17 protein-coding genes (1 of these 17 only partly in view) are annotated in these 57,671 nt (G+C 73.5%); 3 read left to right on the top strand and 14 right to left on the bottom strand.

Annotated elements, in window-relative coordinates:
* Positions 1-45 precede the first annotated feature (45 nt).
* Entirely contained in the window at positions 46-2,166 is a 2,121-nt protein-coding gene (locus GQ466_RS16225; protein WP_161103653.1) for a hypothetical protein, read from the bottom strand.
* Positions 2,163-3,203, bottom strand: a complete 1,041-nt coding sequence (locus GQ466_RS16220; RefSeq protein WP_161103652.1) for an AfsR/SARP family transcriptional regulator — start codon at positions 3,201-3,203, stop codon at positions 2,163-2,165. Before GQ466_RS16220 ends, GQ466_RS16225 begins: the two co-directional genes overlap by 4 nt.
* 176 nt (positions 3,204-3,379) lie before the next feature.
* Here GQ466_RS16220 and GQ466_RS16215 point away from each other — a divergent pair, with 176 nt between their 5' ends.
* Positions 3,380-3,661 (top strand): DUF397 domain-containing protein, encoded by a 282-nt coding sequence (locus GQ466_RS16215; RefSeq protein WP_161103651.1) that lies wholly within the window; start codon positions 3,380-3,382, stop codon positions 3,659-3,661.
* Between the two features lie 38 nt (positions 3,662-3,699).
* On the opposite strand, the gene GQ466_RS16210 is transcribed toward GQ466_RS16215, so the two are convergent.
* A complete protein-coding gene (locus tag GQ466_RS16210) occupies positions 3,700-4,602 on the bottom strand; it encodes a helix-turn-helix domain-containing protein (RefSeq protein WP_337193491.1) in 903 nt (300 codons plus the stop codon).
* Between the two features lie 735 nt (positions 4,603-5,337).
* Positions 5,338-6,042, bottom strand: coding sequence for a flavodoxin family protein (locus tag GQ466_RS16205; protein ID WP_161103650.1), 705 nt, complete (start codon positions 6,040-6,042; stop codon positions 5,338-5,340).
* A 591-nt stretch (positions 6,043-6,633) separates the two neighbouring features.
* On the opposite strand from GQ466_RS16205, the gene GQ466_RS16200 reads away from it, so the two are divergent.
* Together GQ466_RS16200 and GQ466_RS16195 are read left to right on the top strand one after the other, a co-directional pair.
* Positions 6,634-7,437 (top strand): hypothetical protein, encoded by an 804-nt coding sequence (locus GQ466_RS16200; protein ID WP_161103649.1) that lies wholly within the window; start codon positions 6,634-6,636, stop codon positions 7,435-7,437.
* Between the two features lie 70 nt (positions 7,438-7,507).
* Positions 7,508-7,690: a hypothetical protein gene (locus GQ466_RS16195; RefSeq protein ID WP_161103648.1), complete on the top strand. Its 183-nt coding sequence runs from the start codon at positions 7,508-7,510 to the stop codon at positions 7,688-7,690.
* Positions 7,691-7,916: 226 nt separating this feature from the next.
* On the opposite strand, the gene GQ466_RS16190 is transcribed toward GQ466_RS16195, so the two are convergent.
* The 10 genes from GQ466_RS16190 to GQ466_RS16145 all read right to left on the bottom strand — a co-directional run.
* On the bottom strand, positions 7,917-8,528 hold the full coding sequence (locus tag GQ466_RS16190) for an HAD-IA family hydrolase (RefSeq protein ID WP_161103647.1): 612 nt from the start codon (positions 8,526-8,528) through the stop codon (positions 7,917-7,919).
* A gap of 136 nt (positions 8,529-8,664) precedes the next feature.
* Positions 8,665-11,940, bottom strand: coding sequence for an ACP S-malonyltransferase (gene fabD / locus GQ466_RS16185; protein WP_202420458.1), 3,276 nt, complete (start codon positions 11,938-11,940; stop codon positions 8,665-8,667).
* On the bottom strand, positions 11,937-29,909 hold the full coding sequence (locus GQ466_RS16180; RefSeq protein ID WP_161103646.1) for a non-ribosomal peptide synthetase: 17,973 nt from the start codon (positions 29,907-29,909) through the stop codon (positions 11,937-11,939). The genes fabD and GQ466_RS16180 overlap by 4 nt, the downstream gene beginning before the upstream one ends.
* A 49-nt stretch (positions 29,910-29,958) precedes the next feature.
* Positions 29,959-32,535, bottom strand: coding sequence for a type I polyketide synthase (locus GQ466_RS16175; RefSeq protein ID WP_161103645.1), 2,577 nt, complete (start codon positions 32,533-32,535; stop codon positions 29,959-29,961).
* Positions 32,536-32,545: 10 nt separating this feature from the next.
* A complete protein-coding gene (locus tag GQ466_RS16170; RefSeq protein ID WP_161103644.1) occupies positions 32,546-33,679 on the bottom strand; it encodes an adenine nucleotide alpha hydrolase family protein in 1,134 nt (377 codons plus the stop codon).
* 32 nt (positions 33,680-33,711) lie between these two features.
* A complete protein-coding gene (locus GQ466_RS16165) occupies positions 33,712-37,137 on the bottom strand; it encodes an amino acid adenylation domain-containing protein (protein WP_161103643.1) in 3,426 nt (1,141 codons plus the stop codon).
* Positions 37,134-51,140, bottom strand: a complete 14,007-nt coding sequence (locus GQ466_RS16160; RefSeq protein ID WP_202420457.1) for an SDR family NAD(P)-dependent oxidoreductase — start codon at positions 51,138-51,140, stop codon at positions 37,134-37,136. The genes GQ466_RS16165 and GQ466_RS16160 overlap by 4 nt, the downstream gene beginning before the upstream one ends.
* A 64-nt stretch (positions 51,141-51,204) precedes the next feature.
* Positions 51,205-51,351, bottom strand: a complete 147-nt coding sequence (locus GQ466_RS16155) for a hypothetical protein (protein WP_161103642.1) — start codon at positions 51,349-51,351, stop codon at positions 51,205-51,207.
* 2 nt (positions 51,352-51,353) lie between these two features.
* Positions 51,354-52,832 (bottom strand): tryptophan 7-halogenase, encoded by a 1,479-nt coding sequence (locus GQ466_RS16150; protein WP_161103641.1) that lies wholly within the window; start codon positions 52,830-52,832, stop codon positions 51,354-51,356.
* A protein-coding gene (locus GQ466_RS16145; RefSeq protein ID WP_161103640.1) for a non-ribosomal peptide synthetase crosses the window boundary here: on the bottom strand, positions 52,825-57,671 show its 3' portion. The gene runs 4,348 nt beyond the window's last position; the window shows 4,847 of its 9,195 coding nt (coding positions 4,349-9,195); its start codon lies beyond the right edge, outside the window — the gene reads right to left on this strand; its stop codon occupies positions 52,825-52,827. Before GQ466_RS16145 ends, GQ466_RS16150 begins: the two co-directional genes overlap by 8 nt.

Genomic DNA, 57,671 nt, shown 5'->3' with positions numbered 1-57,671 from the left:
TTGACCGGCCCGGCCCCGGATTCCACCCGGCCCTGCTTGCCGGGTCTAAAGGATGATCTGTTCGGCGCGCATCTGCGCGTGCCGTACCCAGTCGCTGCCCTCGGCCGCCACCTGTTCGAGGATGCGCAGCGCGCTGCTCACTCCTGAGTCGTCGAGTGCCAGTCGTCGCAGGTAGGTCACATCGTCTCCGACCGTCTCGTCTACCTCGGCCAGTTGCTCCACCGTCACGGTGAACCGCTCTCTGTTGACCAGCATGAGCCGGAATAACTGGAGCATCACCGGTTCCACGTTCGTGTTCGACGTCGACTTCGGCCGCGGTGTTTCGTTCCCCTCCGTGTCCGGATACCCGTCTGATTTCTCATTTGCCTCCGTGTCAAATACAGAGGCCGGTGGTCGGCGTTTCCGTTGACTCGGTGGGAGTACTGCCCGTCTGTCCTCGTCGAAGCAGATCCCGATCTCGATGATGCTCGCTGAGGCGACCGAGTCGTACCGGAACGCCGTACGCTCCTGGTTGCTCAGCGTCCCGCTGGCAAAGTCCAGATGCACGGCGATTTGCCTTACTCCGGAGTTGGTCAGCAAGTAGATCCACATTCTGTACGACGAGTACCGCCAAGGGCCGCGGCGAACCCGCGATCGGCTGGCGCCAGGGGCCGGCTCGGTGAGAACCGCTTCGGCGATGACGTCTTCACTCTCCATGCCGTATTGCTTCAATACGAGGGTACGGAAGTAGTGCTTGTCGTCGTCCAGCCAGCGGGCCATCTCGGTGTCGTCAGGCCGGTCAGCCAATTCCTGCAGCCGTTTTGCGTAAAGTTCCTTTTCGACGAGTAGCCGCTGGGCCGCCATGGCTCGCTCGCGGCTCCGGTGCAGCAACCGGATGAGGAAGACGTCGCCATGACTCGCGGGAAGCATCAGACCGGCACAGAACGTCAGGCCGATCGGGCCCGCTGCCAGCGTCGGTTCGGCGAGGAGGATTCGGATCACAGTGCCGAGTGCGATGGCTGCGAGGGCGATGGCCGCGCAGTCGAACCGTGTAGCTTCTCTCGGCCGCGTGTTGAGCTTCCCGTCACGGAAGAGTTTCCAGGCGTCTTGGGCGTGTCTCTTGATCAGATAATCGACACCGCCGGGCGGAACTTTGGGGCTGCCGTAGACGCTTGCGTACTCCCGGGTCAGGGCCGCTTGGACGGCCCGTGTCGCCGCGCTCCACCCCTTCGTACTCTCTCCGTCGGAGGCGTTCCTGCGGACGCGCTCGAAGACTCGCTTCACAGCGGCTCTCATCTTGTCACTCGTCTTGGCCGCCGGGTCCTCCTGCCACGGGGAGAAGCGGACCGGGAAGCGGACCGGGGCGAGCCAGCCGAGCAGCGCCACGCACACCAGAGCCGATACCGCCAGCACAGGACCCGTGCCGCCATGCCGGAGAGAGAGGCTCTCCCCCCAGAGCGCTCCGGTCGCACCCATCAGGATGGCGACGCTGGCAACCACCGCTTGGGCCGGGTGGAGCGTCGGGCGGGGTGACAAGGTGCTCTGCGGCGGGTAGGGCACCGGCTCGAAGAACTTCGGGACTCGTCTCTTACGCTCGTTCCCAAGCCTCTGGCCGCGTATCCGTTCTGCACGGATGTGCTCGAGCTGCCGCCGAAGTCCTGTGGTGAACAGGGTGTCGAGGTGGCGGCGGATCTCCTCGCGACGTTCTTCCGGTAGGTCTTCGAACGATGCCAGCACCTGGTCCATTCTCGCTGTGCCCGCTGCGTCGCCCTGCGGGTCCTGAAGCAGCACGATCAGGTCTTTGATCACCTTCGCCGCGGTGAGCCAGTGGTCGTTGCTCTGCTCGACCTGTTTCCAGGCGCTCCGGAACCGGTAGCGGCCCTCCTCGTCCAAGTCGGCCAGCGCCTTGCCGCTCAGGATCGCGAGCATCCAGTAATAGGCGGCCTCGCCCTGGCAGTACCGCTCGGCGATCACTGACATCAGGAGTTCTTGGGCTTGGCTCGGAAGCAGGGCTGCGAGGTAGTTCTTGGCGACCCGCAGCCTCTGATCGGGAGGATCGTCGGGACCGGCTACATAGATGGTGACTTCATCGTTGAAGACACCCTGCGCCCCGACGGTCCCTTCAGCGTTGGAGAACGTTGCCTCCGTGTCCTTCTCGTCCTTGGGAGCGGGCTTCTGTTCCTTCATGATGCCTGGCCGCTTGTGTCGTCCTTAGGCTGCTCAACCTGCTGCGTCTGCTCGGGCTCGCGCTTCTGGGGAAGACCTCCGAGGTTGATGGTGACCTCCTGGTTGAATTCCTTAGCCTGTGCGCCGATGTACGAGTGCTCGTTGTGGAAGAAAGAGCGTTCCTTCTGGTCGCTCACGGTCGTCGTCTCCTTCGTCTGTCCTGTGATGGCGGTGAGAGGGTGGGCGCTCGCTGTAGTTGAGGTACTGAGCCGCGTGAGGGCGACGCCTCGGGGACCGGCCAGCTCAGGGTCGTGATCTTGGATGCGGCGAGCCAGTTCCGCGAGTGGCTGGCTGACAGGACGCCCCAATGAGCGCGTCCAGTGCTCTTCTGCTCTGCGGAAGACCCAGAGCGGGAGGTCGGGCCCACCCGTGCAGTAGGCGGTAACCATCCAGATCGCGACGAATTTTTCGTCGAGCATCGCGTCGGCGTCGTCGTCCAGCATGCGGCACTCTTCGGCCACCTGTTCGTGCCCACCGTTCTGTGCGATGCGCTCCATGCGGAAGAGGCTGGCGCTGCGGTGCTCCATTCGCAGCTTTTCGCGGTTGCTGTCCGCCCAGGTCCCAGAGATACCCGCGAGAGGCCGGCCGTACAGACCGTGGCCCCCGGTCCACTCATCCAGGGCATCGCCGATCATCTGTATCGCTGCGTCGTCGGCCAGCGTCTTGGCCTTAGCAACTTTCGCGCGGAAGCGATGCACGTCGGCTTGCTCTGGGCACATCACGAGCTTGTATGCGTCCCCTGTGCCGGGCACCGGGTCGGGTACCTCGGGAGCGGCTGCTCGGAGATGTTGCCGGAGTTCGCTGGCGATCCGCGTGAGCCGAGCATCACGACCGATCGGATCGGGGTCGTTCCACACGATTTCGATCAGCCGCTGACGTGACACCGGCTGCCCGTTCTCCAGGACGAGAACGGCGAGCAGGTGCTGGCACTGCTGCGGAAGCTGTATGTTCCGCTCGTTCGACAGGACGGCCACGGGGCCGAGGACTTGGTATTCCATTACTGCCTCCTCGCACGTCGAGTGCGCACGCGAAGCGGATCGATAGCGAATCGACCGGACGAAAAACGGACCGAAAGCGGATCGGGATCGGATTAACAGCGGATTCGTAGCGGATGTTCGCCCGGGAATCTGATGTCAGCGCAGAAAGCGCGAAGCCTCAGAGAAGGGATAATGTAATGCGAGAGGCCAGTGAGATGCCGGAGTTCAATTTCCGGTGCAACGGCGGCGGCTGCGTTATCGTCGAGCGGATCGCAGGGGCCGTCGTCATCAGGGACTCCAAGAACCCGTACCAGCCCGGGCTCGTGTTTAGCCGGAAGGAGTATGCGGACTTCCGTCGGCGGGTGCGGAAGGGCAGGGGCGCGTGGCTGCGCGAGTTCGCCGTCCAGTCCGTCCAGTTCATCCTCCAGTCCGCTCAGCTCGCCGTGCGGTTTGCGCTGACGCGGATCGGCTCCGCCTGACCAGTTGAGGGCGTGGTGGTCGGCCGACCCCCACGCCCTCATGGCGGGTGCGGGCATTGTTGCCACGCTCGCACCTCGGTGGTGAGTTCATTGAGAAAAAGACGGGCGCCCTCGCCGTATTGGGCCACCTCGCTCAGCAGGCGCCATTCACGCTTGTAGCGTGCGACGCTCTCCGGATCGTTGACAGTGAGGTTCGCATGCACAGTCTCGACCATTGCGATGGTCTCACCACAATCGGCCCAATAATCTTCGTAAAGATCGAAAAGAACGAAACCATGTGGCACATACGTGACTGCCTCGGCGGCGTGCGGAAGCAACCCGATCAGCACATTGTCGAGCGTCGCCAGCGAAGCGATTCGGTCGAGTTGCGCCTGCAGTAGACGGGGCGGCCCGGGGCGCCAGCGTAGTGCCGCCTCCGTGATCAGGAACTCGAAGTGGTGGTCGTGATCGAAGAGAGCAAGCTGCCGGTCCAGCCGTCCGGCTACGGCCGCCGACAGGTTGGCATCATCATCGTCCGGCGCGAAGAACGAGAAGACACGGCGAGCGTATTCGGCGGTTTGCAGCAGTCCCGGCACGACCGTGTTCTCGTAGACCATGATTCGGTGAGATCGGGCCTCCACCTCCTGCACGTCGCCTTGCACGTGCGGGCGATCTCGCAGTGTCCGCGACCAGCGCTGCACCTCCGTGAAAGCAGCCTCCGTGAGCGCTTCCAGCAGCGTCACCGTATCGGCTGGCGCATTAACGGCAGCCGACCACGCCGCCACCTCAGGCGCGGTGGGCAGAGTGCGGCCCGACTCGATGCGCGACACCTTCGACTGACTGATGCCGACCCGCATGGCCAACTCCCGCCCGGACACCCCGGCCATGTCGCGGAGCCGCCGCAACTCGACGGCGAGCCGCCGTCGGCTCACCGACGGTTCCGCGTGGTCAGAGTCGGCCACCGAGATCCTTCCTCGCGACTCGTTGTGAATCAGTTTGCATCATACAGGGTCGCAGCACACTCGGTCATGAGCAGGACGTTGAAAGTTGCAGTCGTCAATCACTTCGGGCCACCGGTCAAGTTGGCGATGGCCCTGGTGGCAGTGGAGGTGGCGCCAGCCGGCATTGGCGCCCACATCAGCATCTACGGCCCACCGGCTGGTCACGGTCTTAGCCCGGCCTCAGCGGTTGCAGTTGTGGTTGCATTCGCATGTGTTCGGGGGCGTTCAGGAGCGTCCAGCTGAATACCAAAGTCCCAGGTCAGCTGGGTTACGACCACCGGCGAACACCAAGACGCAGACTTGGAAAGCGTGTTGGGTGCAAGCCCTCACGAGTTCGAATCTCGTATCCTCCGCACCGCCTGACCAGGCAGAACACCGAGGCCGGTACCCCACGGGTACCGGCCTCGCGTACGTCCTGGTCTGGATCGGAAGCCGGCGTGCGTGGATTGAGCAAGCGGGCCGCTCCTTCATGAACGAGTCCAACGCGACCGAGGCTGCGATCGCGACGGCGATGACGGGTACGACCTGTCCGTCGGCCGACCAGATGCTCCAGGACCTGGTGCCCGGCGGGATGTGACGCTGCCGCGTTACCCACTTTGAAGCCTTGTGGACGCCGGTTGGGGGCCGGTGTCGATCAAAGGGGGACGGCACCGGTCGGCTTACCGTCGGGGTGGCCCCCAGGCCGGACTGTGGAGATCAGCGGTGGTCCGGGTTCTCGAAGTCGAACCGGCAGCCGGCGTCCCATTCCGAACGCTGGTTGCCGTGTGCGGGGATGCCGCCCGCGTCCTTGAGGATTCTGGCCAGGTGCATCAGGTTCCACGTCATGAACGTGGTGTTGCGGTTGGTGAAGTCGTTCTGCGGTCCGCCCGAGCCCGGGTCGAGGTAGGAGGGCCCGGGACCGGCCTCGCCGGTCCATCCGGCGTCGGCCTGGGGCGGGATCGAGTAGCCCAAGTGCTGCAGGCTGTAAAGGACGTTCATGGCGCAGTGCTTGACGCCGTCCTCGTTTCCCGTGATCAGGCAGCCGCCGACCCGGCCGTAGTAGGCATACTGGCCCTGCTCGTTGAGGATCGAGGAGTTGCCGTAGAGCCGCTCGATGACCTGCTTCATCACCGAACTGTTGTCGCCCAGCCAGATCGGCCCGCACAGCACCAGGATGTCCGCGGCCATGACCCGCTCCTGCAACTGCGGCCACTCGTCCGACGGCCAGCCGTGCTCGGTCATATCGGGCCACACGCCCGTGGCGATGTCATGGTCCACCGCCCGGATGTGATCCACGCGCACACCCTGTTTCTCCATCAGGTGCGAGCTCAGGTCGATGAGCCCCTGCGAGTTGCTCGGCGCCGGCGAGCGCTTCAGCGTGCAATTGACGAACAGCGCCCGCAAGTCGTCGTATTTCGGCATCAGGCCCTCCGCTGCCAACTCAGCCCCGGCGAGAATGCTCTCGCACGACGGCTCCCAGCGGGAGCCACCACGCACAGTCGATCCGTAATACCCACCCAGAAGCCAGGCGTTACGCGACGTCCATCCCGGCTCGGGCAATATGCCGAAAGTCAGCGAACGACCTTCCACACCATCACCCCGAACACGACGTCCGAGCAATGGGTGCACGATGACGATCGCGCCGCACGCTGTTCGGTCAAGACGACAGCGCTCGGCACAGCAGCGCTTGCCTTGCCTCTTCGACCAGCGACACCACGGCTCCAAGCCGGGAGATTGGGCCTGACCGGGGGGCTGCCCGCGCCAGTCCAAAAGGCTCTTTCAGGTGCAGGTCGCCGTGCCAGGCTTGCCGTGTCTTCGGACGGGACGGAGATCGGACTCTCCGGCACTTCGAGCGAGCTGCCGTCCGTCTGTTCCTTGGCCGACTTCAATGGTAAATTCGGCGGTAGGAGAGGACACCGTTCGGAAGTGCTCGCACTGCCGGGCGCCGCTCGGGAGGTGGGTCGATTGCCCCCTGCTCGTCAGCCTTCCCATTTTCGGACATTTTTCGCGCGTATGCGGAATCGGCTGGCGATGTCGCTGCCGCCCGGCCGTGCGCGACGCGCAAGCGGAATCCACGGTGGCGCGGCCGTCGACAGCTCTGACGGTGCGCCGCCTGGCCCGCCGCGCAGGGTGCCCGGTTATGGGCCGGAACAGAACTGGTTGCGGGTCACGCCGAAATCAGTGGATGTCGTCGTGCGCTCTGCCGGGTTGTCGGCACGGAACCTTTTCAGCGCCACCCTTGTCCCGTTGTTGTTCTTCGCGTGGATAAGCCTCCTTCCCGCTATGCTCGGAGCCATCCTGGCCCTGGGCATCATCTCCGAGACATCGGAGATCATCATGAAGACCACGGCTGGTGCCGCTTTCCTCGTAACGTTCGTGACGCTCTCCCTCATGACCGAATTTTTCAGCGTGTTGCGCGTTTCGTTCGTCCCTGCGACGGACCCGACCACCGTCCGGCTGGTTCGTGGCTGGCGGATCAGCCGGGCGCCGATCGCCACGGTCTCGGCGGTGACGGTGATCGAACACAGGGAACGGGACGTCCCCGACGACCCGAGTTCCGGCATTCCGCTCGGCATCGGCCTCGCCCTGCACCACCCCGACGGCAGCGTTTGGACCAGCACCGGCATCCCCGAGCGACTGCTGGACGGGGTCATCTCCAGGGTTCCCCGTCCCGATTGCCAGGCACTCGCGCGCCAGCTGGCCGACGTCCTCGGACCGGTCGGCATACCCGTCGAGCACGAGTACCAACTGCACGAGCGGCGCTCGTTGCCGTGGAACTCGGGCGGCTCGGCGTCGGCGAACACGGGCGGGTTTTGATCGGGCGTCCCTGGAATCCGGGCCGACAGGGCCAGGCCACGATCCGGTCCTCACCGAACTGACCATGCCGGTGAACGCCGAGCTGCTGGCCGGTGAGAATGCCATCGTTCGATGCTTGGTGCCCTTTGCGCCCGAACAGTGCGGGTCGCTGCTCATGCGCGGCGGCGTCCGGCGGCGCATCGGACGGTCGGTCCTGCTGGGTCTTTGCGTACAGGTCAGGCGTGGCCCGTCGCAGCGGTTGTTCGCGGTGTGATGCGAGCTCGGGCACCCTGGACGTGGGCCCTGAGGCGAGGGGCCGGTCCTGGCGGGCACGAGCCGCGCGTTCGTGTCCAGGAGATTCGGACCCGCCGTTGGAGGTTCTGGGGCGTCTCGCAACTCGTTCGCGCCTGGTGGCGGGACGCCGCGCAGGAACTCCGGCGTTCTGTTCTACGTCCGGGTCGACCTGGAGGCCGGGGCTCGCGGCGCGCGGTGACGCTGGGCTATGCGGTGAGCAGGCCGAGTCGTCGTAGTTCGGCGGCCAAGTCGTCCGCACCGGTGAAGCGGATTGCGGTCAGTCCGGCATCTTGTGCGCCCTCGACGTTCTGCGCGGAATCGTCGATGAAGAGGGTTCGCGCTGGTTCGCGGCCGAGGATGGCGAGCGCCTTGCGGTATGCCGTGACGGCCGGCTTCCGGACTTTGAGCACGCCGGAGAACAGCAGGGCGTCGAACGGCTCCGTGGTTTCTGGCAGGTATATCGGAAGAGCCTCGGACAGCAGCGCGTCGTTGTTGGTGAGGAGGCCCAGCGCAGCCACGGGACGCAGTCGGTGCACCAACGCCAGTACTGCGGTGTCCGGGTCGAAGGCGCTGACCCAGAGGCGTTCCAGCTCGTTGCGGGGAACGGTGAGGTTCAGCTCGGCACGCAGCCGGTTCTCCAGTCCGGCCCGGTCGAGTCGGCCGTCGTCGGCCATGTCGATGATGCCTCCGCCGTACAGCGTCCGTTCAACCTCTGCGGCTGTCCGTCCGCACTTCGCCGCCAGCGCGTGCAGGCGCCGCTCCGGGCGAAAATGGCAGACGACGCCGGCCAGGTCGAAAAGGACCGTATCGATTTCCACGCTCTCAAACTAGCATCGTCCTCCCCGTGGCCTATATAGCGTGTCCCAGCGGAATGATGATTTGGACGGGCAGAGGGCGGGGCCGGCACCCGTGTCGGTGCCGGCCATCGTTGTGGTTGGACGTCGTTTGGGTCTGTTAGGCGAGGGTGAAGGATTTTAGGCGGGTGTTCAGGTAGGTCGCGGCTTCTGTCATGAGGTAGTCGGCGATGGCTTCGACTGTGCGGGATTCCCAGGGGCTTAGGTCGGTGCCCTCTACTGCCTGGTTGAAGGCACCCATGGCGGGGCCGCAGTGGATCAGGTAGTCGACCTTGGAGTGCTGGGCGCCTGTGATTGCCAGGCGGAAGGCTCTGGTGAAGTAGGTGCGGAAGAGGTTTGCCAGGTCTGCTTTGGGGTCGGTGGTGGGGTGGGGGCGGGGTTCGCCGGCTAGGAAGCGGTCTAGGATCTGGGTTTTTGTGGGTTCGTCCAGGTCGTTGAGTGAGGTGTGGCGGCGCCATAGGTCGCGGAGTTTTGTTGCGCGTACGGGGAAGAACAGGCCGTGTTTGAGGTAGTTGGCCTGGGACTCGAACTCCAGCATCTCGCCCCAGGGGGCGGGGGCCACGTCGAATTCTCGTGCCTTGCGCAGCAGGTCTTTTACCTCGTGGCTGGTGGCGGCCTCTACTGAGCACTGGTTGATTGAGCCGACCAGTACGAAGTCTGCTCCTAGCAGGAAGGCTGCTGCGGTGGCTTCGGGGGTGCCTATGCCGCCGGAGTAGCCGACGTGTACGTGGTGGCCGGGGCGTGCCAGGCGGTCGCGGAGTCTGAGGACTGCCGGTAGTAGGGACGGCATGTCTGCGGTGCTGGTCAGCCAGCCGCCGGATGCCTCCACGCACAGGTCGTCGGCCATGGGGCGGTCGGCTGCTCGGCGCGCCTCTTCCTCTGTGATCTCGCCTGCGGCTAGCAGACGCTTCACCAAGTGGTCGGGCGGCGGGGCTAGGAACTCGGCGGCTACGTCGGTTCGCGACACCTTGGCGATGATTCGGCCGCCCTTGAGGCGGAATCGGACCAGGGCGGGGGTCAGAAGGGGGAAGCCTGATGCCTCGATCAGGTCTACGCCGTGCCGCAGGAGCAGGTCGACCAGTGCCGATTCCTCTTCTGGGGCGGTGTGCCGGTACAGCAGGTTGGCGCCGAACGTTCCGGTGCGGCCGGGGTCGGCGGCCAGGTCGCGGAGCTGTCGGTCCACCTCGGTGAGGGGCTGGCCGCCCGTCCCCAGGAATCCGAGAAGGCCCGCCTTGGCGAGCGAGCGCAGCATTTCGGGGCCGGAGATGCCCCCGTACAGCGAACCGGCCACGTAGGCGAGTTGGAGGCCGTATCGCTCGCGGAAGCTTTGCGCGCCCAGGTCGGTGGGGCCGAGGGCTCCCGGACGGGCGGGCGCTGCGGCCGGGGCGAGGTCTGCGGCATGGGTGGGCGTGGCGGGGGCGAGGTCTCTGGCCCGGGCGGGGGCAGCAGCGGGGACGGGGGCCTCGGGACGGGCGGAGACGGCGCCTAGGTGTCCGGCCCGGACTTGCGCGGCGGCGGGGGCGAGATTGTCGGGCAGGGTGGGGACGGGGAGGGGGGTGGCTGCGGATTGGATGCGGGATACCAGTTTGGTGAGGACGTTGCCGGGGCCTAGTTCTACGAACTCGAAGTCGCCTTGGCCCATCAGGCGCCGGACGGTTTCCGTCCAGCGGACGGGGGCGGTGATCTGGTGGGTGAGGGTGGTCTTGACGTCGTTTGGGCCGTAGGGCTGGGCGTTGGTGTTCGCCAGTACGGGGACGGTGGGCGGGTGGAAGGTGAAGTTGTTGAGGAATGTGGCGAACTCTTCGGCTACGGGTGCCATGTGGCGGGAGTGGAACGGGGCGCTCACGTTCAGGCGGACGGCGCGTGCCCCGGCGGCCTCGAAGGCGTCGCGGACGGCGTCGATCCGGTCGGCCGGGCCGGACAGGACGAACTGGTCGGGGGCGTTGTGGTTGGCCACGTCCACGTCGTCGATGCCCGATTCGGCGAGGACCCGGACTACCGTCGCCTCGTCCGTCCCGACGACGGCCGCCATTCCACCGCCCTCGACGGCGGACATCAGTGCGCCGCGCCGCTGCACCAGGCGGAGGCCGGTCTCGAAGTCGAACGCCCCGGCGGCGAACAGGGCCACGTACTCGCCCAGGCTGTGGCCGATCAGGTAGTCGGCGGGGACGGGGTCCTCGGCCGTCCGGGCCAGGAACGACAGGGCGCCTACCACGTACAGGGCGGGCTGGGTGAACTCTGTGCGGCCGAGTCTGCGCTGCGGGTCGGTCAGGCACAGTTCCGCGATCGAGTAGCCGAGGACCCGGTCGGCCGTCGCGGTTTCGTCCGGGAAACGTTCGAAGAGGCCGTCGCCCATTCCGCGCCGCTGCGATCCCTGACCGGGGAAACCGTAGACCTTCACTGGAAGCGCCTTCCTTGGTGACCGCCGGGCGGCGGCGGCCCGGACGCGGGCCAGCGGGCCCGGGTCGTGGCCGAACGGGTTGAGAAACGGCTGGGAGCGCGATCGGGATCCTGCTGGCAGGTTGCCGCGGACGAAGTTGTGCAGCGTGCCTGCCGGGCCCAGGTCGAAATATTGGAAGTCGCCTCGGGCGCGCATTGCCGACATGGTCAGTTCGAACTCGACGGGCAGCCGGGCCACCCGTCCGAAGTGCTCGGCGGACGGGCGGTCGACCGGCAGGCCGTCCACTGCGGAGATCCATGGGATGCGCGGTGTCGCGAGCGCTACGTCGGTGAAGGCGGCCTCGCCTGCTGCTACCGCCGGGTCCATGAGGTGGGAGTGGTAGGCGTACTCCACCGGGACACGTTGGTGCAGGACCTCGGCGTCGCGTAGTGCCGCCTGCACGCGGTCGACGAGTTGCAGCGGGCCCGCTACGACGAAGTGGCCCGGTGCGTTCCGGGCGGCCACCTCGCACTCGCCCAGCAGCGGGACCCGGTCGAACACCTCGGGTGGGGCCAGGACGGCGAGCATCCCGCCGGGCGGGCTCGCCCGCAGCGCGTCGGCCTGCCGGACGAGCAGGCGCAGGCAGTCCGCGGCGTCCAGGGCGCCCGACACGACGGCTGCGGCGTACTCGCCGAGGCTGTACCCGACGACGTGGTCGGGTTCTACGCCCGCGGATCGCAGCGTCTCGGCCAGGGCGAGTTCGACCATCACGATCGCCGGGTGGGTGAAGCGGGTGTCGGTGAAGGGCTCGTCCTTGCGTCGTCCCGGCTCGTAGACGCGGTCGAGGACGGACGTGCCGAGTTCGGCGGCGGCTAGGGCGTCGAAGCGGCGCAGTGCCGTCCGGAACGCCTCGTCTTCTTCGTAGAGTTCGCGGCCCATTTGGTAGTACTGCGAGCCCTGGCCGGAGAACAGGAAGACGATCGGCAGATCGGTCACGCCGGTTCACCCACTTCGCGGTATCCGTCCCAGAACATTCCGTCCGACTGTGCGGGGTAGGCGTCCCAGAACAGGTCGGCGTCCTCGACGCCTCGGATGACGAGCCTGCGGTCGAGCGGGGGCGCCTCCAGCGGGGTCCGGGAACCCGCATCGGTGGGGGGCGGCGCTACCAGGACGTGCGCGTTCGTCCCGCCGTCGGCGAAGCAGTTGATCGCGGCGATGTGCGCGTCGGGCCAGGGACGGTCGTCGCGCGGCAGGTGGAGCGGGGACGCGTCCAGGTCGAAGTGCTCCAGCGGCCGTTGCCCGGACCGGAACGGGACCTGCCGCCCGTGGTGCAGCATCAGCACGACCTTGATGAAGGCCGCGATCCCCTCGGCGGCGAGCGGGTGCCCGATGTTCGGCTTGATCGAGCCGAGGGCCACCGGACGGTCCGCCTCCGTCCCGTAGACGGCCTCGACCGCCCGCAGTTCGAGCAGGTCCGTGACGGTCGAGCCGGAACCGCTCGCCTCGACCCAGCCGACGTCCTCGGGCCGGACGCCGGTGCTCGCCAGCGCCGCGGTCATCACGTCCCGCAGCGCCTGCGGGTTCGGGGTGGACGGGCCGGCGGTCCGGCCGTCGTTGTTGATCGCCGCGCCCTTCACCACGGCCAGGACGCGGTCGCCGTCCGCCACCGCCTTGGCCAGCGGTTTCAGGACGGTGACGCCGACGCCCTCGCTGAGCACGATGCCCGCCGCCCTGCGGTCGAAGACGTGGAACTCGGCGCCGGGGTTGAGCAGGCCCCGGTTCCCGAAGATCTGGAGCGCCCGGTCGTCGGCGAGCAGGCTGACGCCCGCGACCACCGCCGCGTCGAGCGCGCCCGAGCGCAGCGCCTGGAGCGCCAGGTCCAGCGCGACGAGCGCCGAGGAGCAGGCGGTGTCGACCACCAGGCTCGGGCCCCGGAAGTCGAAGAAGTGCGAGATGTTCGCGGCCAGGTAGTTCTGGCCCGTGGCCACGACCGGGTTCTTCGCCTGTTCCAGCCGTTCCGGGTCGAACGCGTGGGTGCCCCGGCCGCCGACGTACACGCCGACCCGGCCGCCGCGCAGCTCGTCCGGGCGATACCCGGCGTGGCGGACGGCGTTCGCTACCTCCTCCAGCAGCAGCAACGCCTGCGGGTCCATCGCCAGGGCGTCGGAGTCGGCCAGCAGGAAGGCGTTCGGGTCGAAGCGGAGCGTGTCGTCCAGCAGGCCCGCGTGGAAACCGTTGGGGCCGCCGAGGCGGCGGTCCTCGGCCGAGATCCGGCGCAGTGCCGACCGTCCTTCGCGCAGCAGTTCCCAGTAGTCCGCGAGGGACGGGGCGTCCGGGAACCGGCACGCCATGCCGATCACGGCGATGTCTTCGCCGTCCTCGGCGGGCGCGGGCTGCCGGACGGCGACTTCCTGCACCTTCGTGCTCGGCGCGTCTGTCCCGAACGCGGCGGCCAGCTCGGCGGGGTGCTCCTCGGCCAGGTAGGCCGCGAACCCGTCGACGGTCGGGTGCTCCAGCAGCGCGGACGGATCGATGTCCGTCCCGAGCCGCTTCGCCAGGGTCTGGACGAGCTGGGACACCAGGATCGAGTCCACCCCGTAGTCGGGCAGCGGCACGTCGCCCGCCAGCTTCGACCGGTCGAACCGGAGTTCGGCGGCGAGCTGGTCGAGCAGCCACGCGCCCACCGCCCCAGCCGAGCCGGCTTGAGCCGCCGGTCCAGCCAGAACGGCCGGAACCGCCGGGCCTGCCGGACTCGCCGCGCCGACCGGCGTCGGGTCGGCCGGCACCTGCGAGCCGACCGGGGCCACGTGGCCGGGCAGAGCCGCCGCGCCGACCGGGGACGCCGGGGCGGCCGCAACCGGCGCAGCCGATGCCGCCGGGCTGGACGGAACCGCCGTGTTGGCCAGGGCCGCCCGGCCTGCCTGGGCCGTCGGGTTGGTCGGGGTTGATGCGGCCGTAGTGAGGCGGCGGGCCGTCAGCAGGTCGGGGCGCCAGTCGGCGTCCGGACGGGGTATCGCGGGCAGGACGACGCGGGCGTCGGCGGCCAGCGCACGGTCGAGCAGTGCCAGTCCTTGGGCGTCGGTCAGGGAGTCGAGGCCGGAGGCGCGGTAGGCGGTGCTGCGCGCCTCGCCCATGCCGGTGTCGCGCCAGCTCGGCCACTGGACGCTCACCAGTGGCAGCCCGTGGGGGCGCGCCTCGGCCACGGCGTCCAGGTAGGCGTTGGCCAGCGCGTAGTCGGCCTGGCCGACCGCGAGCGCCGGGACCGCCGCCACGACCGAGGAGAACAGGACGAACACGCTCAGCGGCTCGTCGCGGAAGCACTCGATCAGGGTGTCGAGTCCGAGCACCTTCGGGGCGATGATCTCGGACATGCCTTCCGGGGTTTTACGCACGAACGCCGGGTTTTCGAAGTCGGTGCGGCCCGCGCTGTGGATAACCCCGCCCACCGGTCCGAGCCTGTTGCGCACCCCGGCCAGCGCCTCGGCGGTGGCCCGCCGGTCGTCCAGCGGGACGGCGAGGCACTCCAGTTCGACGCCCTGCGCGGCGAGGTCCGCCAGGTCGCGCAGCTTGCGGCCCAGCGCGCCGCCGGCGGCGATGTGCGCGGCCCACTCGTGGCGCGGCGGAAGCTCCTCCCGGCCGGTCAGGACGAGTTTGCGCACGCCGTACCGGGCGACGAAGTGCCGCGCGGTCAGCAGGCCGATCCCCCGCGTGCCGCCGGTCACCCACAGCACGTGGCCGGGCGGGAAGATCGGGGCGCGGCCGGCGGCGGGCAGTTCGCGGAGGGCGGCGCGGTGCCGGACGCCCTCGCGGTAGGCGACGTCGGGGAGGTCGGAGTCGAAGGACAGTTCGTCCGCGATCAGGCGGCAGCACGCGTCGTCGGGCTGGTCGTGGCCCAGCCGCACCTGGCGGGAGCGGACGTGGCCGTACTCGCTCTGGAGCATCCGGTAGAGGCCCGCCCGGGCGGCACCGCCGAGCGGCGTCCGGGAGGCCAGAAGCACGCGCAGATCCCGGCGTCCCAGCCGGACGAGCCGCTGGAGCCAGGCCAGCCAGGGCCCGAGGTCGGTGTGGCCGGACGCCGTGGGCTCGGCGCATCCGGCCAGGTCCACGACCGCGTCGAAACGCTCCCAGTCGGTGTGCGGATCGTCCGCCTCGGCCGCGATCCGGTCGGGGGTGAGCGCCTCGGCTCTCGGCAGCGCGGCGACCAGCCGGGCCGCCAGCGCCTCGGTGCCCGGCGCGACCAGCACGGCGGTGCGCGTCGGCGGCGCGGTGCGGGCCTCGGGCGCGGCGGGCTCCCAGTGCCGGGCGAGCAGCGTCCCGGCCGGGGTCGCGCCCGCGAGGTCGGACTCGGCCGCCGCGAGCCAGACGCGGTCCCCGTCGAACGGGTAACCGGGCAGTGCGATCTTGGCAGGTGCGCCCGCCGGGTGCAGGACGGCCCAGTCCACGCGTCCGCCCGCGACGAAGGCCGCCGCGCAGGACGCCGGGTCGGTGGGCGCGTCGCCTCCGGCGGCCGGACGCCGCACGTTCACGATCCCCGTCGTTACCCCGGCCGGGTCCCCGTCGGCGAAACCGTCGAGTCGGGCGGCCAGTTCGGGGACGTCGTGGAAGACGATCGCGAGCCGGTGCGCCATGGCCTCGCGGCCCGTCTGGAGCGTCCAGGCGATCTCCGCCGGCGCGGACCCGGCGCCGTCGTCGCGCAGGAACGCGGCGAGGCGGCGCGCCTGCTCCCGGAGCGATCTGTTCGCGCGTGCAGACAGGACCGCCACCTGCGGGCCTCCCGCCAGCGGCCGGGACGGCGCGGCGCCGAGGTGTTCTTGGAGGACGAGGTGGGCGTTCGTCCCGCCCGCGCCGAACGAACTGACGACCGCGGTCCTCGGCCGTTCCGTGCCGTCGGCGCTGGTCCGGCGGGGCCACGGGGCCGGTTCGCGCTGCACCGCGAACGGGGTGGCGCCGAAGTCGATGTTCGGGTTCAGCTCGGCCGAGTGCAGCGACGCGGCGAGTTCGCCGTGCCGGAGCTGGAGCAGCACCTTGGTCACGGCGGCGATTCCGGCGGCCGACTCGGCGTGCCCGATGTTGGACTTGACCGAGCCGATCGGCAGGTGCGCAGGCATGTCGTCCTTGAACGCGCGGAGCATGCCCGTGATCTCGATCGGGTCGCCGAGCGCGGTTCCGGTGCCGTGCGCCTCCACGTAGTCGAGGTCGCCGGGACGCAGCCCGGCCCGGTCGAGCACGGCGCGGAGCAGGTCGCCCTGCGCCTTCGGGTTCGGGACGCTGTAGCCCTTGCCCGTCCCGCCGTGGTTGACGGCCGAGGCCCGGACGACGGCGAGGACCCGGTCGCCGTCGGCCAGCGCCGCGTCCAGGCGCTTCAGCAGGACCGCGCCGGAGCCCTCCGCCGGGACGTAGCCGGTCCCGCCCGCGCCGAAGCTCCGGCAGCGGCCGTCCTCGGAGAGGAAGCCGCGCTGCGCCAGTTGCAGGTACTTCACCGGGTGGCTGGAGATGTTCACGCCGCCCGCGACGGCGACGTCGCAGTCCCCGTTGCGGATAGCCAGGCACGCCTGGTGGATGGTGACCAGCGACGACGAGCACATCGTGTCCAGGGCCACGCTCGGGCCGGTGAAGTCGTAGAAGTACGACACCCGGTTGGCCACCGACGCGTATGACGACGACGCGGCGATGCCGTCGCCGTGCAGGGCGTCCCGCGTGCCGTACAGCTGGTAGTGGCCGTACATCAGGCCGACGAACACGCCGGTGCGGGAGCCGCGGAGGCTTTCGCGGGTGTGGCCGGCGTCCTCCAGGAGGTGCCAGACGGTCTCCAGGAAGATCCGCTCCTGGGGGTCGACGTGCTCGGCCTCGATCTGCGACATCCGGAAGAACATCGGGTCGAAGCGGTCCGCGCCCCGCACGAAGCCGCCCCACTTGCCGTAGGTCTTGCCGGGGGCGGACTTGTCGGGGTCGTAGAAGCGGCCGTGGTCCCACCGGTCGGCGGGGATCTCCTCCACGCAGTCGCGGCCGTCCCGCAGGTTGCGCCAGAACTCCGTGACGTCGTCGGCCTGCGGGTAACGGCCCGCGACCCCGATGATCGCGATGTCGCCGTCCCGCGCCGGCCGGGACGCCGACGGCGCGGCCGGCACCGGCGCGGTCACGCCGGCGCCCCCGGCGGCGGGCGCCGTGGCAGGCACGGGCGCCGCTGGCGCAGTGTGCGCGGCGGGCACGGCGGGTGCCGTGGGCGCGGTGGGCGCGGTGGTGGGCGTGGCAGGCGCGGTGGTGGACGCGGTGGCGGGTGCCATGCGCGCGGCGGGCGCCGTGGGCGCGGCGGGCGCGGTGTGCGCGGCGGGCGCGGTGTGCGCCGTGGGCGCGGTGTGCGCCGTGGGCGCGGTGTGCGCCGTGGGCGCGACGGGTGCCGTGTGTGCGACGGGCGCCGTGTGCGCGGCGGGCGCCGTGTGCGCGGCGGGCGCCGTGGGCGCGACGGGCGCCGTGTGCGCGGTGGTTTCTGTGGGGGCGGCCAGTGCGGTGGTGTGCTCGGTGGCCAGGTGGTCGGCCAGTTCGCGGACGGTCGTGTACTCGAACAGGAGCGTCTTGGACAGCGGCCCGAACCGTTCTTCGAGGCGGCGGACCATGCTCATCGTGATCAGCGAGTCGACGCCGTAGACGTCGAAGGGCTCGGTGACGGCGATCTCGTCCTCGGGGAGCTTCGCCTCTTCCGCGAGGATGCGGAGGACGAGCCGTTCGGCGCGGGCGCGGACGTCGTCGTCCGGTTCCGTCGGCGCGACGGGTTCTTTCCGCGCGACGGGTTCTGTCGCACGCGGTGCGGTGCTGTTCAGGGCGCGTTCGATGCGGGACGGGTCGCCCGGGGCTAGCAGGAGGCGTGTCGCGGTGCCGCGCAGCGCGCGTTCCAGGGCGTCCAGCGCGGGTGCCGTGCGCAGCGGGCGGATGCCGAGCGTGCGTTCCATGTAGCGCGTTGCGTCGGCGTCCACGCGCATCGCGCCGTCGGACCAGACCGGCCAGGCGGCCGAGAGCGTCCGGCCGCGCCGCCGCCCGGCGCGGACCTCCCGGTCGCGCCACTCGGCGAAGTGGTCCAGGAACGCGTTCGCGAACGCGTAGTCGGACTGGCCCGCGTTGCCGAACGCGGCGGCGGCCGACGAGAACGCGACGAAGTAGTCCAGCGGCTCGTCCCGGGTCGCCGCGTCGAGCAGGACGGCGCCGCGCAGCTTCGGCCCGAGCACCGCGTCGGCGTCCGGGCGGGTCTTGCGCGTCAGGAGGCCGTCGCGGAGCCGTCCGGCCAGGTGGAGGACGCCGCGCACCGCGCCGTGCGCCGCGCGCGCCTCGGCGACCAGCGCGGCGACGGAGGCCGCGTCGGTGACGTCGGCCCGGACGAGGACCGCGCCCGCCGCCTCGGCCCGGGCGCGTGCCTCGGCGCTCGGTTCGGTGCGGCCGACGAGCACGATCCCGGTGCGCGGCGAACCGGCGGCCCGACGCGCGGCGGCGATGTGCTCGGCGAGCAGCAGCCCGAGCGCGCCGGTCCCGCCGGTGATGATGTGCGCGCCGTCGCCGGTGAAGGACGATCCCGCGGCGGGCAGGTCGACCCGGCGCCAGGTGCGGCGGGTCCGGCCGTCCGCGCCGTACCGGACCTCCGGGTCGGCGTCGGAGCGGAGTTCGCGGAGCACCGCGTCCGCGAGCGGTCCCGACGCGACCGCGACGGTCCGGAAGTCGATCGCCGGGTGCTCTTGGACGACGCAGCGCCCGAACGCCGCCATCGCCGGGTGCGCCGGGGACGCCGCCGGGTCGCGATGGACGTACAGGTACCGCAGCGGGCCGCGCCGGAGTCGCTGCCACTCCTGGAGGAAGCCCAGGACTTCGTGGAAGCCGCTCTCGGGATCCGCGTGCTCGTCCGCGACGTGGACCACCTGGAGCGGCCCGGCGGCGCCCGGCCCGGACCGCAGGACGGTCAGGCCCGCCGCTTCGAGCGCCGTCCCCAGCGCCGCGTCGGGGCCGAGCAGCAGCACGGTTCCGGCGGCCTCGCGCACGGCCGGGTCGGCGGGCTCCCACCGGGGCTCGAACGCCGCGACCGTGTCGGCGGCCGTCACCGCCCGGAGCGTGAACCCCTCGATGGCCGCGACCACCGCGCCGGTGTTGTCGAGCAGCGCGACGTCGAAGGCGAGCATCCCGGAAGGGACGGGACGCGCCGCCGCGCGGGCGTGCGCATGGACCTCCTCGGGCAGGTCCGCGTACAGCCGGACCGAGCCGAGCGAGAACGGAAGATAAGGCACCGGCCCGGCGGGACCGCCCGCGGCGGGGGCGAGCCGACCCGCCGTCTGCAAAGCCGCGTCCAACAGCGACGGGTGGAAGACGTAATCCCCGAAATCCGCCCGCAACGCCGCTGGCAGCCGCAGCCGGGCGAGCGCTTCGCCCGCGCCCGACGCCACGTGCTCGATCACCCGGAACCCGTCGCCGTAGTCGAAGCCGAGCCGCGCGAACTCCGCGTAGCAGTCGGCGCCGCTGTGGACGCGTCCGCAGCGGGCGCGCACGGCCGCGAGATCGACCGGCCCGGGACGCGCCCCCGGATCGCCGAGGACGAGCACCCCCCGGGCGTGAACGGGAGACCCCGCCGCGCCCGTGACCTCGAACGCGGCCCGGTCCCGTCCGGCCTCGACGGCGAGCCGCAGCCCGGCGCCGTCGGCGAACCGGACCGGCGCGGCCCACACGAGGTCGTCGACGCCCCGGACCGGGACGCCGTCCGACGCGAGTTCGCCCGCCAGCCGGGCCATCTCCAGGTACGCGACGCCGGGCAGGACGAGTTCCCCGCCCACCACGTGGTCGCGGAGGAAGAACTCCTCGCCGGTGAGCGTCTTGGTGAACGCGCCGGAGTCCGCGGCGTCCAGCAGCGTGCGGTGCAGCCGGGGGGACGACACCGGCTCCACCCAGTGGCGCGGCCCGGCGAACGGGTAGGTCGGCAGGTGGACGCGGCGGCGCGCCGCGCCCCGGTGCAGTTCCGGCCAGTCCACCTCGGCCCCCGCCAGCCACGCGTCCAGGACGGCGGCCGGGTCGGAATGATCGGTGACCCGACGAGGCGAGAGCGTCCGTTCAACAGTGCCGGTCCGCACCGAAGACGGGCGCCCGGCCAGGTGGTCGAGCAGCTCGGCGCGCAGGGCGTCGACGCTACGGGCGAGGACGGCGAGCCGCTCCTTCATCGACTCCCGGCCGACCTGGAGCGTGTACGCGAGGTCGCCCGAAGGGACGTCGTGCTCCACGAGATGGTCGGCGAGCCGCCGGGCCATGCCGCGCAGCGCCTCCGGGTCCCGCGCGGACAGCACGTACACCTGCTCGGACGCCTGCTCCGCACCGGTTTCCGGCATTCCGGCCTCCTCCAGGACGACATGGGCATTGGCGCCGCCGAACCCGAAGGAGCTGACGCCGCCCCGGCGCGGCGCGGGGTTCCCCGCCGCGTCGCGGGGACGCGGCCAGGGCCGCGCGGTGGTGGCGATCGAGAACGGTCCCCCGCCGAGGTCGAGCCGCGGATTGTGCTCGCGCAGGTGCAGGCTCGCGGGGATCGTCGCGTGCCGCAGCGCGAGGACGACCTTGAACAGCCCGGCGACCCCGGCGGCGGCCTCCAGATGCCCGATGTTCGTTTTCACCGAGCCGAGGACGCACCCCGCCGCGTCCCCCTCGCCGCGCAACCGGCGGAACGCCGCGCTGAGCCCCAACGTCTCGATCGGGTCGCCGAGCGCGGTCCCGGTGCCGTGCGCCTCGATGTATCCGACCGTCTCCACCGGCACGCCGGCGGACCGGTAGGCGTCGACCAGCAGCTCGGCCTGCGCGTCGGGATTCGGCGCCGTCAGGGACGTCGCCCGCCCCCCGTGGTTGATCGCGGCGGCCTTGATCACCGCGTGGACGGCGTCCCGGTCGGCCGCGGCCCGGTCGGCGGTCTTCAGCACCACCACGCCGACGCCCTCGCCCCGGACATAGCCGTTCGCGCCGCGGTCAAAGGCTTTGCAGCGCCCGTCCGGGCTCAGCATCTCGCCCTCGCTCAGCGCCTCGTACACCGACGGCGTGAGGATCAGGCTGACGCCGCCCGCGATCGCCAGGTCGCAGACCCCCGCGCGCAGGGCCTCGCCGGCCTGGTGGACGGCCGTCAGCGATCCCGAGCACGCGGAGTCGAGGGCCATGCTCGGGCCGCGCAGGTCCAGCAGGTACGACACCCGGTTCGGGATGATCGACAGGGCGGCGCCGGTGAGGGTGTGGCCCGCGCTGGGACGGCCCGCGGCGCGCTGCACGTCCAGGTAGTCGGAGTTGGTGGCGGCGAGGAAGACGCCGACCCGCCGGCCGGCCAGGTCCGACGGCCGGTAGCCCGCGTCCTCGATCGCCGACCAGACCGCTTCGAGCACCAGCCGCTGCTGCGGGTCCATCAGCTCCGCCTCGCGCGGGGAGATCCCGAAGAAGGCGGCGTCGAACCGGTCGACGCCGGAGAGGAAGCCGCCCCAGCGGGAGCGGGAGCGCGGGTGGTCGCGCCAGTCCCAGCGGTCGGCGGGGACCTCGCCGACGAGGTCGTCCCCGGCGACGAGATGGCGCCAGAACTCGGCCAGGTCGGCCGAGCCGGGCAGCCGTCCCGCCATGCCGATGATCGCCAGGTCCCGGCTCGCGGGCTCGCGGCGCTCCTCAACGGGAACCACGGGCTCCTCGACGGCCCCGAACCGCGCCGCCAGCTCGGCCGGATGGTGTTCCGCGAGGTGAGCGGCCAGCGCGACCAGGGTGCCCCGGCTGTAGAACAGCGTCGGCTCCACCTCGATGCCGAACGCGCGGCCCAGCTCGGTGCTGAACGCTGTGAACGTCACCGAGTTCATGCCGAGTTCGCCGAGCGGCGTGCGCGGATCGGCCTCGCCGGGCTCCAGCCCCGCCAGCCGCTCGACCATCGCGGCCAGCTCGGCGACGAGTTCGGGACGCGTCCCGCCGGACGGCGCCGGACGTCCGGGCTCCGCCGCCCCGTGCTCGGCCGCGCCGTACCGCGCCCGCAGTTCGGCGTCCGGCAGCGCCGCGAGGGCCGTCCGGTCGGCCTTCCCGTTGAGCGTGCGCGGCAGGCCCGTCACGCGGACGAGCACGTCGGGGATCATGTGGGACGGGAGCCACGCCGCAAGCCGCTCGCGCGACGGCTCGGGCGCGCCGTCCGCCAGGATGTAGCACCCGACCAGCGACCGGACGTCCCGCCGCTCCCGGACGACCACGACGGCCTCGCGGACCCCGTCCAGCCGCCGCAGGGTCGCCTCGATCTCGCCGAGTTCGACGCGGAAGCCGCGGATCTTGACCTGCGCGTCCATCCGGCCGACGTACTCGATCCGCCCGTCGGCCAGCCGCCGGACGAGGTCGCCGGTCCGGTACATGCGGGCGTCCGGACGGCCGGCGAACGGGTCGGGCGGGAACCGCTCCGCCGTCAGCTCGGGACGGCCCAGGTAGCCGTCGGCGACGCCGTCCCCGCCGATGTACAGCTCCGCCGCGACCCCGGACGGGACCGGCCGCCGCTCGCCGTCCAGCACGTACAGCCGGGTGTTGGCGATGGGGCCGCCGATCGTGACGCGGTCGCCGGGCCGCAGGCGGCTGGCCGCCGACCAGATGGTCGTCTCGGTCGGCCCGTACAGGTTCCAGACCGCGCGGTTGAGGGAGACCAGCGTCTCGGCGGTGGCGGCCGACAGCGCCTCCCCGCCGCACAGGACGGTCAGGTCCGGGCTGCCGCGCCACCCGGCGGCGAGCAGCATCGTCCACGTCGCCGGGGTGGCCTGGACGATCGTCGCCCCGCTGCTCTCGACGGCCTTCCGCAGCCGGAGGCCGTCGCGGGCGGTCTCCGCCGGGAGCACGTCGACCGTCGCGCCGGTGACGAGCGGCAGCAGCAGCTCCAGCGCGGAGATGTCGAAGCAGACGGTCGTCAGCGCGAGCAGCGTGTCGCCCGGCCCGCAGCCGGGCTCCCGCGCCATCGACCACAGGAAGTTCGTCAGGGCCCGGTGCGGCACCTGGACGCCCTTCGGACGGCCCGTCGAGCCCGACGTGTAGATCACGTACGCGGGGTCGGCGGGTCCGGACGGGCCGGGCCACGCGGCCCCGGCGGGCTGCTCGCCGGTGTCGGCGACCAGCCGGGGCACGTCCCCGAACCGCGCCCGCACGGACGAGTGGGTGAGCATGAGGTGCAGGCCCGCGTCGTCGGCCATGTAGGCGAGCCGGTCCTCGGGGTAGGACGGGTCGAGCGGCACGTAGGCGGCCCCGGCGGCGTGGACGGCGAGCAGCGCGACCGGGAGGTCCAGGTCGCGCGGCATCAGGATCCCGACCGTCCGGCCGCGTCCGGCACCGCAGGCGCGCAGCCGGGCGGCGAGCGTCTCGACGCGGTCCACGAGCTGCCGGTAGGTGAGTTCGGCGCCCCGGAACCGCACGGCGACCGCGTCGGGACGTTCCCCGGCCTGCCGCCGGACCAGCTCCCACACCAGCGTGTCGGCCGGGTAGTCGACCGGTTCGGCGACGGCCCGTTCCGCCTCGGTGAGCAGGTCCAGCTCGCCGACCGGCGCGTCCGGCGCCGCCACCGCGTGGGCGAGCAAAGTCGTCAGGTGCTCGCCGAGCCGCTCCACGGTGGCGGCGTCGAACAGGTCGGGGTCGTACTTGAGCGAGAAGCGGCACGCGTCGGCGTCCTCGATCACCTCCAGCGTGAGGTCGAACTCGCCTTCCTGGTGGACGCCGTCGACCGGGCCGAGGACGATGCCGTCGCCGCCCGCGCCGCGCGTCCAGTTCTGGAAGTAGAACGCCACGTTGAACGGCCGGGACAGCTTCAGTTCCTCGGCGAGCGTGAGCAGCGGGTAGGCGCTGTGCTCCAGCGCCTCCAGGACCGTGCCGCGCACCCGGCCGACGAGCGCGCGGAACGGCGCGCGGCCGTCGATCCGCTCGGCCAGCACGACCATGTTCATGAAGTAGCCGAGGACGTCGTCGAAGCCCTCGGCGGGGCGTCCGGCCGCCGGGGTGCCGACCGCCACGTCGTCCTGGCCGCTGTAGCGGTGCAGCACCGCGAGCCAGCCGGCGAGCAGGACGCCGAACAGCGATGTCCGCTCCTCGGCGGCGAGCGCGCGGGCGTGCCGGGTGACGTCCGCCGGGATGCGTCCCTCCAGGACCTCGCCCCGGAAGCCGGGCACGGCCGGGCGCGGACGGTCCAGCGGCAGGTCGACCGTGGTCGTCCGGTCCCGCAGCCGTCCGGCCCAGTAGTCCCGCAGGCGGCGGCCCTCGGCCCCGGCGAGCAGGTCGTTCTGCGCGCGGACGAAGTCGCCGTAGGTGCGCTCCGGCCGGGCGGACGACGGGGCTCCGTCGGCCGCCACGGCGGCGTACCCGCGCCGCAGCTCGTCCAGCAGCAGGGCGATCGACAGGCCGTCGAAGACGAGGTGGTGGAACGTCAGGAGCAGGGCGTGGCGGCCGTCGCCGAGCGTGTAGAGCGTGGCGCGCACGAGCGGCCCGTGCGCCAGGTCGAACGGGCGGCGCAGGTCGGCGCGCATCCGGTCGCGGAGGTCCGCGTCGTCCACGGTGGTCAGGAAGACCTGCTGGAAGGGCAGTTCCGGTTCGGCGGCGATCCGGACGAACGGCCCGTCCTCGTCGGTCCGGACGGTCGCCCGCAGTTCCTCGTGCCGGTCGACCAGGTCCTGGAGGACGACGCGCAGCGCGAGCACGTCGAGATCCGGCGCGAGCCACAGCGCCAGCGGCAGGTTGTAGGCGTAGCCGCCGGGGGCGATCCGGTCGAGGACCCACAGCGCGCGCTGCCCCGCCGACAGCGGGTGCCGCCCGGCCTCGGCGTCCGCGCGGGGACGCAGGACGCGCCCGGCCGCCCGCCCGCTCGGGGCGGCGGGCGCCGGGGCCGGGGCGGGCGCGGCGGGGACGTCCGCGAGCAGGTCCCCGGCCAGGTGGCGCGCGACCTGGCGCAGCGTCGGGAACTCGAAGAACTCGCCGAGGGCGACCGCGACGCCGAACGCGTCGTCCACCGCCTTGACGATCTTCATTCCGCTGAGCGAGTCGAAGCCGTAGTCGGCCAGCGGACGGTCCGGGTCGATCCGGTCGTCCAGCTTCAGCACCCGCTCGACCAGCTCGCCCAGACGGTCGGTGAGCGCGTCGGACGCGTCGGCCACCGGCGCCGCCGACGCGGCGGGGGCGGGCGCCGGGGGCTTGCCGACTACACCGTCGCTCACGGCGACGATGACCGTCTGGCCCGTCTCGGCCCGGCCGCCGTCCAGCACCGTGACGCCGCTGAACCCCTCCTCGTGCAGGAGCCGCGTCCACGCGCGGGGCGAGGCCAGCGGGGAGTCGGGGAGGCGCAGGTCGGCGTCGTCGAACGCCCACCAGCCGTCGAGCACGCCGCCGCCGAGCGTCAGCAGCGGCCGGACGGCCGTCAGCTCGTTCAGGACGAGCCGCCCGCCCGGCCGCAGCAGCGCCTTGGCGCGGCGCAGCGTGGCCCGCAGGTTCCGGGTCGCGTGGACGACGTTGGTCGCGAGGACCAGGTCGGCCGCGCCCGTGGCGAAGCCCTGCGCCGCGAGGTCCTTCTCCGCGTTCAACACCTGGAAGCCGACGAACGGGAAGCGTCCGGCGAACCGCTCCCGGCCGTGGTCGAGGAAGCGCGGCGAGATGTCGGTGAAGGTGTAGCGGACGGCGGGCGCTCCGGCGAGCACCGGCAGCACGGCCTCGGTCGTCGCGCCGGTTCCCGCGCCGAGTTCGACCACGTGGAACGGCTCGTCCGGCCGCCGCGCGTCCAGGTGGCGGCGCACCTCGTCGCGCACGAACCGGTTGAAGGAGTCGGTGAGCGGGTTCCCCTTGTAGAAGTTCTGCACCAGCTTCATCGACGTGCCGGGGAACATGATCTCGGTGGCGCCCACCTCGCCGCGCAGGATCTCCGGGTACGACGCGAGGAACAGCCGGTTCAGGGTGACGGTCGGCTCGATGTCGGGGTAGCGGGCCGCGATGCGGTCGAACTCGGCGTCCCGGGGCGCGGCGGTCTCGACGGCGGCGGTCGTGGTGACCCGGTCGCCGTCGCGGGTGAGGTAGCCCGCCGCGACGAGGATGTTCAGCAGCGCCTCGTGCAGCCGCGTGAACCGGTCGGCGATGCCCAGGCTCTCCCGCAGCGCGGCGGCGTCGTGCGTCTCGCCCGGCCGGTGGAAGACGCCCAGGCGCCGGTACGCGTCCAGCAGGACGGGGAGCGCCGCCGCCTCCAGTTCGGCGTACCCGGCGAGGACGGCGGCGGCCCCGGCGTCCACGTCCCCGGCCGGGCGGACGGCCGGTGTCCCGCGCTCCCGGTGCAGGGGGCCGACCAGCTCGGCGTCGAGCGCGGGATCGTGCCCCATCGCCTCCAGGGCGTGCCGTCCGGCCTTGATCGGCATCGCCTGCGGCACGCCGCTCGCGAGGACGCGCGCCATCGCCGCGATGCCCGCGTCCGCGCTGAAGCCCTCGATGCCGAGGCCGTCGAAGATCTCGGCGAGCCCGGGACGGGACCCGGAGCCGACCAGGCCCCAGTAGCCCTGGTTGATGACGGTGACGGGGACGTCCAGGCGCTCCCGCAGGAACAGCGCGTAGGCGTCCTCGGTGGCCGAGGCGCAGATGTAGGCGGAGTTCCCGGCGAAGCTGCCGAACGACCCGGCCGAGGAGAAGAAGACGAGGAAGTCCAGCGGCTCCCCGGCGACCGCCGCCGCCAGCGCCGCCGCGCCCTCGGTCTTCGCCTTCGTGGCGGCCGTGAAGGCGGCCGTGTCGAGGTCGTCGAGCCGGTGGTCGTCGAACGCCATCGCCGCGTGGACGACGCCGTGGAGCGCGCCGAAGCGGTCGTGGGCTTCGGCGACGGCATTGGCCACGTCCGCGGCCGAGCAGACGTCGCCGCGCACGTGGGCCACGTCCCCGCCCAGCTCCCGGATCCGCTCGGCGGTCGCCCGCTGCTCCGGGCCGAGCGCGCCGCGGCTCAGCCACACCAGCCGCGCGCGGTGCGTTCGGGCCAGGTGGACGCTGAGTTCCCCGGCGATTCCGCCGGTGCCGCCGACCAGCAGGTAGACGCCTCCGTCCCGGAACACCGGGGCGCCTTCGGGCAGCTCGATCCGGCCGAGCCGCCGGTGGTAGCGGACGCCGTCGCGCAGCGCGACCGTTCCCCCCGCGCCGTCGGCGGCCTCGGCCAGCAGGGCGGCGGCGAGCGCCGCGTCGTCGGCGAGGTCGGCGGCGGCGACGTCCACGCCGGTCGCCCGGAGCGCGGCCCGCTCCTTCGGCGCGACCTGGAGCAGCCCGTGGACGCCCGCCGCGAACGGGTTCTCCACCGGGCCGCCCGCCACCGCGTACACGTCGCTGGTGACGGCGACGATCCGGTCGGCCGCGCCCGACCGCAGCAGCTCGAACAGCGACAGCGACGCGTGGCGCATCTGCTCGCGCGCCTCGTCCGCGCCGCCGCGCGCGGACGCCCGGGCGCCGACCCCGCCGAGGTGGAACACCAGGTCGGCGCCGCGCACCGCGCCCGTCAGGTCCGGCGTCCCGTCCAGCCACACCAGCTCGGCCCGCCCGGCAGGGAACCGGTCGGCGATGGCCGCGCCGAGCCGGGCCGACGCCGCCGTCACCAGCACGACCACCCGCTCGGCCGACAGCACCCCGTCCCGCCGCTGCGCGCTCCCGGCCCGCACCCAGACCGGCCGATAGAACGGCGGCACGTCGCCCGCGCCCGACGCGGACACGGCCGACGCGGGCGCGACCGACGCGGAGACGCCCGACGCGGAGACGCCCGACGCGGGCACGGCCGACGTGGGAACGGCCGACGCGGGCACGGCCGACGCGGGCACGGCCGACGCGGGCACGGCCGACGCGGGCACAGCCGGCGCAGGCGCACCCGACGCGGGTGCGGGGGTTGGGGGGAGGTCGGGGATCCAGTGGCGCTTGCGCTCGAAGGGGTAGGCAGGGAGGTCGATCCGGCGCGCCGACGGCGGGGTGATCCGGTGCCAGTCGATCTTCGTCCCGGCCACCCAGCGCTCGGCGACCGCAACCAGGTCGCGGTGGGCGAGGGCGCGGTCCAGTTCGGTCGCTTCGGCCGGGGTGGGCGGCACTTCGGCGCGCGCGGTCGTGCCCGTCCTGACCTCGGGGCGGTCCTCCCCGGCGGCGAACGCCTCCAGCGTCCGGACGGCGTCGGCCACGGACGCGGCGGTGAACGCCATGCGGTGCTCGTGGGCGGTCCGGCCGGTCTGGAGGGTGAGCGCGGCGTCCGCCAGCAGGTGGTCCGGCTCCTGCGGGGACGGGACGGCGACGGCGCGGGCGATCTCGGCGATCGTGCGGGCGACGGCGACCGTCGCCGGAAGGTCGGTGCCGAGTTCCGCCGCCAGGCGGCCGTGGTAGCGGGCGCGTTCGGCGACGCCGAACCCGTAGTCCTCCAGGTCGGCGGCGGGGTCGAGGTCGGCGGCGGGCACGCCCACCGTCTCCGCCGCGAGGCGCAGGCACAGGTCCTCCGCCGCCGTGGACTCGACAGCGGACACCCCCGGTGCGTCGGTCGTGCCCGCGCGGAGGCGGGCTGCCAGCCGCGCGGCCGAGACCCGCAGGCGTTCGTCGGTCTTCGCCGACAGCACGAGAAGCTGGGGCTGCGAGGCGGCGGCTTCGCGCGGCTCGGCGACGTGCTCCTCCACGACCACGCACGCGTTGGCCCCGCCGCCGCCGAACGAGCTGACGAGGGCGCGCAGCGGCGGCGCGTCCGGGCCGCCGCGCCGCTCCCAGGGCGCGAGCGTCCGCTGCACCTCGAACGGGACGGCCGCGAAGTCGATGTCGGGGTTGCGCTCCTCGGCGCCGAGCGACGGCGCGAGCGTCCGGTGCCGCAGCTGGAGCAGCACCTTGGTCAGGCCCGCGATCCCGGCGGCCGACTCCAGATGCCCGATGTTGGACTTCACCGAGCCGATCGCGACGGGCGGCGTCCCCTCGGGCCGGCCGAACGCCCCGGCCAGGCCCGCGATCTCGATGGGGTCGCCGAGGGGCGTGCCGGTCCCGTGCGCCTCCACGTAGCCGATCGTGTCCGCGGGGACGTCCGCACGGCGCAACGCGGCGCTGATCACCGTGGTCTGGGCCTCGGCGCTCGGCACGGTGTACCCGCCGGTCTTGCCGCCGGAGTTGACGGCCGAGCCGCGGATGACGCCGAGGATCCGGTCGTTGTCGGCGACCGCCGCCGACAGCGGCTTGAGCAGCACCGCGCCGACGCCCTCGCCGTCCACGAAGCCGTCCGCGCCCGCCCCGAAGCTCCGGAGCCGGTCGCCGCGCGAGATCATCCCGCGCTGCGCCAGCGTGCGCAGGTGCATCGGGTGGAGGATGAGGTTGACGCCGCCCGCGACGGCCGCGACGCACTCCCCCGACCGGATGCTCTCGCACGCCAGGTGGACGGCGGTGAGCGACGCCGAGCAGGCCGTGTCGATCGCGATGCTCGGGCCGGTGAAGTCGAAGAGGTACGACACCCGGTTGGCGATCGACCAGTGCCCGGAGTGCGCCTCGGTCCACACGCCGCGCGCGCTCGCCTCTCCGCCCATCCACTCGTAGTCGTTGTTCATCACCCCGGCGAACACGCCGACCGGGCCGCGAGCCGCGAGGCGCGCCGCCGGGTAACCGGCGTCGTCCAGGACGGCGGCGGCGGTCTCCAGGAACAGGCGCTCCTGCGGGTCCATGCCCTCGGCGTCGGCGGGCGAGATCTGGAAGAACAGCGGGTCGAACTTGTCCACGTCGTCGACGAAGCCCGCCCACTTGCTGTAGGCGGCGTCCGCGCCGGACGGGTCGTAGTGCGCGTCCGCGTCCCAGCGGTCGCGCGGGACCTCCCGGACGCAGTGGCGTCCCGCCGCCAGGTTGTCCCAGAGTTCGTCCACCGAACCGGCCAGCGGATAGCGACCGGCGACGCCGACGATCGCCACGCCCTCGCGTGACGGAGCGGGGGCGGACGCCCGGCCGAGCAGGCTCAGCAGCAGCTTCCTCTTGTCGTCCACAACTACTCTCTCTCAGGGTCGGGCGTCCGCCGGGGGATGGGGCGCGGGGTCAGTGCCCGCCGTCGTGCCGGGACGCGGCGCGCATCGCCCGCCGCGACGTCCGTCCCGTGGTCGCCGGGCCGGCCGGCTCGGCGGCGATGCCCAGCAGCTCGGCGAGGTTGCCGGCGAAGGAGCGGATGGTCGGGAACTCCACGAACGCGGTGGCCTGCACCGGCTCGTCCAGCTGCTCGCTGAGCTTGGCGGCGACCTCGATCAGCACGAGCGATTCGAGCCCCAGCTCGAAGAGGTTGGTGTCGAGCGCCGCGCGGTCGCGTCCGCCGAGGACCTGGCCGATCTGGTCGACCAGGTAGTCGGTGATGAGCTGCCGGTTGCGTCCCGGGTCGTCCGGGACGAAGCGGTCGATGAGGCGGTCTCCGGCGACGGGTCCGGCCGGGCGCGGGTCGCCCGGGTCGATCCAGTACCGGCGCCGCTCGAACGGGTAGGCGGGCAGCGGGACGCGTCCGGCCGGGGCGCCGTCCAGGACGGCCGCGAAGTCGACGCGCGCGCCGCGCACCCACCGCTCGCCGCAGAGCAGGAGCAGGTGGGCGAGCGCGGACGGCCCGTCCGGCGCGACCCGCACCGGACGCAGCCCGGTGCCGTCCAGCAGGGGGTCCAGCCCGGTCAGGTCGCCGTCGCCGGTCCAGGCGGCGGGCGAACCGGCCTCCGCCGCCGTCATCCACCGGCCGGTGAGCGGGGAGTAGACCGGCAGGTTCGGCTCGCGCGACGGTCCGGCGGGCGACGTGAGCGCTTCGGCGAGGGAGCGCGACCCGGCGAGCACGGCGGCCACCGCGGCGCCGGTGCCGGTGCCCGCGAGCGCCGAAGGCTCGACGCCCCAGGCGATGAGCGTGGACGCGAGCGCGTACTCGTGCGCGAACGCGCCCCGCTCGGCGGAGTGGGCCGCGCACGCGTCGATCGCGGCCCGGTAGGCCGGGACCGACCGGTACAGCTCGGCGTCGTCCTCGTCGCCGAGCCGCGCCCCGGTGAGGACGAGCACGGCTCCTGCGGGCTCGTCGGCGGCGACGCCCCGGCGCTGGCGCTCCTCGTCGCCGAGCGCGAGGACCATCGCCGCGTCCCGCGCGCTGCGGGCGACGAGGGCCAGCCGGTGCGCGTGGGCGCGGCGGCCGAGGCCGAGCGTCCGCGCGACCGCCGCGAGGTCGAGCCCCGGGTTGCTCCGCAGGTGGCGGGCCAGCGCGCCCGCGAGCCGGTCCAGCGCCGCGTCCGACCGCGCCGAGAGCACGAGCAGCCGGTCGCCGGTCTCGTCGGGGGCGGGAAGGCGTTCGGGCGGCTCCTGGAGGATCACGTGGGCGTTGGTGCCGCCGATGCCGAACGAGCTGACCCCGGCGCGGCGCACGCCGGACCCGTCGGGGACGGGCCAGTCCGCGGTCTCGGTGCCGACGTAGAAGGGCGACGACGCGAAGTCGATCTCCGGGTTCGGGGCGGTGAAGTGCAGGCTCGGCACCAGCGTCCGGTGCTCCAGCATCAGCGCGGTCTTGATCAGCCCGGCGATCCCGGCGGCGGTGTCGAGATGGCCGATGTTCGTCTTGACCGAGCCGATTGCGCAGTAGCCCGTCGCGTCGCCCGCGCCCTGCCGGAACGCCCGGGTGAGCGCCGCCACCTCGATCGGGTCGCCGAGCGGGGTGCCCGTCCCGTGCGCCTCGACGTAGCCGATGCTCAGCGGCTCGACGTCCGCGACCTCCTGGGCGTCGGCGATGACCGCGGCCTGCCCGGCGATGCTCGGCGCGGTGTAGCCGGTCTTGCCGGAGCCGTCGTTGTTGACCGCCGAACCCTTGATCACCGCGTGGATCCAGTCGCCGTCGGCGAGCGCGTCCTTGAGGCGCTTCAGGACGACGACCCCGGCGCCGCTGCCGATGGTGGTCCCCCGCGCGGCGGCGTCGAAGGCCCGGCAGTGGCCGTCCGGCGAGAAGATCATGCCTTCCTGGTACTGGTGGCCACGGCCGGGCTCGCCGACGTGGACCGCCCCGGCGAGCGCCATGTCGCACTCGCCGCCGAGCAGGCCGAGGCACGCCGTGTGGACGGCGACCAGCGACGTGGAGCAGGCCGTGTTGATGTTGATGCCGGGGCCGCGCAGGTTGAGCTTGTAGGCGACCCGGGTCGCGAGGAAGTCCTTGTCGTTGGCCAGCATGAGCCGGTAGCGGTCCACCGAGGTGCCGGTCCGGTAGCGGTCGCCCAGGTTCTCCAGCAGGTAGGTGTTCATTCCGGCGCCCGCGTAGACGCCGATGTGCCCTTCGGCGCGGTCGGGGTCGTAGCCCGCCCGCTCCAGGGCCTCCAGGGCGCATTCCAGGAAGATCCGCTGCTGCGGGTCGAGGATTTCGGCCTCGTCGTGGGTGATCTGGAAATGCTCGGCGTCGAAAAGGTCGATGCCGGTGAGGTCCTGGCCCGCCTTGACGAAGGTCGGGTCGGCGAGGCGCGCGGCCGGGACCCCGGCGGCGAGCAGTTCCTCGTCGGTGTACCGCGTCAGCGACTCCCGGCCTTCGCGCAGGAGGTCCCAGAACCCGTCCACCGAATCGGCGCCGGGAAAGCGGCAGGCCATCGCGATGATCGCGACGTCAGCGTCAGAAACGGTCATGATGCCCCCGTCAGTTCAGTTCGATGCCGAGGTCGGCCGCGACCGCGCGCATTTCCAGAAAGCTCCCGGCCACGAACCGCGCCGCGTCCTCGGACGCGTCCATGCGCTGGAACAGGTCGATCAGGGTCCGTTCGTGGTCGGCCCGGTCGCCCTCGTCCGCGGCGAGCGACAGGACCACCTCGCCCAGCCGCCGTTCGACGTCCGCGAGGTCGAGCGAGCGGGGGAACTTGATGCTGAAGGTGTTGCGCTCGTGGCCGGCGTTGCGCTTGACCGCCCGCACGTGACTGGCCGCGTTCAGCTTGTAGAACATGCAGTCCCAGTTCTTGTACGAGTAGTAGTTCAGCAGCGGAAAGAGCGTGCAGTGGGTCTCCATCGGCGAGGACTGGTACAGCCCCTTGGCCTGGAGTTCGGCGACGATCGTGTCGGGGTCGTACTCGTGCCGGGTCGCGATGAACGGGAACACGATCTTCGGCAGGTCGGCGTCGTCGGCGAAGAGGATGTCCTCCAGCGCTCCGGCGAACAGCGTGTCGGTCAGGCGCTCGCCGAACGTCCGGTAGAAGCCCCGGACGATTTCACGGACGTTCGACTCCATCGTGAGGATCTGCTGCGGGTCCGCGCACAGCGCGATGTACGGGATCTTCCGGCGATGGGCCGTCAGGATCGCCCGGAGGACGAAGAAGGTCCGGCAGGAGACGCACGGAAGTTTCTCGTCCAGATAGGAGCCCGGCTTCTTCGGCGCGGGCCGGTTGAAGACCTCCCGCATCATCGCCTTGATGTTGTCGTCGTCGGAGTCCACGACGAACGTCGCCGGGATCTTCTCCTTGGCGAGCGCGATGTTCTGGGCGGCGTGGACGCTCTCGAACGGGACGTCGAAGGTGTACGCGAGGACCCGCCTGCCGTACTCGTTGACGAATTTGTCCAGCATGTAGGTGCTGTCCTTGCCGCCGCTGTACATGAAGAGGCAGTCGAATTCACCGGCCGCGGGCGGGGCCTGCTGGAACTCGGCGAACACCTCGCTGGTGTAGCGGTAGTTGTCCAGCAGTTCCTCGGCGAAGTTCATCGTGCACAGGTTGCACACGCCCTGCGCGTCGAGCACGACCCCGGGATGGCCCTCTTGGAGAGAGCAGACCGTGCAGCTTGTCATCGAATCCCCTGTTCCCGCTCGTGAGTTGCTGTTCATGACGTCCCGCGTCTGCGGTCGCGGCGCCGCGCGAGCGCGTCGGTGTTCCGGCTCCGCCGCTGGACGGGCTCGGCGTCGGCGTCGCCCGCCAGATGCGCCGCCATGGCCCGGACGGTCGGATGGCCGAACATGTCGAGGCGGGTGACCGGACGGCCGAGCCGCCGCCGCAGCAGCGCGACGACCGAGGTGAGCTTCAGCGAGTCGCCGCCCCGGTCGAAGAAGTTGTCCTCGACGCCCACCGCGTCCGCGCCGAGGACTTCGCACCACGCCGCCGCGATCCGGCGTTCCAGGTCCGTGCGGGCGGGCGCCGCCGGGCCGGCCGGGCGCGCGGCGCGCGGCTCCGGCAGGGCCTTGCGGTCGACCTTGCCGTTCGGGGTGAGCGGCAGGCTCGGCAGGAGCGTGACGGTCGCCGGGACCATGTAGCCGGGCAGCCGGTCGCGCAGGGCGGCGCGCAGTTCGGCGGGATCGGCCCGCGTCCCGTCCCGGACGGTCGCGTACGCGGCGAGCGCGCGGTCGCCGGGCCGGTCCTCGCGGATCACGGCGACGGCCGACTCGATCCCGGGCAGCCGCCGCAGCGCCGACTCGACCTCGCCCAGCTCGATGCGGTGGCCGTGCAGCTTGACCTGGCCGTCGATCCGCTCCAGGTATTCGAGGCGGCCGTCGGGCAGCCACCGCACCAGGTCGCCGGTGCGGTAGGCGCGGCCCTCGCCGATGGTGACGAAGCGCTCGGCGGTCAGGTCGGGCCGGCCCAGGTAGCCGTCCGCCACGCCGTCGCCCGAGAGGTACAGCTCGCCGGGCACGCCGGGCGGCACCGGGACGCCCCGCTCGTCGAGCGTGTGGCAGCGGGTGTTGCCGATCGGGCGCCCGATCGTCACCGCCTCGCCGGGGAGGACCCGGTCGACCGTGGACCAGATGGTCGTCTCGGTCGGGCCGTACATGTTGTGGAGTTCACCGACGAGGCCCGACAGCCGGCCGGCCAGCTCGGCGGACAGCGCCTCGCCCCCGCACAGCGCCCGCAGCCCGGGGTCGCCCGGCCAGCCCGCGGCGATCAGCATCTGCCACGTGGTCGGGGTGGCCTGGAGCACGGACGGGGCCGACCGCTCGATCCGCTCCCGGAGCGCGAACCCGTCCGCGCAGACGTCGGCGGGCAGCACCTCGACCGTCCCGCCCCGGACGAGCGGCAGGTACAGCTCCAGGCCCGCGATGTCGAAGCAGACCGTGGTGAGCGCGAGCAGGGAGTCGGCCGAGCCGAACCCGGGCCGCCGCGCCATCGTCCACAGGAAGTTCACCAGCGCCCGGTGCCCCACCTGGACGCCCTTGGGGACGCCGGTCGACCCCGAGGTGTAGATGACGTACGCCGCCGCGTCCGGGTCGGACCGGTCGACCGGCGGCCCGGACGGCGTTCCCGCGAGGTCGGCGACGACCCGCGTCACGGCGCGGCCGTCCGGGATCTCGTCCAGCGTCCCGGCCAGGGCCGCGTCGGTGACGACCAGCGCGGTGCCCGAGTCCGCCAGCATGTGGCCGATTCGCGCGGGCGGGTACACCGGGTCGATCGGGACGTAGGCCGCGCCGGTCTTCATCACCGCCAGCAGCGCCACGACGAGTTCCGCCGACCGCTCCAGGTAGACGCCCACCCGGCCGCCCGGTCCGGCGCCGAGCCCGATCAGCTTGTGCGCCAGGGCGTCGGCCGCTTCGTCCAGTGCGGCGTAGGTCAGGTCGCGTCCCTCGAACCGGACCGCGACGGCGGCCGGGGCGGCGCAGGCGACGTCGGCGACCAGCGCGCTGACCGTGCGGTCGCGCGGGTAGTCCTCGGCGGTGTCGTTGACGTTCGCCAGCGATGCGCGCTCGGCGTCGGTGAGCAGCGGCAGGTCGCCGAGCGGGACCGTCGGCGCGGCTGCGGCGGCGTCGAGGAACAGCGCGTAGCGGGCCGCGAGCCAGTCCTCCCGCCCGCCTTCGGCCGTGAAGGTCACCGTTCCGGCCTCGTCGACGCGGATCGTCAGGGGGCGGTCGGCGGCGACCGCGCCCGGGCGCAGGACGGCGACCGGCAGCCTGAGCGCGGTGACGCCGGGACGGCGCAGCGGCAGGTCGCCCCTGGCCGGACTCCGCCCGGCCAGCCGGTCGAGTTCGGTTCCGACCAGCGCGGCGAGGTCGGGCAGCGTCCGGTCCAGCGGCGCGTCCGGGGCGCGGAACGGCACGTCGGCCGCGACCAGCCCGGACGTCACGCCCACATCGCTTCCGGCGGACAGGGCGACGTCGTGTTCCCCGCCCCGGACGAGCCGGGCGAGGAAGGCGAGGACGGCGGCGATCGCCCACGCCTCGGCGTCGTCCGGGCGCAGCGCGGGGGGCAGCGCGACCGGACGGGCCGGCTCCCCGACCGGGGCGAGGGCGCCGAGCCGGGGCGGCAGCAGCGGTTCGAGGGCGCCGAGGCGGCGCAGCCAGCGTTCTTCTTCGCGCAGCGCGGCCCGTCCCGCCGCCGCCAGGGCCGCGACGTCGTCCTCCGACGGCTCGGTGAACCGTCCGCCGTGGTCCCGGTCGAGGTCGCGGGCGAGCGCGCGCGGGTCGAGCCGGTCGCCGTCCAGGCTCGCGAGGTCGGTCAGGCGGACGTCGTGGTCGACGGTCGCGACGGTGATCGCCTCGGCGGCGGCCTCGACCACCGTCCCCGGCGGCAGCGTGGACGGGCGGCCGGTCGTCTCGACGCCCCGGACGGCGATCAGCCGCGACCCGGCCGCCAGCAGCGCGACGCCGAAGCCGTTGCCCTTGCGCCCGAAGGTCGTCGCCCGGACCAGCGCGTCCAGGTCCCCCGACGGCCGCCGCCAGTCGAAGAGGCCGCCGTGCGGCGGCCCGTCGTACTTCCCGTGGTAGGTCCGCTCGCCGAGATCCTGCGGCGTCCGGGTCGCGGTGCCGCGCGCCAGCTCGTCGACCAGCTCGGCGAAGGACTCGACGCCCGCCTCGAAGCACGCGAGGTCGAGGTCGTGCGCGGTCGCGGCCGGATCGACCGGGACGGTGACCTGCTTCAGCACGTCCCCGGTGTCGGCCTCCCTGGTCATGACGTGCCAGGTGACGCCGTGCTCCTTCTCGCCTTCGAGGATCGCCCAGCTCGTCGCGTAGAGGCCGGCGTGCCGGGGCAGCGGGCCGTCGTGGAAGTTGATCGGCAGCGCCGCCGGGAGGGCCAGGACCTCGTCCGGGAGCATCCGCAGGTTGGCGATGCTGAACAGGTAGTCGAAGCTCAGGGGCGCCAGGCGGTCGGCGAGGCCGGGCCCGGCCTGGATCGTCGGCAGGCCCTCTCGACCCGCCCACTCGACCAGTTCCGCGCCCGAGAAGACCACGGCCGCCACCCGGTGCCCGCGCTCCAGGAGCAGCCGGGTGCACTCGGCCGCCAGGGTCTCCTCGCCCACGACCACGCAGGAGAACGTCCGCGTCATGCTCGGTCCCCGTTCTCGCCGAGCCGGGCGAGCAGTTCGCCCAGCAGTTCGTCGACGACGTCGTCGGGCAGGTCCGCGACCAGCCGCTCGGCGTCGTCGGACGGCGCCGGTTCGGTCACCGGCGCGACCGCCGGTTCCTCGGGCGGTTCCGGCTCGGAGCGCAGGTGCGCGGCCAGCTTCCGGATCGTGATCCGCTCGAAGAGCAGGGTCGCGGGCTGCGGCCCGTACACCTCTTCCAGGGCGCGGGTGAGCTGGAGCGCCACCAGCGAGTCGACGCCGTAGTTCTCGTAGGTGAGGTCGGGGTCGAGCCGGTCCGCCGGGATCTCCAGGACGGACGCGAACACCGCCGTCACCCGGGCGAGTTCGTCGCCCTCGGCGCCGTCGGCCGGACGCGCGGTCCGGGCCGGGGCCGGAGCCGGGGCGACCTGGGCGGCCGGGGTCGCCGGGACGAGGCCGTCGCTGACCGCCGCGATGACGCTCTGGAACAGCGGCCCGGACCGCGTCGGCGGGGCTGCGGCGCTGACGTCCCGGAACCCGGCGTCGGCCAGCAGGTCGCGCCACTGCCGCTCGGTCGCCAGCGGCGAGGACGGCATCCGGTGCTCCGGGTCGGTGAACCGCCACCACCCGGACGTCAGGCCGAAGACCAGCGCCAGCCGGTGCTGCGGCCGGGTGCCCTCGGCGAGGACGAGCACCCCGCCCCGGCGGAGCAGCCGCTTGGCGCCGGCCAGGGTGCCGGCGAGCCGCCGGGTCGCGTGGAAGACGTTCGTGCCGAACACCACGTCGAACCCGCCCGGGGCGAAGCCCTGGCCGGCCGGGTCGGACTCGATGTCCAGGACCTCGAACCGTGCGAACGGATGACCCGGCCCGAACCTGGCCCGGCCGTCGCGGACGAACCCGCCCGACAGGTCGGTGAAGACGTACTCGACGTGCGCGGCGTGGGGGGCGAGCGCGGCGAAGACGGCCTCGCTCGTCCCGCCGGTCCCGGCGCCCACTTCGAGGATCCGCACCGTCCGTCCGGGCTCGGCCGCCAGCCGCGTCCGGACCTGCTCGGCGACGAGCGCCGCCGTCTCGGCGTTGCACAGGTCGGTGACCGGGTCGCCCGCGTAGACGGCCGCGACCCGTTCGTGGGAGCCGCCGGGGAAGAGGACTTCCATGCCGCTGCGGCGTCCGGTGAGCACGTCGGGCAGCGCGGTCAGGCAGTCCCGCAGCAGCGACGTGGCGGGCGCGAGGTCCGGGCGGCGGGCGGCGAGGTCGGTGAGCGCCGCCACGAGCGCCGCCTCCGGCTCCACGGCGCGGGCGGTGCGCTGCCAGCCGCCGTCCACCGGACGCAGCCACCCGGTCTCGGCGAGGGCGTCGAGCTGAGACCGGAAGAAGGGCTCCTGCTCCGGGACGATCCCGAGCCCGGCGACGAGATCCGCCCATACGGCTGGCCGGTCCAGCCGCCGGAACAGGCCGAGGCGGTCCAGGACGGCCGCCAGCAGGCGCGTCGCCAGATCCTCGGCCGCCGCGACGGCGTCCTGGAAGCCGTCCAGCTCCGGCGACGGCGTCCAGGCCCTCCCGACGACGGGCGGCTGCGGCGGAACGTCCCCGGGCAGGACGACCAGCGCGGGCCCGGGGTCGGCGCCGAGGTCGTCGAGGATGCGCCGGTCGGCGTCGAGCGCGAGCACCTGGGCCTGGTCGCCCGCGAGGACGCGTTCCACGACCGCCATGCCGCGCTCCGCGCTCAGCGGCCGGATGCCCGCCGGCTCGAACCGGCGCAGCACCCGCTCCCGCTCCGGGTCGCCGGCCGCGTGCCAGTACCCGAGGTTGAGGACGCGCACCGGGAAGGGGACGTCGCGGGCCGCGCCGAGCGCGAGCGCGTCCGCGAAGGTGCAGCCCGCCGCGTACCCGGCCTGGCCGTGGTTGCCCTCGAACGCGACGCCGGAGGAGTAGAACAGGACGAAGTCCAGCGGCTCGTCCGCGACGGCCCGCAGGAGGCTCCAGGCGGAGTCGGCCTTCGCCTCCAGCGCCGACCGCAGCTCGGCCTCGGGCAGCTCCCGCAGGGGGCGGTTCACCAGGACCATCGCCGCGTGGACGACGCCGTGCAGCGCGCCGAACTCGCGCTTGGCGGTCCGCAGCGCGTCGCGCAGGGCCGCCGGGTCGGTGGCGTCCGCCGTCAGGTACCGGACCTGCGCGCCCAGGGCCTGGAGTTCCGCGACGGTCGCCGCGCGGCGGTCGTCCAGCGGGGACCGGCCGACGATGACGAGCCGGGCTCCGTACTCCCGCGCGAGGTACCGGCAGGTGTCGGCGCCGACGACGCCGAGGCCGCCGACGACGAGGTAGACGCCGTCCCGCCGGAACCGGGACGGCCCGGCCGGGAGTTCGATCCGGCGCAGCGACCGGACCCGGCGGACGCCCGCCCGCAGGGACACCGGGACCGTCTTCGCGGGCAGCGGCTCGGCGGCCAGCGCGGCGGCCGGTTCCGCGCCCTCCGCCGAGCGGACGTCGACCAGCGCGACCCGCAGGTTCGGGAACTCCTTGCCCGCGACCATCGCCAGCCCGGCCAGGCCCGCCGACCAGGGCGCGTGCTCGTCCCCGCCCAGCGGGTGGACGTCGGACGTGACGACCTTCAGCCCGGTCCGGCCGCCCCGGTCCAGCGCCCGCACGAGGCGGTAGAGGGCGACGACGTTGGCGTCGGTGACGGCGCGCAGGTCGGCGGGCTCGCCGTCCGGTGCCGAGCCGAGGAAGTACACCAGGTCGGGCGCCTCGGCCAGCGCGCGGTCCAGGTCGCTTTCGCTGAGCCCGCCGGACGGGACGGGCAGCGAGCGCAGATCGGCGTCGGCGTGCGCACCGGCGATCCCGGCGGCCAGCGCGGTGTCGAGCCGTGCGCCGACCAGGAGCACCCGGCGCGGGCGGGCGCTCTCGGCGTCGGCGCGGCGCGGCGTCCAGACCGGGAGGTGGGCCGGGACGGCCGTCGGCTTGGCCGCCCGGTAGGTCAGGCCGGTGAAGCGCACCCGGACGGCGCCGGTCTCGTCGGCCAGCAGGACGTCGCAGCGGTCCGGGCCGGTCTCGCGCACGTGCGACCAGCCGATCGTCGGCACCTCGCCGAAGACGTCCACCAGGTCGAGCGCGAACGGGAGCATCGGCGGGGCGTCCGGGCCGCGCCGCGCGAACAGCGCCGCGATCGTGTGCAGGGCCGCGTCCAGGACGCCGGGGTGCAGCGCGTACGCCGGGTCCGCGACCGTCTCGATCCGGCCGAGGGCTTCGCCCGGGCCCGTCCAGACGCGGCGCACCAGCCGGAAGAAGGCGCCGTAGGCCAGCCCCTGCGCGTCGAGCGCGCGGTAGAAGTCGGGGCCTTCGTCCAGGCGGGCCTGGATCGCCGCGACGTCCAGGCGCGGCGGGGCCGGGTGCGCGGCGGCCAGGCGGCCGGTGGAGCGGACGGAACCGTCCGCCACCACCTCGTACCGCTCGCCGTCGAAGCGCACCGACACCGCGCCGCCGCCCCGCAGGGGCGCGAGCCAGCGGACGTCGGCGACCGCCGTCCAGCTGCGGGCCCGCGCCACGAGGTCGAGATGGCCGACGCCCGGCAGGATCGGCGTGCCCTGGACGACGTGGTCGGCGAGCACCGGGTCGTCGGCGCGCAGCACCGTCGTCCAGGGGCCGTCCGGCGCGGTCGTGTCCAGCCAGTGCCGCACGCGCTCGAACGGATAGGTCGGGAGGGGGACCCGCCGCCGCGTCCCGCCCCGCAGGCCGGACACCAGGTCCCAGTCGACGGCGACCCCCGACACCCACAGGCGGCAGAGCAGGTCGTCGTCCCCGGCGCGGATCTGGGCCGTCAGGAACTCCTCGCCGCCCACCCCGTCGGTGAACAGCCCGGCCAGCGGCGGATGCTGCCCGACCCGGCCGCGGTGGAGCCACTGCCCGTCCTCGCCCCGTCCGACGGCGGCGAACCGCTCGGCGGCCTCGTCCAGGCTGCCCGCGACGAACGCCAGCCGCTCGGCCATCGGCTCGCGGCCCGTCCGCAGGGTGTGGGCGACGTCGGCGAGCGTGCGGGTTCCGGGCGCCGCCAGTTCGCGTCCGAGGTCGGCCGCGTACTGCCGGAGCCGGTCCTCGTCGCGGGCGGAGAGCACCAGCGCCTCGGGGCCCGTCGCGGCCTCGGCGGGCGCGGCGGCGCGGTACTCCTCCAGGATGACGTGCGCGTTCGTCCCCCCGGCACCGAACGAGCTGACCGCCGCGCGGCGCGGCAGGTCCCCGGCGGGCCACGGCGCCGTCTCGCGCTGGACGGTGAACGGGGACCGGCCGAAGTCGATGACGGGGTTCAGCTCGTCGGCGTGCAGGGTCGGCAGCAGCGTCCCGTTCTTGAGCTGGAGGATCGCCTTGGTGAGCCCGGCGATGCCCGCCGCCCCCTCCAGGTGCCCGATGGCCGACTTCACCGAGCCGAGGGCGCAGAACCCGACGTCGGACGTGTGCGCGGCGAACGCCTTGGCGAGGGCCGAGTGCTCGATCGGGTCGCCAAGAGCCGTCCCGGTGCCGTGGGCCTCGACGCAGCCGATCGTCCGCGCGTCGACGCCCGCCGCCGCCAGCGTCCGTTCCACGAGCGCCTGCTGCGCCTGCGGGTTCGGGACGGTGTAGCCGCTGGTCCGGCCGCCGTGGTTCACCGCCGACGCCCGGATGACCGCGTGGACGGTGTCGCCGTCGCGGACGGCCTCCGACAGCCGCTTGAGGACGACCGCCCCGACGCCCTCCCCGGGCACATAGCCGTCGCCGCCCGCTCCGAAGGCGCGGCAGCGGCCGTCGGACGACAGCATCGTCTTCGCGCTGAGATGGACGTACCGGTCGGGGTGGACGGCGACGTTCACGCCGCCCGCGATGGCGTACCCGCACTCGTTCCGGCGCAGGCTCTCGCACGCCTGGTGCACCGCGACCAGGGACGCCGAGCAGGCGGTGTCCACCACGACGCTGGGGCCGCGGAAGTCGCCGAAGTACGACACCTGGTTGGCGATCGAGGACCGGTTGGCCAGCACCACCTGCGGGTTGCCGCGCGCCGACTCGGCCGCCGCGAGCACCGCGTAGTCGCCCCACATGACGCCGACGAACACGCCGACGTCGTGCCCCTGCCCGCCGAACGCGGGCGGCGGGATCCTGGACGGCGGGTAGCCCGCGTTCTCCAGCGCCGACCACGCGGTCTCCAGGAACAGCCGCTCCTGCGGGTCCATCGAACGGGCCTGGGCGGGCGAGATCTGGAAGAACAGCGAGTCGAACGCGGCGACGTCGTCCAGGAAGCCGCCCCATCGGCCGTGGCTGCGGCCCGGGGCGGACGGGTCGGGGTCGTAGAGCGCGGCGGCGTCCCAGCGGTCGGCGGGGACCTCGGTCACGCTGTCGCGTCCGGCGGCGAGGTTGTCCCAGAACTCCGCGAGGTCGCGGGCGCCCGGGTACCGGCCGCTGATGCCGATGACGGCGATCGGCTCGTCCGGGTCGGTGCCGCGTTCGGGCGCCCGCTCCACGGGCCGCGTCACGGGTTCCGGCGCGGGCCGCTCCACCGGGGCCGCTTCGGGGAACAGGCGGGCCACGGCGTCCGCGTGCTCGGCGACGAGGTGGTCGGCCAGTTCTTCCACCGTCCGGTGCTCGAAGAAGACGGTGCCGCGCAGGTCGGGGAAGTCGCGGACGAGCACGGAGCTGGACTCCATGACCAGCACCGAGTCCAGGCCGTAGTCGTCCAGCGGGACCCGGCTGTCGAGGCGGCCCGGCGGAAGTTTGAGCACGTCGGAGAGCGTGCCGCGCAGGTACTCGACCACCTGGCTGCGCCGTCCGGAGGCGGCCGGGCGGCGCGGTGCGGCGGGCGGACGCGGCGTGGCCAGGGCCGCGTCGACCTGCGCGGGGACGCCCCACGCCGGGACGAGCCACGGCCCGTCCGCCGCCAGCGCGAGTTCCAGCGCGGCCACGCCCTGCTCGGGGGTCAGCGGGCGCATCCCGCTCCGGCGGCCGTACGCCGCCAGCTCGTCGGCTCCGACGAGGTCGTCCACGCCCCCGGCCGCCCACAGCGGCCAGTCGAGCGTGAGTCCGCGCCCGCGCCGCGCGCCCTCGGCGACCTGCGACGCGCGCAGGACGGTGAACGCGTCGGCGAACCGGTTCGCCGTGGCGTAGGCCGCCGCGCCGAAGTCGCCGATCACCGAGGCGATGGAGGAGAAGACGACGAACAGGTCCAGTGGGTCGTCCCGGGTCAGCCGGTCCAGGTTGAGCAGGCCGTTGGTCTTCGGGGCGAGGACCCGGGCGAACCGTTCGGGGTCGGCGTCGGCGAGGGTCCCGTCGTCGGCGATCCCGGCGAGGTGGAAGACGCCGTGCAGCGCGCCGAAGCGGGCGCGGGCCTCGGCCAACGCGGCGGCGAGGCGGTCGGCGTCCGTCACGTCGGCGCGCGGGGCGAACACTTCCGCGCCGAGGTCGGCGAGCCGCGCGTGCCAGGAGGCGTCCGGTGCCGACCTGCCGATCAGCACCAGGCGCGCCCGGTGCGCGCGGGCCAGGTACTCGGCGAGCGTCCGGCCGAGGGCGCCCCCGCCGCCGGTGATCATGTAGACGCCCTGGTCGCGCAGGTCCGCGCGGCCCGGTCCCGTGGCCTCGGTCCTGCGGAGCCCGCGCACCTCGCGGTCGCCGCGCGCCGTCCGGCGGACCTCCAGGCCGGCGGCGCGCGGCGCCGCGCGCAGTTCGGCGGCGAGCGCGGCGGCGGTCCCGTCCGGCGGCGTGCCGGCCGGGAGCGCCAGCGTCAGCAGTTCGACCCGGGGGGCGACCACGGACGCGGAGCGGGCGAACCCGGCGAGCGCGGCGTGCTCCGGCCGTTCCCGCCCGTCCTCGTGGGCGTGAAGTACGACGCCCCGGACCCGGCCCGCCGTCCGCGCGGCGAGGACGAGGTCCGTCAGCGTCCGGCACGCCGCGTCCAGCTCGTCACCGGGGACGAAGACCAGGTCCAGCCCGTCCGTGCCGAGGTCGGCCACCTCGTCCGCGCGGACGGCGGTCACCCGGGTCCACTCGCCGGTCGCGGCGAGCGCGGACTCGAGCGCGGCGTCCCCGCCGACGAGCATCAGGGGCCGCCGCGCGCTGTCGGAGGCGGGGGCGGGGACGGCCGTCCAGCACGGCTCGTAGAGAAGCGGGCGGCCCGGCTCGGGAGCGGGCGCGCCGAGCAGCCGGCCCGCGAAGTCCCGGACGGACGCCAGCACGCGGCCCGTCTCGTCGCACAGGGACACGTCGAAGCACCGCACGCCCCCGGCCTCGCCCAGGAGACGGGCGTGGGCGTGGCGGACGTCCGCGAGGTCGCCGTGGACGTCGAACGCGTCCAGGCTGAACGGCACGGCCAGCTCCCCCGCGCGCGGCGACGCGGTCCGGCCCGCCCAGTGGCACGCGCGCAGCGCGCCGTCGAGGACGGCTGCCGGGCCGCCCGGGGACAGCCGCACCAGCGCCTCGTCCGCGCCGGTCCGGATCTCCTCGATGACCTGGAACTCGGGCCCGTAGGCGAACCCGGCCGCGCGGTAGTCCGCGTACGCGCCGTCCCGGTCCCGCACGACGTCCGTCCGGCGGAGGACGGCGGCGAGGTCGAGCGCGCCGGGCGCCCCGGCGGCGGCGACGGTCCCCCGGGCGTGGACGGTCCGGTCCGGCCCGCTGTGCACCTCGAAGGAGAACCCGCTGTCGAACGAGACGTGCAGGTCGAGGTCGCCGTCCGCGGGCTCGATCGTCGTCCCCCACACCACCGAGCGAAGCGCGTGCCGCACGCCGGGTTCGGCCAGGTCGGCGGCGGCGCGGACGAACTCCAGGACCGCCGAGCCCGGCAGCACCGGCCGCCCGTCGATCACGTGGTCCCGGAACAGCGGGTCGGACGGGCTCAGCCTCTTGCGGAACCGCAGCCCGGCCACCGTGGACTCGTTCGCGTCGACCAGCGGGTGCAGGGCCGGGGCGTCCAGGTCGGGGTCGAGGGGGATCCAGTAGCGCTCGGGCGCGAACGGGTACAGCGGGGCGCGGACGCGGCGCCGCGCGGGACCGGACGCGTGCAGCGCGGCCCAGTCCACGTTCTCCCCGGCCAGCCACCGGCGCGCGAGGTCGCCGAGCGGCCCGTCGCCGGGGACGTCCGGCCGCTCGCCCGTCGCGGCGAACCGGCGCAGGGCCGCGACGATCTCGTCCGCCGCGACGGCCCGCACCGCGAACCGCCGGTCCATGGCCTCGCGACCGACCTGGAGCGTGAAGCACAGGTCGGCGAGCGACGCCGGCCCGGCCTCCAGGAACCGGGCGGCGCGCTCGGCGTAGGCGCGCAGCCGTTCCTCGTCGCGCGCCGACAGGACGAACAGCACGGGCTCGTCCACGCGTTCCCGCGCCGGGGCGACGGGCGGTTCCGCGAGGACGAGGTGCGCGTTCGAGCCGCCCGCGCCGAACGAGCTGAGCCCGGCCGTGCGCGGCCCCGTCCAGGGCTCCCGTTCGCGCTGGACGCGGAACGGCGACCGGGCGAAGTCGATGTTCGGGTTCAGCTCGGCCGAGTGCAGCGACGGCACGAGCGTGCGGTGCCGGAACTGGAGCAGGACCTTGGTCAGCCCCGCGATCCCGGCGGCGGACTCCAGATGCCCGATGTTGGACTTGACCGAGCCGATGGGCCAGCGTCCGGGCGCGGCGGCGTCCCCCGCGTACGCGCCGGTCAGGCCGGTGATCTCGATCGGGTCGCCGAGGGACGTGCCCGTGCCGTGCGCCTCGATGTACCCGATCTCCCCGGGCGCCACCCCGGCGCGCTCCATCGCGTCGACCACGGCGCGCTGCTGGGCGCGCGGGCTCGGCACGGAGAAGCCGTTGGTCCGGGCGCCGTGGTTGACGGCGCTGCCGAGGATCAGCCCGTGGATCTGGTCGCCGTCCGCCAGCGCCTGCGCGTAGGGCTTGAGCAGCACCGCGCCGACGCCCTCGCCGGGCACGTACCCGTCGCCGTCCGCCCCGAAGGCGCGGCAGCGGCCGTCGGACGACACGAACCGGCCCTGGCTCAGGAAGGCGTACTTGTAGGGGTGGATCGAGACGTTGACGCCGCCCGCGATCGCCATCTCCGTCTCGCCGCGCCGCAGGCTCTCGCAGGCCAGGTGGATCGCGGTGAGCGACGACGAGCACATCGTGTCCAGCGCCAGGCTCGGCCCGGTGAGGTTGAGGACGTACGACACCCGGTTGGCGATGGTCGCGAAGGACGAGCCGGTCAGGGGGCGTCCGCCGCGCAGAACGTCCACGGCGCCGTGGAACTGGTACTCGCCGTACATCACGCCGACGTAGACGCCGACCGGACGGCCCGCCAGCTCGGCCCGCCGGTACCCGGCGTCCTCCACCACGTGCCAGGCGGTCTGGAGGAACAGCCGCTCCTGCGGGTCCATCAGCTCGGCCTGGCGCGGGGAGATGCCGAAGAACAGCGGGTCGAAGCGGTCGACGTCGCGCAGGAAGCCGCCCCAGCGGGTGTGCGCGCGTCCGGGCGACGCGGGATCGGGGTCGTACCAGCGGTCGGCGTCCCACCGGTCGGCCGGGATCTCGGTGACGCAGTCGCGGCCCTCGGCGAGGTTGGTCCAGAACTCGTCCAGGTCGTCGGCCATCGGGTAGCGGCCGGCCACGCCGATGATCGCGATGGCCGAGTCGTCGACCTCGGGGGGCCGGGGGGCCGCCGGAGCGGGCGCGGCGATCGCCGTCGCGTGCTCCCCGGCGAAGTGGTCGGCGAGTTCGCCGAGCGTCGGGTACTCGAAGAAGAGGGTCTTGGACAGGTCGCCGAACCGGCGCTCCAGCTCCCGGTTGAGCTTGGTGATCATCAGGGAGTCGATGCCGTGGCGGTCGAAGGTGTCGTCCTCGCCGAGTTCGTCCGGGTCCAGCCCGGTCTCCCCGGCGATCAGCAGGCGCAGCATCCCCAGCGCGTCCGCGCGCGAGCCCGCGGGCGCCGTCGGCGCGACGGGCGCGGCGGGCGCGGGACGGCCGAGCGTCGCGGCGATCCGCTCGGTGTCCCCGTACGCGGCCACCACCGCGCCGGGACGGCCGAGCACCCGCTCGAACAGGTCGAGCCCGACGGCGGTCGGCAGGACGCCGAAGCCGGTGCGCGCGGCGACCTCGGCCGCCGCGTCGGCGGTCTGGCGCATGCCGCCGTCCGCCCACATCGGCCAGGCGACGGCCGTCAGCCCCGGGACCCGCTCGGCGAACGCCTCCAGGAAGGCGTTCGCGTACGCGTAGTCGGCCTGGCCCACGCTGCCGATGTGCGCGGCGATCGAGGAGAACGCCACGAAGAAGTCGAGCGGATCGTCGGCGGTGGCGGCGTGGAGCGCCCGGACGCCGGACACCTTCGGCGCCAGCACGGCCGCGACGTCCGCGTCGGACTTGGTCAGCACGAAGCCGTCGCGCAGCACGCCCGCCGCGTGGACGACGCCGGTGACCGGCCCGAACTCCCGCCGGACGTCCGCCAGCAGCGCGGTGAGCGCGGCCGGGTCGGCAACGTCGGCGCTCCGGTACGTCACGCGCTCGTCCAGGCCGGACGCCGTCGCGGCGCGGCCGACCAGGACCACCGTCGCGTCGGCGCGCTCCAGCAGCCGGCCCGCGACGGCGCGGCCGAGCCCCCCGGCGCCGCCCGTGACCAGGTAGACGCCGCCGTCGCGGACGGCGACCGGCTCGGTGTGGTCGGCGGGGACGAAACGGGGGACCCGCCGACCGGACGCGGTGTGCTCGACCTCCGCGTCGCGGCCGTCCCCGGCCAGCTCCGCGCGCAGCGCCGCCGCCGCGTCCACGCCCGGCGCCAGCCCGACGACCTGGACGGCGAGCAGCGGGTTCTCGGCCCGGACCGTCCGGGCCAGCCCGGCGAGCGCCGCGCGTTCCGGGAGCGGCCCGGACGCGTCATGGCGATGCAGCAGCACCACGCGCACCGGCTCGGTCGGCCGTCCGTGCAGCAGCCGCCGCACGACGCGCAGGACCAGGTCGGGGTCCGGCTCGTCCAGGACGACGGCTGCGATGCCGGTCAGCGGGCCGTCGCTCCCCGGCGCGGCTTCGGACGCGGACAGGGCCGTCGCGAGGTCGCTCCGGTCGTCGTCCGCGATGACGAGCACCGGCCCGGCAGAAGTCTCGGCGGGCACGGCCGGGGCGTCGTCCCACCGGCGGACCAGCAGGTCCACGGCGTCGGTGCGGCGCAGCACCCGGACGGCGAGCCCGCGCAGCCGCGCCAGGACCGTCCCGGCGGCGTCCCGCAGCGTGAGGTCGGCGCGGGCGGAGCGGTCGCCGCGCTGGTCGACCGTGACGTGGACGCGGCACGGCCCGGTGACGGGGGCGAACACCGTCAGCTCCTCCAGGGCCAGCGGCAGGAAGCCGCGCGCCCCGCCGCCGTAGGTCCGGCCGAGCAGCACGACGAGGGCGTGCAGCGCGCCGTCCAGCAGCGCGGGGTTCAGCACGGCGCCGTCCAGGGCGGCCCCCTCGGGGAGCCGCAGCGTCCCCCACGCCTCGCCGTCGCCGAGCGCGACCTCGGCGAGGGCCCGCATCCGCGCGCCGTAGTCGAGGTCATGCTCGCGCAGCAGCGCGTAGCAGCGCTCGTGGTCGACGGTCTCGGCCTGCGTTCCGGGGGTGGCGTCGGGGAGCTGGACGGTCCCGAGCGCGCTCACCGACCCCGACGCGTACACCGCGCCGTCGTCGGTGATCTCGAACGCGACCGCGCCGGGCCCGCGGCGCAGGGCGACCTGCGCGGCGCGCGGCCCGGAGAGCAGCCGGTCGAAGGAGACGTCGTGGAGCCGCACCGGACCGCCGGTCGCCAGCTCGCCCGCCGCGCGGGCGAGTTCCAGGAACGCGGCGGCGGGCAGGACCGGCTCGCCGCCGACCCGGTGGTCCGCCACGTAGAACTCGGTCCCCGACCACGCGGTGCGGTAGGCGAAGGAGTCCAGCGTGGACACGTTCTCCGCCAGCATCGGGTGCGGCCCCGGACCTGCCGGAACCTCTGCCGGGACGTCCAGCCAGCAGCGGCGCCCCTCGAACGGATAGGTGGGCAGCGGAACCCGGCCGCGCGCCTCACCGGCGAACCAGGCCGTCCAGTCGACCTCGGCGCCCGCCTGCCACGCCCGCGCGACGGCGCCCCACGGGCCGTCCGCCACGGTCAGCGCGACGCCCCGCACCTCGTCGTCCGCGCCGCGCAGCGCGCTGTCCGGGAGCGGCGCGCCTTCGTGGCGGGCGGCGTCGGTGAGGTCCAGGACGCCGAGCACGGCGGCGGCGGCTCCGGCGGCCAGGCCGACGCCGTGGATCGCGACCGGCCGCAGGCCCCAGCCCAGCCAGAGCCTCCCGAGCGCGTACTGCACCGCGAACGCCGCCGCCCAGTCCGCCGGAGCCGCCGCCAGCGCGGCGTCGTAGTGCTCGGCGAACGCCGGTTCCGCAGCCCGCCACTCCGCCGCGAGGTCGGCCGCCCCGGGGACGTCCTCGGTGAAGACGAACGACACGCCGCCGGCCGCCGGAGCGTCGGGGACGGGCGCCGAGCGCAGGGCGGCGGCGAGGTCGGCCCGGGCGGTCCCGGCGACGGCGAGCCGGTACTCGTGGACGCGCCGTCCCACGGCGAGGGTGTGGGCGACGTCCGCGAGGGAAGCGCCGTCGTCCCCGTCGAGGTGGTCGGCGAGCAGCCGGGCGGCGGTGCCGAGCGCCGACGGCGTCCGCGCCGACACCACGAGGACCTGGGTCGGACGCGACGGCGCGGCGACCTCGGCGGCGGGCGCCTCCTCCAGGACCGCGTGCGCGTTCGTCCCGCCGATCCCGAACGAGCTGACACCGCCGCGCAGGGGGCCGGAAGCCGTCCACGGCGCGGTCCGGGTGCTCACCGTGAACGGGCTCGCCGGGAAGTCGATGGCGGGGTTGGGCGTCGCGAAGTTGACGGTCGGCACCAGCGTGCGGTGCTTCATCATCAGCACGGTCTTGATCACGCCCGCGACGCCCGCCGCCGCGTCGAGGTGCCCGAGGTTGGACTTGACCGAGCCGATCGCGCAGAACCCGGTGTCGTCGGTCCCCTCCCGGAACGCCCGGGTGAGCGCCGAGACCTCCACGGGGTCGCCCAGCCGGGTGGCCGTGCCGTGCGCCTCGACGTGGCCGATCGAACGGGGATCGACGCCGGACACCAGGTGCGCCTCGCGGATGACGGCCGCCTGCCCGGCCGCTCCCGGCGCGGCGAAGCTGACCTTCCCCGCGCCGTCGTTGTTGGTGGCCGTGCCCTTGATGACGGCGTGGATCGTGTCCCGGTCGGCGAGCGCGTCGCGCAGCGGCTTGAGGACGAGCACCCCGACGCCGTTCCCGAGCACGGTCCCGCCCGCCCCGGCGTCGAACGTCCGGACGCGCCCGTCCGGCGACAGGATCGCGCCCTCTTCGTACAGGTAGCCCTTGGTCTGAGGGAACTTGACGGTGACGCCGCCCGCCAGCGCCACGTCGCACTCGCCGTTGATCAGCCCCTGGCACGCGAGGTGGATCGCGACCAGCGACGTCGAGCACGCCGTCTGGACGGTGTACGCGGGCCCCCGCAGGTCGAGCTTGTAGGCGAGCCGCGTGGCCAGGAAGTCCTTGTCGTTCCCCACCATGACGGCGAAGTGGTCGCTCGTCGCCGTCTGGTCGACGGCGGGGAGCACCTGCTGTTGCAGATAGGTGTTGATCGCCGCGCCCGCGTAGACGCCGATCAGCCCGTCGTGGCGCGCGGGGTCGTACCCGGCGTTCTCCAGCGCGGCGTGCGCGGCGGTCAGCAGGACGCGGTGCTGCGGGTCGGTGATCCGCGCCTCCGCCGGGGTGAACTCGAAGTAGCCCGTGTCGAACAGGTCCACGTCGGGGATCACGCCGTGCGCCGGGACGAACGCGGGGTCGTCCAGCAGGCGGGCGGGCACCCCGGCCGCCGCCAGCTCGTCCCGGCCGAACCGGCTGATCCCCTCGCGGCCCTCGCTCAGCAGCCGCCAGAAGGCGTCCAGGTCGTCCGCTCCGGGGAACCGCCCGGCCATGCCAATGATCGCGACGTCCGTCTCGACCGCCGTGCCACGCTCGGCGCCGTCCACCAGACACCCTCCCCAGGCCGTGGCCGCGCGGAAGAACGGGCTTCCGCGCGGCGCTCCGGCATCGTCAGTCCTGCCGCCGCGTCCAGTTCGCGGGCGGCCCGAACAGCAGTGCGAAAACGACGGCCGGCCCCGCCACCGCCCACCACAGCGCGGTGAACCGCCTCGGGTCGACCTCGACCTCGGGCGCGGCCGGCGGGGGCCGGTCGCTCACGCTCATTTGCCCGGCCGCCAGAGCAGCCCGTCGGCGGACGGGACGAGCCCGCCGTCGAACAGCGGCGTCTCCTCCTCGGCGTCCTCGCCGAGCATCGCCTGCAGCTGGACCTTCGAGCCCTCGACCATCGCGTCCCGGACGACCGGGGAGTTCATCATCGGCACCCAGCCGCCGTCCCCGCCGGCCGAGCCGACCGCGGAGCCGAACTCCGTCGACTGCTGCTCCAGCCGCTTCATGAGCGTCTCGGCGTCGCCGAGGGCGGCCTCGCCGGACGAGACGCCGCCGACCAGCTCCACGAACGCCTCCAGCTCAGGCCGGGCGCTCTGGGTGAGCTGCTTGGCCGCCCAGAAGTACGAACCCTCGGCCTGGTGCGTCTGGTAGAAGGACATCAGGAACTCGTAGAACACCCCGTACTCGCGCCGGTACCGCGCCTCGAACTCGCGCAGGGCCGTCTCCTCGTCCAGGACGCCGGCCAGCACGCTGTTGATCGACCGGGCGGCGAGCAGGGCGCTGTAGGTGGCCAGGTGCACCCCGGACGAGAAGACCGGGTCCACGAAGCAGGCCGCGTCCCCGATGAGGATGAGCCCCGGCCGCCAGAACTCCGTCTGGTGGTACGAGTAGTCCTTGCGGACGCGGATCTCGCCGTACTGGCCGGTCGTCACCCGCTCCGCCGGGGCCAGGAAGTCCGCGATCATCGGGCACTCGGCGATCAGGTCGTTCAGCGCCTTCTCCGGGTCGCCCTGGACCTTCTCGGCCATGTCCCGGCGCACCACCGCGCCGACGCTGGTCAGCGAGTCGCTCAGCGGGATGTACCAGAACCAGCCGCTCTCGAACGCGACGCAGAGGATGTTGTAGCGCGTCGGCTCGGGCAGCCGCTTGCCCCCGGTGAAGTAGCCGAACAGCGCGAGGTTCCGGAAGAACTCCGAGTACTCGCGCTTGCCGCCCACCTTGTCGTGGAGCCTGCTCTTGTTGCCGGACGCGTCGACCACGTACTTCGCCGTCGCCGTCCGCTCCGCGCCCTGGTCGTCGGTGTACCGGACGCCGGTGACGCGGTCGCCGTCCTCCAGCAGGTCCAGGACCGCGCAGCCCTCCTGGACGCGCGCGCCCTGCGTCCGGGCGTTGTCCAGCAGGATCTGGTCGAACTTCGACCGCTCGACCTGGTAGGCGGTCGACGTCGGCCCCGCCATCTGCGGGGACACCGCGAACGCGAACGTCCACGGCTCCGGGTTCGCGCCCCAGCGGAACGTCCCGCCCTTCTTCAGCGGGAAGCCGGCCTTCGCCAGCTCGTCCGCCGCGCCCGTCAGGCGGCAGACGCCGTGGATGGTCGACGGCAGCAGCGACTCGCCGATCTGGTACCGCGGGAAGTGCTCCTTCTCCAGGACCAGCACCGAGTGCCCCTGCTTGGCGACCAGCGCGGCCAGCGTGGAACCGCCGGGCCCGCCACCGACCACGATGACGTCGAACTCGTCGGCACTACTCACGTTCGGCCTCTTTCTCTTGGGTTCCCGAAAGGTCCTGCTGCGTGGGGTTCTCGCCCGGTTCGGAGCGCAGGCGGTCCAGGTCCCGGTCCGGATGCCGGACCGCCCGGTCGAGCAGGAGCGTGTAGTCGCGGGCCAGCCGTTCGGCCGTGGCCCGCGCGAACAGGTCGGTGCTGTACTCCAGGTGGCCCAGCAGACCCGCGCCGGTCTCGCGCAGCGACAGGCTCAGGTCGAACCGCGCGGTCCCGGACCCGCCGGGCAGCAGCTCGACGTCCAGGCCGCCGGTGTCCGGTTGCTGCGCGCCGTCGCCGGGCGTCGCCGCCAGGTTGAACATCGCCGGGAACAGCGGCGGACGGGACGGGTCCGGATCCGGCACGAGGTCCCGCGCCAGGTCCTCGAACGGCAGGTCGCGGTGCGCCTGCGCCTCGGCCACCGTCGTCGCGGTCGCCGCGAGGACGTCGGCGAAGGACGTCCCGGGGGCGACGCCGATCCGCAGCACCAGCGCGTTGACGAAGTAGCCGACGAGTTCGTCCAGCTCCGGCGCGGGCCGGTTGGTCACCGGCGAGCCGATCGCCAGCTCCAGATCGTCGGACCGGCCGCCGAGCAGCACGGCGTAGGCCGCGAGCAGGGTCGTGTACGGCGAGACCTTGCGCTCCGCGCCGAACGCGCGCACCCGGTCGGCCAGCTCGCCGGGGACGGTGAACTCGACCGCCGCGCCCTGGAACGTCCGCACCGGGGGACGCGGGTAGTCGGTGCGCAGCGACGGCCGCTCCGGCAGCCCCGCGAGCCGGGTGCGCCAGTAGTCGCGCTGCCGGTCGAGGACGGCGCCGTCGACCACGCTGCGCTGCCAGACCGCGTAGTCGGCGTACTGGAGCGGCAGCGGCTTGAGCAGCGGTTCCCGGCCGTCGCTCAGCTCCCGGTAGGCCGTCAGCAGCTCGGCCAGCAGGATGCCGGTCGACCAGCCGTCGAAGATCCCCCAGGGCCGGGTGAGCACCAGGACGTGGTCCTCGTCGGCGAGGGTCGCCAGGTGGGCGCGGAGCATGTGCCGGTCGGCCGGCGCGAACGGGCGCAGCCGCTCCGCCTGCGCCCATTCGTCGAACGCGGCGTCCCCGGGGATCGCGACGGGGACGACCTCGAACCCGTCCGCGCCGTTCACCCGCTGGACGGTGACCCCGTCCCGCCGCACGTAACTCGTCCGCAGGATCGCGTGCCGTTCCACGAGGACGCGCACCGAACCGGCGCAGGCCGCCGGGTCGAGCGGGCCGCGCAGGCGCAGGGCGATCTGCACGTTGTCGTGGGCGGCGCCGAGGTGGTCGGGACCGCGCAGGAACCACAGGTCGCGCTGCGCGGTGGACAGCGGCGCCTCCGTCCCCTCCGCCGCCGGGGCGTCCGGCACCAGGTCGGGGGGCGAGTCCGGCGCCGCGCCTCCCAGCGCCTCCGCGAGCACGGCGGCCATGTCCCCGATCGTCGGGGCGGCGAGGATCAGTTCGAGCGGCAGCTCGGCGCCCGTCGTCTTCTTGACCCGCAGGTTGAGGCGGGTCGCCAGCAGCGAGTGCCCGCCGAGGTTGAAGAAGTTGTCCTGGACGCCGACCCGCTCGATCTCCAGGACCCCGGCGACGAGCCGGCACATCGTGCGCTCCGCCTCGGTGCGCGGCGCGACGTACACCTCCTTGGCGACGTCCTGCTCGTCGGGGGCCGGGAGCGCGCGCTTGTCGACCTTGCCCTGCGCGGTGACGGGCAGCTCCTCCAGCACGACGAACGCGCTCGGGACCATGTAGTCGGGCAGCCGCGCGCCGAGGTGGTCCCGCAGCTCCCGCACCAGCCCGCCGCCGAGCAGTCCGGCCTGCGGGACGTTCGCCGGGCGCGCGTTCCGGTAGGGCGCACGGGCGCGGACGGGCGGCAGTCCGCCCCGGCCGAGCACGAGGTCCAGCCCGTCCGGCCGGTCCTGCGACCAGGTGGCCGCCACCTCGTACCCCAGCTCCTCGGCGCGGGCCAGCGCGGCTTCCAGCTCCGCGACCCGCCGCCGGGCGTCCGCCGACAGCCGGTCGCCGCCGGGCAGCGGCTCCACCTGCCGGGACGGCGCGAGGGCCGTCAGCGACGCCTCGACGCGGACGTCGTCGGCGATGCGCGGGTTGGTCAGGCCGACGACGCCGAACCGGTCGGGCGCGCCGGATTCGAGCAGCGCCACCAGGTCGGCCGGTTCGGCGACGTCCAGCCACGGATGGTCGCCGACCGGAACGGACGGGCCCTTGGTCAGCACGACGTCGTAGCGGTAGGACAGCATCTCGTTGCCGCCGAGGCCGCGCTTGACCAGGACGTCCACGGAACCGAGCCCGTCGAACCGGCCGGGCAGCCCCGTGAAGTAGGCCGGGCTCACCAAAAGCTCGGTCTCCTGCCTGCGGCGCCGCTGCACCTGCGCCGCCAGCGCGCCGGCGGTGCTCGGGACGCCCGCCCGGCTGCGTTCGACGGCGCAGACGTGGGCGGAGAACAGGTCGAGGTTGCGGACGTCGCCGAGCAGGACCCGGCCGCCGTCCGCGACGAGGGGCAGGATCCGCGTCAGCACCTCGTCGAGGTAGGCGCGGCTCGGGAAGTACTGGACGACGGAGTTGAGCACCACCACGTCGAAGGGCGCCTCGCCCGCCAGTTCGGCCACCGCCAGGGCGTCGCCCTGCCGGAGCGTCACGTGGTCCCAGCCGCGCCGTTCGGCCCCCCGGCGCACGTCGGCCAGGGCCTCGCCGGAGATGTCCATGCCGTGGACGGACGCGCAGTCCCCCGCGTACCGGAACAGCAGCAGGCCCGTCCCGCAGCCGACCTCCAGGATCCGCTTCGGGCGGAGGCCGGCGATGCGCGCGACCGTGCCGTCGATCCACTCGCGCATCTCGGCCTCGGGGATCGGCTCGCCGGTGTAGCTGCTCTCCCAGCCCGCGAGGTTCAGGTCGTCGGGCGTCTCCTCCTCGGTGCGGGAGTACTGCTCCTCGAACAGGCGCCGCCACTGGCCGAGGTGCTCGGCGACCTGGGCCTCGGCCGCCGCGTCCAGCCACTCTTCGGTGGGGCTCAGGTAGGCGTTCAGCGTGTGGACCTCGCCCGCCGTCCGCGGCACGACCACCGCGCTGTGCACGGACGGATGGGCCTGGAGGACGGTCTCGATCTCGCCGGGCTCGACCCGGAACCCGCGGACCTTCACCTGGTCGTCGGCGCGACCGCGGAACTCCAGCGTCCCGTCGGGGAGCCTGCGCACCAGGTCGCCCGTCCGGTAGAGGCGCCCGCCGGGGTCGTCGCCGAACGGGTCGGGGACGAACCGCGCGGCCGTCAGCGCCGGGTCGCCGAGGTAGCCGCGCGCCACGCCCGCGCCGCCGAGGCACAGCTCGCCGATCACGCCGTCCGGGACGAGCCGCCCCGCCTCGTCGGTGACGTACGCGGTGGTGTGGGGGATCGGGCGGCCGATGGGGATCCGCGCGTCGTCGGCGATGTCGCGGGGGATCACGTGGTAGGTCGAGGCGATGCTGTTCTCGGTCGGGCCGTAGCCGTTGACGACGGTCAGGTCCGGGTGCTCCGCGCACAGGCGGCGGACGTCGCGGGCGGAGAAGGTGTCGCCGACCACGGCCAGGTAGCGCAGCGGCAGGTCCCGGCCCGTCGCGGCGGCCACGAAGTCCGGCAGGAGCGCCGCCGAGAGCAGCATCGTCGTGACGCCCGTCCGCCCGGCGACGTCGAGCAACTGGGCGGGGTCCTTGGAGTCGCCGTCGTGCAGGACCAGGACGCCGCCCGCCAGCAGCGGGGTCAGCACCTCCTGCGGTCCCGCGTCGAACGAGATGGACGAGTGGTGCATGACCACGGTGTCCTCGTCCGCCGCGAAGTAGTCCGGGTTGCGGACGAGCCGCGCCACCCCGCGCTGCTCCACCAGGACGCCCTTCGGCCTGCCGGTGGAGCCCGAGGTGAAGATGACGTAGGCGAGGTGCGCGGGGGTCGCGCCGACGTCGGACGGGTCGTCCTCGGGCATTCCGGCGAGTTCGTGCGCGGCGGTGTCGAGGTGGATCACCTCGTCCACGCCGTCGAGCAGGCCGTCGCGCAGGGTCGACTGCCCGAGGACGACGCGCACGCCGGAGCCGTCGAGGATGGCGCGGACGCGCTGCTCGGGGTAGCCGGGGTCGATCGGGACGTACGCGCCGCCCGCCTTGAGGACGCCGAGCAGGCCGGTCACCAGGTCGGGGGACCGGTCGGCGCAGAGCCCGACGAGCACGTCCGGGCCGACGCCGGACGCCCGCAGCCGGTGGGCCACCCGGTTCGCGTCCCGGTTCAGCTCGGCGTAGGTCAGCGTCCGGTCGCCGCAGCGCACCGCGACCGCGTCGGGCCGCCGGGCCGCCTGCCGCTCGAACAGCTCGGCGAGGGAGGCGTCCTGCTCGTAGGGGTGAGTCTTTCCCCGCCCGTCCGCGACGAGACGCTGCCGCTCGTGCGCGGGCAGCACGTCGACGTCGAGCGCGCGGGTGCCGTGCCCGTCGTCGGCGGCGAGCGCGTCCACGATCCCGGCGAGGGCCGTCTCAACGTAGGTCAGCAGCGCCTCGGGCTCCACGCCCTCCTCGATCTGGACGGTCAGCGACATCTCGTCGCCGAGGTCGTCCAGGGACATGCCCATCGGGTAGTTCGTGCGGTCCACGAATACGACCGAGCCGATCCCGAGCGCTTCCAGCGACGGCACCGCGGACGCCTCGTCCGGCGCGTCGAAGTGGCGGAAGTTGATGGCGGCGCTGAACAGCGGCGTGTCGCTCTCGAGGCCGCTGCACCGCTGGGCGAGGCTCAGCGAGGACTGCTCGCGGACGATCAGCTCGCGCAGCCCGGTGGCCACCT

It is taken from the genome of Actinomadura rayongensis (genome assembly GCF_009831215.1).
GTDB lineage: Bacteria > Actinomycetota > Actinomycetes > Streptosporangiales > Streptosporangiaceae > Spirillospora > Spirillospora rayongensis.
Note: the sequence above shows the minus strand (reverse complement) of the source record. Positions and strands in the feature narration are given on the sequence as shown.

Bases quoted from the DNA above. Each gene is read 5' to 3' on its own strand.
- GQ466_RS16220 (WP_161103652.1), bottom strand. From the start codon at position 3,203: ATGGAATACCAAGTCCTCGGCCCCGTGGCCGTCCTGTCGAACGAGCGG.
- GQ466_RS16175 (WP_161103645.1), bottom strand. From the start codon at position 32,535: ATGACCGTTTCTGACGCTGACGTCGCGATCATCGCGATGGCCTGCCGC.
- GQ466_RS16205 (WP_161103650.1), bottom strand. From the start codon at position 6,042: ATGCCGAAATACGACGACTTGCGGGCGCTGTTCGTCAATTGCACGCTG.
- GQ466_RS16215 (WP_161103651.1), top strand. From the start codon at position 3,380: ATGCGAGAGGCCAGTGAGATGCCGGAGTTCAATTTCCGGTGCAACGGC.
- GQ466_RS16170 (WP_161103644.1), bottom strand. From the start codon at position 33,679: ATGACAAGCTGCACGGTCTGCTCTCTCCAAGAGGGCCATCCCGGGGTC.
- GQ466_RS16165 (WP_161103643.1), bottom strand. From the start codon at position 37,137: ATGACGCGGACGTTCTCCTGCGTGGTCGTGGGCGAGGAGACCCTGGCG.
- GQ466_RS16225 (WP_161103653.1), bottom strand. From the start codon at position 2,166: ATGAAGGAACAGAAGCCCGCTCCCAAGGACGAGAAGGACACGGAGGCA.
- GQ466_RS16200 (WP_161103649.1), top strand. From the start codon at position 6,634: ATGCGGAATCGGCTGGCGATGTCGCTGCCGCCCGGCCGTGCGCGACGC.